Annotated in this window: 52 protein-coding genes and 1 tRNA gene (2 of these 53 cut by a window edge); 32 read left to right on the top strand and 21 right to left on the bottom strand. The window is 32.1% G+C overall.

Going from position 1 to position 57,671, the window contains the following annotated elements; translation table 11 throughout:
• The 3 genes in view from BM246_RS11855 to folP are tightly spaced (at most 36 nt apart) and all read right to left on the bottom strand, a layout consistent with a single transcriptional unit that may run on beyond the window.
• On the bottom strand, nucleotides 1–250 hold the 5' portion of the coding sequence (locus BM246_RS11855; protein WP_074938125.1) for a diadenylate cyclase. The gene continues 536 nt to the left of window position 1, outside the view; only the first 250 of its 786 coding nucleotides appear in the window; the start codon lies at nucleotides 248–250; the stop codon falls past the left edge of the window.
• Nucleotides 251–286: 36 nt separating this feature from the next.
• The gene (locus BM246_RS11850) at nucleotides 287–967 is read right to left on the bottom strand and encodes a hypothetical protein (protein ID WP_074938122.1); all 681 of its coding nucleotides are present in this window, start codon (nucleotides 965–967) and stop codon (nucleotides 287–289) included.
• Between the two features lies 1 nt (nucleotide 968).
• A complete protein-coding gene (gene folP, locus BM246_RS11845) occupies nucleotides 969–1,793 on the bottom strand; it encodes a dihydropteroate synthase (RefSeq protein ID WP_074938120.1) in 825 nt (274 codons plus the stop codon).
• A gap of 135 nt (nucleotides 1,794–1,928) precedes the next feature.
• Between folP and BM246_RS11840 the strand changes: the two genes are divergently transcribed.
• From BM246_RS11840 to BM246_RS11810, 7 genes are all read left to right on the top strand, one after another.
• Nucleotides 1,929–2,471, top strand: a complete 543-nt coding sequence (locus BM246_RS11840; protein ID WP_042497314.1) for a DUF1599 domain-containing protein — start codon at nucleotides 1,929–1,931, stop codon at nucleotides 2,469–2,471.
• Between the two features lie 69 nt (nucleotides 2,472–2,540).
• Nucleotides 2,541–3,848, top strand: coding sequence for a BT_3928 family protein (locus BM246_RS11835; protein WP_042497317.1), 1,308 nt, complete (start codon nucleotides 2,541–2,543; stop codon nucleotides 3,846–3,848).
• Between the two features lie 54 nt (nucleotides 3,849–3,902).
• The gene (locus BM246_RS11830) at nucleotides 3,903–4,979 is read left to right on the top strand and encodes an ABC transporter permease (RefSeq protein ID WP_042503068.1); all 1,077 of its coding nucleotides are present in this window, start codon (nucleotides 3,903–3,905) and stop codon (nucleotides 4,977–4,979) included.
• Between the two features lie 44 nt (nucleotides 4,980–5,023).
• Nucleotides 5,024–5,512 (top strand): TlpA family protein disulfide reductase, encoded by a 489-nt coding sequence (locus tag BM246_RS11825; protein ID WP_074938118.1) that lies wholly within the window; start codon nucleotides 5,024–5,026, stop codon nucleotides 5,510–5,512.
• Between the two features lie 82 nt (nucleotides 5,513–5,594).
• Nucleotides 5,595–6,344, top strand: coding sequence for a triose-phosphate isomerase (tpiA, locus tag BM246_RS11820; RefSeq protein WP_042503062.1), 750 nt, complete (start codon nucleotides 5,595–5,597; stop codon nucleotides 6,342–6,344).
• A gap of 516 nt (nucleotides 6,345–6,860) precedes the next feature.
• Complete coding sequence (prmA, locus tag BM246_RS11815) at nucleotides 6,861–7,697, top strand: 50S ribosomal protein L11 methyltransferase (RefSeq protein ID WP_042497323.1); 837 nt, start codon at nucleotides 6,861–6,863, stop codon at nucleotides 7,695–7,697.
• Between the two features lie 67 nt (nucleotides 7,698–7,764).
• Nucleotides 7,765–8,040: an ATP-dependent Clp protease adaptor ClpS gene (locus BM246_RS11810; RefSeq protein WP_042497325.1), complete on the top strand. Its 276-nt coding sequence runs from the start codon at nucleotides 7,765–7,767 to the stop codon at nucleotides 8,038–8,040.
• An 81-nt stretch (nucleotides 8,041–8,121) separates the two neighbouring features.
• Here BM246_RS11810 and BM246_RS11805 read toward each other — a convergent pair whose 3' ends face one another.
• The 6 genes from BM246_RS11805 to BM246_RS11780 form a co-directional block, all read right to left on the bottom strand.
• Nucleotides 8,122–8,328, bottom strand: coding sequence for a YgaP family membrane protein (locus BM246_RS11805; protein WP_042497327.1), 207 nt, complete (start codon nucleotides 8,326–8,328; stop codon nucleotides 8,122–8,124).
• A gap of 24 nt (nucleotides 8,329–8,352) precedes the next feature.
• Nucleotides 8,353–9,765 carry an MBL fold metallo-hydrolase gene (locus BM246_RS11800; RefSeq protein ID WP_042497329.1) on the bottom strand — a complete coding sequence of 471 codons (1,413 nt, stop codon included), beginning with the start codon at nucleotides 9,763–9,765 and terminating at the stop codon, nucleotides 8,353–8,355.
• 117 nt (nucleotides 9,766–9,882) lie between these two features.
• On the bottom strand, nucleotides 9,883–10,677 hold the full coding sequence (locus BM246_RS11795) for a sulfite exporter TauE/SafE family protein (RefSeq protein WP_074938116.1): 795 nt from the start codon (nucleotides 10,675–10,677) through the stop codon (nucleotides 9,883–9,885).
• The gene (locus BM246_RS11790) at nucleotides 10,678–11,091 is read right to left on the bottom strand and encodes a DUF6691 family protein (RefSeq protein ID WP_074938114.1); all 414 of its coding nucleotides are present in this window, start codon (nucleotides 11,089–11,091) and stop codon (nucleotides 10,678–10,680) included. It lies immediately after the preceding gene.
• A 2-nt stretch (nucleotides 11,092–11,093) separates the two neighbouring features.
• Nucleotides 11,094–11,651: a YeeE/YedE family protein gene (locus BM246_RS11785; protein ID WP_042503055.1), complete on the bottom strand. Its 558-nt coding sequence runs from the start codon at nucleotides 11,649–11,651 to the stop codon at nucleotides 11,094–11,096.
• A gap of 346 nt (nucleotides 11,652–11,997) precedes the next feature.
• Nucleotides 11,998–12,627, bottom strand: a complete 630-nt coding sequence (locus tag BM246_RS11780; protein ID WP_042497335.1) for a Crp/Fnr family transcriptional regulator — start codon at nucleotides 12,625–12,627, stop codon at nucleotides 11,998–12,000.
• 82 nt (nucleotides 12,628–12,709) lie between these two features.
• Here BM246_RS11780 and BM246_RS11775 point away from each other — a divergent pair.
• The 14 genes from BM246_RS11775 to pglZ all read left to right on the top strand — a co-directional run bounded on the left by BM246_RS11775 (nucleotide 12,710) and on the right by pglZ (nucleotide 31,212).
• Nucleotides 12,710–12,783 (top strand) — tRNA-Arg (locus tag BM246_RS11775).
• 416 nt (nucleotides 12,784–13,199) lie between these two features.
• Nucleotides 13,200–13,376: a helix-turn-helix domain-containing protein gene (locus tag BM246_RS11770; RefSeq protein WP_074938112.1), complete on the top strand. Its 177-nt coding sequence runs from the start codon at nucleotides 13,200–13,202 to the stop codon at nucleotides 13,374–13,376.
• Complete coding sequence (locus BM246_RS11765) at nucleotides 13,376–13,978, top strand: DUF1819 family protein (RefSeq protein WP_074938110.1); 603 nt, start codon at nucleotides 13,376–13,378, stop codon at nucleotides 13,976–13,978. The genes BM246_RS11770 and BM246_RS11765 overlap by 1 nt, the downstream gene beginning before the upstream one ends.
• Before the next feature lie 2 nt (nucleotides 13,979–13,980).
• Complete coding sequence (locus BM246_RS11760) at nucleotides 13,981–14,565, top strand: DUF1788 domain-containing protein (protein ID WP_074938108.1); 585 nt, start codon at nucleotides 13,981–13,983, stop codon at nucleotides 14,563–14,565.
• Nucleotides 14,562–18,044 carry a BREX system P-loop protein BrxC gene (brxC, locus tag BM246_RS11755; RefSeq protein WP_074938106.1) on the top strand — a complete coding sequence of 1,161 codons (3,483 nt, stop codon included), beginning with the start codon at nucleotides 14,562–14,564 and terminating at the stop codon, nucleotides 18,042–18,044. Before BM246_RS11760 ends, brxC begins: the two co-directional genes overlap by 4 nt.
• Before the next feature lies 1 nt (nucleotide 18,045).
• Nucleotides 18,046–21,558: a BREX-1 system adenine-specific DNA-methyltransferase PglX gene (pglX, locus tag BM246_RS11750; RefSeq protein WP_074938104.1), complete on the top strand. Its 3,513-nt coding sequence runs from the start codon at nucleotides 18,046–18,048 to the stop codon at nucleotides 21,556–21,558.
• Between the two features lie 4 nt (nucleotides 21,559–21,562).
• Complete coding sequence (locus BM246_RS11745; protein ID WP_074938102.1) at nucleotides 21,563–22,126, top strand: YcjF family protein; 564 nt, start codon at nucleotides 21,563–21,565, stop codon at nucleotides 22,124–22,126.
• Nucleotides 22,126–22,950, top strand: coding sequence for a hypothetical protein (locus BM246_RS11740; protein ID WP_074938100.1), 825 nt, complete (start codon nucleotides 22,126–22,128; stop codon nucleotides 22,948–22,950). Before BM246_RS11745 ends, BM246_RS11740 begins: the two co-directional genes overlap by 1 nt.
• A gap of 3 nt (nucleotides 22,951–22,953) precedes the next feature.
• Nucleotides 22,954–23,568 carry an alpha-ketoglutarate-dependent dioxygenase AlkB family protein gene (locus tag BM246_RS11735; RefSeq protein ID WP_074938098.1) on the top strand — a complete coding sequence of 205 codons (615 nt, stop codon included), beginning with the start codon at nucleotides 22,954–22,956 and terminating at the stop codon, nucleotides 23,566–23,568.
• Nucleotides 23,568–24,584, top strand: a complete 1,017-nt coding sequence (locus BM246_RS11730; protein ID WP_074938096.1) for a DUF1848 domain-containing protein — start codon at nucleotides 23,568–23,570, stop codon at nucleotides 24,582–24,584. The genes BM246_RS11735 and BM246_RS11730 overlap by 1 nt, the downstream gene beginning before the upstream one ends.
• Before the next feature lie 18 nt (nucleotides 24,585–24,602).
• Complete coding sequence (locus BM246_RS11725; RefSeq protein ID WP_074938095.1) at nucleotides 24,603–25,610, top strand: 3'-5' exonuclease; 1,008 nt, start codon at nucleotides 24,603–24,605, stop codon at nucleotides 25,608–25,610.
• Nucleotides 25,611–25,612: 2 nt separating this feature from the next.
• A complete protein-coding gene (locus tag BM246_RS11720; RefSeq protein WP_074938093.1) occupies nucleotides 25,613–27,184 on the top strand; it encodes a hypothetical protein in 1,572 nt (523 codons plus the stop codon).
• 13 nt (nucleotides 27,185–27,197) lie between these two features.
• Nucleotides 27,198–28,673, top strand: a complete 1,476-nt coding sequence (locus BM246_RS11715) for a hypothetical protein (RefSeq protein ID WP_074938091.1) — start codon at nucleotides 27,198–27,200, stop codon at nucleotides 28,671–28,673.
• A 40-nt stretch (nucleotides 28,674–28,713) separates the two neighbouring features.
• The gene (gene pglZ / locus BM246_RS11710; RefSeq protein WP_074938089.1) at nucleotides 28,714–31,212 is read left to right on the top strand and encodes a BREX-1 system phosphatase PglZ type A; all 2,499 of its coding nucleotides are present in this window, start codon (nucleotides 28,714–28,716) and stop codon (nucleotides 31,210–31,212) included.
• Between the two features lie 243 nt (nucleotides 31,213–31,455).
• Here pglZ and BM246_RS11705 read toward each other — a convergent pair whose 3' ends face one another.
• The 9 genes from BM246_RS11705 to BM246_RS11665 all read right to left on the bottom strand — a co-directional run bounded on the left by BM246_RS11705 (nucleotide 31,456) and on the right by BM246_RS11665 (nucleotide 39,151).
• Nucleotides 31,456–32,652: a primase-helicase family protein gene (locus BM246_RS11705; protein WP_074938087.1), complete on the bottom strand. Its 1,197-nt coding sequence runs from the start codon at nucleotides 32,650–32,652 to the stop codon at nucleotides 31,456–31,458.
• Between the two features lie 2 nt (nucleotides 32,653–32,654).
• Nucleotides 32,655–32,984 (bottom strand): hypothetical protein, encoded by a 330-nt coding sequence (locus BM246_RS11700; RefSeq protein ID WP_074938085.1) that lies wholly within the window; start codon nucleotides 32,982–32,984, stop codon nucleotides 32,655–32,657.
• Between the two features lie 4 nt (nucleotides 32,985–32,988).
• Entirely contained in the window at nucleotides 32,989–33,390 is a 402-nt protein-coding gene (locus BM246_RS11695) for a hypothetical protein (protein ID WP_074938083.1), read from the bottom strand.
• Nucleotides 33,391–33,464: 74 nt separating this feature from the next.
• A complete protein-coding gene (locus BM246_RS11690) occupies nucleotides 33,465–33,800 on the bottom strand; it encodes a helix-turn-helix domain-containing protein (protein WP_074938081.1) in 336 nt (111 codons plus the stop codon).
• Between the two features lie 99 nt (nucleotides 33,801–33,899).
• Nucleotides 33,900–35,000: a hypothetical protein gene (locus tag BM246_RS11685; RefSeq protein ID WP_074938079.1), complete on the bottom strand. Its 1,101-nt coding sequence runs from the start codon at nucleotides 34,998–35,000 to the stop codon at nucleotides 33,900–33,902.
• 10 nt (nucleotides 35,001–35,010) lie between these two features.
• The gene (locus BM246_RS11680) at nucleotides 35,011–36,255 is read right to left on the bottom strand and encodes a tyrosine-type recombinase/integrase (RefSeq protein WP_074938077.1); all 1,245 of its coding nucleotides are present in this window, start codon (nucleotides 36,253–36,255) and stop codon (nucleotides 35,011–35,013) included.
• A 264-nt stretch (nucleotides 36,256–36,519) separates the two neighbouring features.
• Nucleotides 36,520–36,672 carry an SsrA-binding protein gene (locus BM246_RS11675; RefSeq protein WP_074938075.1) on the bottom strand — a complete coding sequence of 51 codons (153 nt, stop codon included), beginning with the start codon at nucleotides 36,670–36,672 and terminating at the stop codon, nucleotides 36,520–36,522.
• A gap of 503 nt (nucleotides 36,673–37,175) precedes the next feature.
• On the bottom strand, nucleotides 37,176–38,789 hold the full coding sequence (locus BM246_RS11670) for a M56 family metallopeptidase (protein ID WP_074938073.1): 1,614 nt from the start codon (nucleotides 38,787–38,789) through the stop codon (nucleotides 37,176–37,178).
• A gap of 2 nt (nucleotides 38,790–38,791) precedes the next feature.
• Nucleotides 38,792–39,151 carry a BlaI/MecI/CopY family transcriptional regulator gene (locus tag BM246_RS11665; protein WP_074938071.1) on the bottom strand — a complete coding sequence of 120 codons (360 nt, stop codon included), beginning with the start codon at nucleotides 39,149–39,151 and terminating at the stop codon, nucleotides 38,792–38,794.
• Between the two features lie 232 nt (nucleotides 39,152–39,383).
• On the opposite strand from BM246_RS11665, the gene BM246_RS11660 reads away from it, so the two are divergent.
• The 3 genes from BM246_RS11660 (at nucleotide 39,384) to BM246_RS11650 (ending at nucleotide 42,269) form a co-directional block, all read left to right on the top strand.
• The gene (locus BM246_RS11660) at nucleotides 39,384–40,328 is read left to right on the top strand and encodes a calcium/sodium antiporter (RefSeq protein WP_042503052.1); all 945 of its coding nucleotides are present in this window, start codon (nucleotides 39,384–39,386) and stop codon (nucleotides 40,326–40,328) included.
• 12 nt (nucleotides 40,329–40,340) lie between these two features.
• Nucleotides 40,341–40,856 carry a GNAT family N-acetyltransferase gene (locus BM246_RS11655; RefSeq protein ID WP_074938068.1) on the top strand — a complete coding sequence of 172 codons (516 nt, stop codon included), beginning with the start codon at nucleotides 40,341–40,343 and terminating at the stop codon, nucleotides 40,854–40,856.
• A gap of 111 nt (nucleotides 40,857–40,967) precedes the next feature.
• Nucleotides 40,968–42,269 (top strand): protein kinase, encoded by a 1,302-nt coding sequence (locus tag BM246_RS11650; RefSeq protein WP_074938066.1) that lies wholly within the window; start codon nucleotides 40,968–40,970, stop codon nucleotides 42,267–42,269.
• A gap of 13 nt (nucleotides 42,270–42,282) precedes the next feature.
• Here the strand turns inward: BM246_RS11650 and BM246_RS11645 are convergent, their stop codons facing one another.
• The gene (locus BM246_RS11645; RefSeq protein WP_042503047.1) at nucleotides 42,283–43,119 is read right to left on the bottom strand and encodes a phosphatase PAP2 family protein; all 837 of its coding nucleotides are present in this window, start codon (nucleotides 43,117–43,119) and stop codon (nucleotides 42,283–42,285) included.
• A 465-nt stretch (nucleotides 43,120–43,584) separates the two neighbouring features.
• The gene (locus BM246_RS11640; RefSeq protein ID WP_042497348.1) at nucleotides 43,585–44,607 is read right to left on the bottom strand and encodes a glutamine synthetase beta-grasp domain-containing protein; all 1,023 of its coding nucleotides are present in this window, start codon (nucleotides 44,605–44,607) and stop codon (nucleotides 43,585–43,587) included.
• A 320-nt stretch (nucleotides 44,608–44,927) separates the two neighbouring features.
• Between BM246_RS11640 and BM246_RS11635 the strand changes: the two genes are divergently transcribed.
• From BM246_RS11635 to BM246_RS11615, 5 genes are all read left to right on the top strand, one after another.
• Entirely contained in the window at nucleotides 44,928–47,114 is a 2,187-nt protein-coding gene (locus tag BM246_RS11635) for a glutamine synthetase III family protein (RefSeq protein ID WP_042503045.1), read from the top strand.
• Nucleotides 47,115–47,318: 204 nt separating this feature from the next.
• Nucleotides 47,319–48,497: an AIR synthase related protein gene (locus tag BM246_RS11630; RefSeq protein ID WP_042503042.1), complete on the top strand. Its 1,179-nt coding sequence runs from the start codon at nucleotides 47,319–47,321 to the stop codon at nucleotides 48,495–48,497.
• 24 nt (nucleotides 48,498–48,521) lie between these two features.
• Nucleotides 48,522–49,214, top strand: a complete 693-nt coding sequence (locus BM246_RS11625; RefSeq protein WP_042503039.1) for a hypothetical protein — start codon at nucleotides 48,522–48,524, stop codon at nucleotides 49,212–49,214.
• 72 nt (nucleotides 49,215–49,286) lie between these two features.
• Nucleotides 49,287–50,246, top strand: coding sequence for a DUF3078 domain-containing protein (locus BM246_RS11620; protein ID WP_042497359.1), 960 nt, complete (start codon nucleotides 49,287–49,289; stop codon nucleotides 50,244–50,246).
• 234 nt (nucleotides 50,247–50,480) lie between these two features.
• Entirely contained in the window at nucleotides 50,481–51,191 is a 711-nt protein-coding gene (locus BM246_RS11615) for a hypothetical protein (protein WP_042503036.1), read from the top strand.
• Between the two features lie 856 nt (nucleotides 51,192–52,047).
• Here BM246_RS11615 and BM246_RS11605 read toward each other — a convergent pair.
• The gene (locus tag BM246_RS11605) at nucleotides 52,048–52,710 is read right to left on the bottom strand and encodes an ATP-binding cassette domain-containing protein (protein ID WP_074938062.1); all 663 of its coding nucleotides are present in this window, start codon (nucleotides 52,708–52,710) and stop codon (nucleotides 52,048–52,050) included.
• A 403-nt stretch (nucleotides 52,711–53,113) separates the two neighbouring features.
• Between BM246_RS11605 and prfA the strand changes: the two genes are divergently transcribed.
• The 3 genes from prfA to BM246_RS11585 all read left to right on the top strand — a co-directional run.
• Complete coding sequence (gene prfA, locus BM246_RS11595) at nucleotides 53,114–54,190, top strand: peptide chain release factor 1 (protein WP_042503030.1); 1,077 nt, start codon at nucleotides 53,114–53,116, stop codon at nucleotides 54,188–54,190.
• A 100-nt stretch (nucleotides 54,191–54,290) separates the two neighbouring features.
• Nucleotides 54,291–55,103 (top strand): orotidine-5'-phosphate decarboxylase, encoded by an 813-nt coding sequence (gene pyrF, locus BM246_RS11590; RefSeq protein WP_074938060.1) that lies wholly within the window; start codon nucleotides 54,291–54,293, stop codon nucleotides 55,101–55,103.
• Nucleotides 55,104–55,404: 301 nt separating this feature from the next.
• Nucleotides 55,405–57,671, top strand: the 5' portion of a protein-coding gene (locus BM246_RS11585; protein ID WP_074938058.1) for a glycoside hydrolase family 95 protein. 232 nt of this gene lie beyond the right edge of the window; 2,267 of the gene's 2,499 nt are visible here — the first part of the coding sequence; it begins with the start codon at nucleotides 55,405–55,407; the stop codon falls past the right edge of the window.

Genomic DNA, 57,671 nt, shown 5'->3' with positions numbered 1-57,671 from the left:
CTGGCTGAAAGACTACAATTAGGGCAATAATCCCCACTTTCATAAAGCCTCCAAAAATACCGGTAAGCAATTCCATTTCTAGAAATTCGGTAAGCTTCCAAACAAAATAAATAATAATAATACCAATAAAAATATTGATGGCAACTGTGCCTTTTGTTAGTTTATAAACATAATAAAGGAGCACTGCTACCAGAATTACATCAATAATATCAACAATTTTAAAGTTTAAGAGGTCATTAAAAATTTCCAATGGTAAAAGTGTTTTTGTAAATTTAGTAAATAAAGGTTAATTAAAAATGAATTCGTTGTTTGAGATTTTACTTTCTTTTAAATCGGCTTTTTCAATTAAAGATTTATAGGTGATATAATCTTGAAATTTTAAATCTTCATTAAAATTTAAATAAATATTTCGGGCTGTACTATCTTGTTTTTTTAGATAAACCAATAGGTTATTTATGTTTGTTTTTGTAGAAGTTAAGCTGCTGTCAATTTCTGTTATAGCAATGGTGTTAGTCGTGTCAAACGCTATTGAAATCGTGTTTTTACCTTCATTTAAATCTGTAAGTTTTGCTAAGTATTCCAAACTAGTTTTTTGATGATAAACCGTTTCAGTAAACTCAATAAAACCTAAAGTTTTTAAGCTCGTATCGTTACAAGTAAAGTAGTTTTTAGCGCCTTCTTTTTTATGTCCAGCATTTTTCTTTTTATTCTGAAGAAATGTAATCTGCGGAATAGCCAACTTTAAACTTAAACGTTTATCCACGTTAACGAGCCAATTGGTTGTGCTAATTAAATTTTTACGGTTTAATTCGATGCTGTCTTTTTCTGAATTGTAAAAAAGATATGCGGCCGAGATATCATCTATTTTTGATATGCTAGAATAATTAATTTCTGGTAATTCTAGTATTTTTTCGTTGTTACAAGATAATAATCCGATGGTAATAAAAAGGAGAAGTAAATGTTTCATTTTAAGCATTGAGAGATTCAATAAGTTTAATAGTTTCTGCGGCTTCTTTTACATCATGCACACGTAGAATAGCTGCTTTTTTTTGTAAGGCAATGGTGTTTAGAACCGATGTGCCGTTAAGAGCTTCTTTAGCTGTGTTGTTAAGGGTTTTGTAAATCATCGATTTTCTCGATACACCAACAAGCAAAGGTTTTTCGAGTATGTTCAATAATTCTAAAGTGTTTAAAAGTTGAAAGTTTTGTTCTAAAGTTTTTGCAAAACCAAAACCAGGATCTACAATTAGGTCTATAATACCAAGTTCTTTTGCGGCCATTAAACGTCGAGAAAAATAAAATATAATATCTTTTACCAAATTGTTGTAATTGGTTTGTTGTTGCATGGTTTGCGGAGTGCCACGCATATGCATCATTATATATGGCACGTGTAAATCGGCAACCGTTTTCAGCATATTGTCATCGAGCTTTCCTGCCGAAATATCGTTTATTAGGGCAGCGCCAGCTTCAATAGATTGTTTGGCGACTTCACTTCTAAACGTATCAATAGAAATTAAAGTTTCTGGAAATGATTTTAAAACAAGTTCTACAATAGGTAAAATGCGTTTTAACTCTTCGGCTTCGCTTACATGGTCGGCATTTGGGCGTGAACTATACGCTCCAATATCAATAAAAGTAGCGCCTTCTGTTAGCATTTTTTCGGTGTGGTTCAGAATAGATTTTTCATCTTTATGCTGTCCGCCATCATAAAATGAGTCCGGTGTTAAATTTAAAATCCCCATTACTTTTGGCGACGATAAATCAATAAGTGTTCCTTTGCAATTAATGGTCATAACCTCTTAAAATGTCAATATTTTCAATATTAAATATCAAACCTAAAACTTTAAAATTGTAACGTCAAACTTCCTCTTAAAAACTTTTGAACTTTAAACAATTTAAGCGAAATTTACACAAAATATAATTGATACATGCCAGATACTTCAAAACAATACGATACGGTTGTAAATACTTGTAAAAGTTTATTTATTAAAAAAATGAGCGACTATGGAAGTGCTTGGCGAATTTTACGTTTGCCATCGCTAACCGATCAGATTTTTATAAAAGCTCAACGTATTCGAGGTTTACAGCAAAACGATGTTAGAAAGGTAGATGAAGGTGAAGTAAGCGAATTTATAGGTATTATAAATTACTCTGTTATGGCGCTTATTCAGTTGGAATTAGGTATTGTGGAACAGCCCGATTTATCGACGGAAGAAGCTACCGAATTGTATGAAAAGCACATTTTGGTTACAAAAACCTTAATGGAAAACAAAAACCACGATTACGGAGAAGCATGGCGAGATATGCGCGTGAGTAGTTTAACCGATTTAATTTTGCAAAAATTACTTCGTGTAAAACAAATAGAAGATAATAAAGGTAAAACGTTAGTAAGCGAAGGCATTGATGCTAATTATCAAGACATGATTAATTATGCCATTTTCGCAATGATTCATTTAGGTGAAGACCATTAATTTAGGTTAACAGTAAGCACATTTTAAAACTTAAGCTTAGGGTTTAAGTTTCATATAAAAACATATCACATGAAATTTTTAGTAGGTATAAGCCGAGTATTTGTAGGAGTTCTATTTATTATTTCCGGATTCATTAAGCTTAACGATCCGTTAGGTTTTTCATATAAATTAGCCGAATATTTTGGACAAGATGTTTTAAACTTACCATTTTTAGAGCCTTATTCTTTAATGATTTCGGTGCTAGTTGTTGTGTTCGAAGTTGTTTTAGGTGTATTTCTACTCATTGGTTATAAACCTAAATTTACTGTATGGAGTTTATTGTTAATGATTGTTTTCTTCACATTTTTAACTTTCTATTCAGCATATTTCGATAAAGTAAAAGATTGTGGTTGCTTTGGTGACGCCTTGAAACTAACACCATGGGAAAGCTTTACAAAAGATGTTGTGTTGCTGTTTTTTATTCTCATTTTGTTTGCGGGAGTAAAGCACATAAAACCACTTTTCGGAAAGCTAGGCACAACCGTTTTAGCCCTGCTAAGTTTTATTGCAAGTTTATGGTTTGGTTACCATGTATTAATGCATTTACCAGCTATAGATTTTAGAGCATACCACATTGGGGCTAATATACAAGAGGGTATGACTGTGCCTGAAGATGCGGCAAAACCGGTAACAGAATATGCTTGGAAATTTAAAGTAAATGGCGAAGAAAAAATTATAACTACCAATGGTTCTTACCCATCTGTTGAGGGTGAATTTATAAGTGTAGATACTAAAGAAATTTCTGCAGGTTACGAGCCGCCAATCTATGATTTTTCAATAGAAACAGCAGATGAAAATTTAACGGATTATTTTTTAAATAGAGATAATCTAATTGTTGTTATTTCTTATAATTTAGAAAGTATGGAACAAGGCGGAGCTTTAAAATTAAAAGGATTGCAAGATGAAGCTAGAAGAAACGGTTACGAAATTATTGGTTTGTCGGCCTCTGGAGAAGCAGCAAAACAACGTATATCAGAAGCTTATGATATTGATTTTAAGTTTTATTTATGTGATGAGAAAGCTCTAAAAACCATTGTGCGTTCTAACCCTGGAGTTATAGAGTTGGATAAAGGAACTATTAAACAAAAAGTACATTGGAATGATCTAGACGACCTTAAATTACCAAAAGTAGAAAGAGCTCCTGAGTCTGTTAAAGTTGAAAATATTTTATATCAAATTGATGGTGTAACAGCAACGAAAGCAGAGGTTGAAGCGCTTGATACAGACACGATAGAGTCGGTAAATGTTTTAAAAGATCAAAATGAAGAGCTAGACTCTATTAACACTGCAAATACTAATAATTATACAGGGATAGTAAAAGTGATGCTAAAAAAATAAGGCATCATGCTTTATTGAAATTTTATCTAGACCAATAATTAATACCCAGCAATTATTTTGAATTACTTAATAAATAAAATAGCATACGCCATCCTAACATTATTTGGGGTTGTTACTGTTATTTTCTTTTTATTTAATGTGCTTCCCGGAGATCCTGCGCAAATGATGTTGGGCCAAAATGAAGATAGCGAACAACTCGCTATTGTAAAGCAAAAATATGGTTTTGATAAGCCTTTAGGAACGCAGTATTTATATTATTTAAACGATTTGTCGCCATTGTCATTCCATTCTAAAGAAAAAGATGATTATACTTTTTTGCGCGAAGGAAAATATACAGCGAGTAAATTATTTACTATAGGGAATACAACCACGGTTTTAAAATTTCCTTATTTGAGAGAATCCTTTACAAAACAAGGGAAAAAAGTAAGCCAAGTATTAGGCGAAACCTTACCCAATACTTTTGTGCTGGCTGTTTCGGCCATTGTAATAGCCATGATATTAGGTGTTATTTTGGGTATTGTATCTGCTTTGTATAAAGACCAATGGATCGATAAAACAATTCAAATATTTAGCACGCTAGGCATGAGCGTACCTTCTTTTTTTAGTGCTATACTATTTGCTTGGTTTTTTGGTTTTGTGCTGCATGAATATACCAATTTAGAGATGACGGGGAGTTTGTACGAACTAGACGATTTTGGAGAGGCTATGCACATAAAATGGAAAAATTTAATACTTCCGGCAGTTGTTTTAGGTATTCGTCCGTTGGCGGTGGTTATTCAGCTTATGCGAAATTCTTTGCTAGAGGTTTTTAATCAGGATTATATTAGAACAGCAAGAGCTAAAGGACTTAGTGAATTTCAAATTATAAAAAAACATGCTGTAAAAAACGCCTTAAATCCGGTAGTTACGGCAATATCAGGTTGGTTTGCATCTATGCTTGCAGGAGCCGTTTTTGTAGAATACATTTTTGGGTGGAACGGCCTTGGTAAAGAAATTGTAAATGCCTTAAATACTCTAGATTTACCGGTAATTATGGGCGCTGTATTGGTAATTGCTGTGTTATTTGTAATTATCAACATTTTTGTCGACTTAATCTACGTTTGGTTAGATCCAAAAGTTAAATTAAAATAAATATTTATTTCCGCGAAAGCGTAAACATTTCAAACACTTTTTATATGAACAAGATTAAATATATTTTCGTTTTATTAATCACTTTTTTAAGCTGTAAAGACGAGCCAAAACAATTTTCTGCCGCAGCTTTAAACGATACCTTTATTGCTCAAAATGGCGACGAGGTAACCTTCCAAAGCATATTAGATAAACACCAAGGCAAAACAATAGTTATTGATGTTTGGGCATCTTGGTGTAGCGATTGTATTAAAGGTATGCCTAAAGTTAAGATGCTACAAGCCAACAATCCAGAAGTAGCCTATGTGTTTTTATCTTTAGATAGAGAGCAAGGGGCTTGGCATCGAGGTATTGCAAAATACCAAGTAAATGGCGACCATTATTTTATGCCAAATGCTAAAGATTGTGATTTTGCAGATTTTTTAAATATAAGCTGGATTCCTAGATATTTGGTAATAAATAAAGCTGGCGAAATCGTTGTATTTAATGTTATTGAAGCTGATGACGATAAGTTAATAAAAGCTATAAAAAATTAACTATTTTAGCAGTAGAAAACAACAATTACTAACTTTTTTAAAAAAATATCCTTGTCAATTTAGGGAAGGTTAAAAGGCAACTATGAGAAAAAACATTGTAGCAGGAAACTGGAAAATGAATAACGATTTAGCGCAAACCGAAGCGTTAATTACTGCGTTAAAAAATCAAACAACAAGCTCTAATGCAGAAGTAATGGTAGCACCAACCTTTACCAATTTATTTCAGGCATACCAAGCATTAAAAACTTCTAATATCGAAGTTATAGCACAAAACATGCACTTTGCAGAAAATGGAGCCTATACAGGTGAAATTAGTGCGAGTATGTTAAAAAGCATCGGCGTTAATACTGTAATTTTAGGTCACAGTGAGCGTCGTGAATATTTCAATGAAACCGATGAGTTACTTGCTAAAAAAACCGATGCAGCTCTAGCAAAAGGTATTCGTGTAATTTTCTGTTTTGGTGAAGAATTAGCCGATAGAAAATCTGGAAACGAAGAGACTATAGTTGGCAATCAAATTAAAAATGCATTGTTTCATTTAGAAGCAGCGGCATTTCAAAACATTGTGTTAGCCTACGAGCCTGTTTGGGCCATTGGTACAGGCGAAACTGCAAGCCCAGAGCAAGCTCAAGATATGCATGCATTTATTAGAAAAACACTTGCCGATAAATACGGAAACGATGTTGCCGATGAGGTTTCAATCCTTTACGGAGGTAGTGTTAAGCCAGCAAATGCTGAAGAAATTTTTTCTAAACCAGACGTAGATGGTGGTTTAATTGGAGGAGCAGCTCTAAATGCTGAAGATTTTTTCGCGATTGTAAATGCTTTTTAAAACATACAATTAGTTAAAAATAATTAGGGCGTTACCCGAAAAGGGTCGGGCTTTCGGCAGTCGCTTTTTTGTGTTGCATAGGTGCAACCACACAAAAAGAGCTCCAACAAAGTCTCAATCCCTAACGCGGGCTAACCTGCAAAATGTAGAGACAACCCTTTGGTTTCTCCTTTTTTGCAAAGTTCTATTTAAAATAAATTAAATTCGTTAGCTTTTTTAATGATGTATTAAAAATGTAAAACACTTTATCATTCACTTGATAAGGTGTTTTTTTTATAAAAACAGGGAATTTTCCTTTAAATCTTTTGTCATTTCTATGCAAGGAGAAATCACACATACTTGGTTGTGTAGAGAATATAAACAATTAGAATTTCTGTTTACGAAATCAAGTTAGATTTCCAAACGTCTCTAAAGACTAAAACCATCATAGAGCAGTCGCTTCAAACTAAGTTTTAATAAATTTTTATCACGAACTCCGTTAATAACGCTTAAATTTGCACTTTAATAAAAAAGCAAATGTCAAACATTATTTATATTGGGTACTATTTTAAAGTAGCGCCATTACAGCCAGCCGTAGAGATTTTAATAGCAGAACTTGGTTACGCTGGTTTCGAGAGTTTTGTAGAAAACGAAGATGGAGCAACGGCTTACATTCAAAAAGAAGAATGGAATGCTAATATTTTAGACGATGTTCAAATATTAAAATCTGATGAGTTTGAAATTACTTACGAATTCAATGAAATAGAACAAACCAACTGGAACGAGGAATGGGAGAAAAACTTTAATCCTATTATTGTTGACAATGCCTGTTCTGTTAGAGCACCTTTTCACGAGAAACCAGATACAATTTACGATATTATTATAGAACCAAAAATGAGTTTTGGTACAGGACATCATGAAACGACACACATGATGATTCAACATATTTTAAAAACAGATTTGAAAGATAAATCGGTTTTAGATATGGGCTGTGGTACTGGGGTTTTAGCGATTCTTGCTGAAATGAAAGGCGCAAAACCTCTAGATGCTGTAGATTATGACAATTGGTGTTACCTTAATAGTTTAGAGAATGTAGAGCGCAACAATGCTGAGCATATCACGGTTATAGAAGGCGATGCTTCTGCTTTAAAAGGTAAAAGTTACGATGTTATTATAGCAAATATTAACCGCAATATTTTACTTCAAGATATGGCAACTTATGCTGCTTGTTTAAATAAAAATGGTATGTTATTTTTAAGCGGATTTTATGCTGAAGACATTCCGCTAATAACAGCTGAATGTGAAAAACATTTGTTAAAATTTGAAGAAAAGTTAGAAAGAAACAATTGGGTATCGTTAAAATTTTTAAATTAGTAACATATTTAAACCGTTAACCAAGTGTTTTCCGATAAGGAAACATAAGAAAGACATAGTGTAAATTATGAGTATACAAGAAAAAACATTCGAAGAATTATTACTAGAAGAAGAAGTTTTAACTCAAAACGAGATTGTTTTGCATAACGACGATGTAAATACTTTCGATCACGTTATTGATACATTAATTTATGCTTGTGAGCATACACCAGAACAAGCAGAACAATGTGCTATGTTAGTGCATTACAAAGGAAAGTGCACGGTTAAAACAGGCTTATTAGACGATTTAAAACCACGTTGCTCTATGTTGCTAGAGGCAGGCTTAAGTGCAGAGCTCGTGTAAAACACATATATACAATAATCAAAAAAGACCTTTCAATAAAATGAGAGGTCTTTTTTTTTGCTATTAATGTAATTTTTATTTCTACTTTACTTTCTTAATCGAGTTTATTTTTAAAATGCCATAAAGCGGGCAAAAGTTAATAAAACTTGTTACAAGTAAAAGAACAGCTACAGCCATTAATATTAAAGCAAATGTTCCTGAGATAATATTAAAATAGTAAAGTAAAGCAATAGCTATACCTGCAAGTACTCTAATAGCTTTATCGGTAGCTCCTATGTTTTTTGTCATTACTGAAAAATTAAATATTAATGTTTAAAGCGTACTTGGACACACAAAATCTGTGGTTGGTAAATCGGAGTTTTTAATAGCTCCAAATCCTCCAGCAATATCAATTAAGTTATCAAAACCTCTTGCTTTTAAAATAGATGCTGCTATTACCGAGCGGTAACCACCAGCGCAATGCACGTAGTAAGTTTGGTTTTTATCAATACTATTCATATTATCGTTAATATAATCTAGCGCAAAATGTTTAACGTTGTCACCTTTTAAATGCTCTGAGTTATATTCTCCATCTTTTCTAACATCTAAAACCTGTATGTCTTCTGCATTAAAGTGCTTAGAGAACTCATCAACCGATATAGACTTAATGGTTTCTATATCTTTTCCAGCTGCTTTCCAGCTTTCTATGCCGCCTTCTAAGTAACCTAAAGTGTTATCATACCCTACACGAGATAGTCTTGTAACAGTCTCCTGTGCCTTTCCTTCAGGAACTACAAGTAGAATAGGTTGTTTTAAATCTGTTATTAAAGCACCAACCCATGGCGCAAAACCACCTTGAATACCAATAGAAATAGAATTAGGAATATGGCCTTTTACAAAATCGTCCTGATGTCTTACGTCTAAAACTAATGCATCTTCACTATTGGCCATTGCTTCAAAAGCTTCTGGAGAAAGTGGTGTATCGCCTTTTTTAAGAATTGTTTCAAAATTATCATAGCCCGATTTGTTCATCATGGCATTTTTTGCAAAATATTGTGGTGGTGGTGCAATACCATTTAAAACTTCTTTTATAAATTCTTCACGCGTCATGTCGGCACGTAAAGCGTAATTCGTTTTTTTCTGTTCACCTAAAATACCAACGGTTTCTTTGCTTAAGTTTTTTCCGCAAGCAGAACCTGCGCCGTGAGCTGGATATACAATAACATCGTCGGCAAGTGTCATGATTTTGTTCCGAAGCGAATCGAACAACATGGCAGCTAAATCTTCTTTTGTTAAATCAGATTTTATAGCTAAATCTGGTCGGCCAACATCACCTAAAAACAGAGTGTCTCCAGAGAAAATAGCGTGGTTTTTTCCATCTTCATCAATCAACAAATAAGTAGAAGATTCTAGCGTATGCCCAGGTGTATGCAATACTTTAATAGTGATTTCTCCAATTTTAAAGGTTTCGTTGTCTTTGGCTATGTGAGCGTTATAATCGGTTTCTGCATTTGGTCCAAAAACAATAGTTGCTCCGGTTTTTTTAGCTAAATCAACATGACCAGAAACAAAATCGGCATGAAAATGCGTTTCAAAAATATATTTTATTTTAGCATTTTCTTTATTTGCTTTGTCTACATATTGTTGCGTTTCGCGCAATGGATCTATAATAGCAACTTCACCGTTAGATTCTATGTAGTAAGCGCCTTGAGCTAAGCAACCTGTATATATTTGTTCTATTTTCATGTTTTAATTTTTTATGGTTTCTATGATTTCAATAGGAGTGAAATCGATACTTTTTTTATTACTTGATTCAAAATTAAGAAACTTTAATGGTTTGCTACGTTACAATTATTACATAAGCTATTTAAGCTCTTTGTACATTATGTATACGGCCATTAGTAGAACAAAAAAACCGAAGCTTTTTTTGAGTTTACTACTGCTAATAAATTTAGAAAAATAGTTTCCTAGAATAATTCCAAAAATGGATATCCCTGTAAATGTTAAAAGGAACGTCCATTCGATTTCCAATGTTTGCATATCTCCTGTAAACCCTATAAGGGAATTTATAGTGACAATGATTAATGAGGTTCCTACTGCTTTTTTCATAGGGATGTTAGCCCAAAGTACTAATGCCGGAACATATAGAAATCCGCCTCCCGCACCAATCAAACCTGTTATGGTACCTATAGTTAGCCCTTGTATAAAGGTTTTGTAATAAGGTTGGCTTGTTGTTGTAACAACATCCTCCGTTTTTCCTTTTTTAATCATGGAAATGGATGCTATAAGCATAATGATAGCAAAAAACACCATGATACTCATATCTTTGGTTAACGTGAAATTGCCAAAGTTAAATAAGGTTTCTGGTATATTTGGCACTAAATAGCGACGTGATAAATACACGGCAATAAAGGATGGAAATGAAAAAGCTAATCCGGTTTTTACATCTACCAAGCCCTCTTTAAATTTCTGTAAAGTGCCTACAAGTGAAGTTGTGCCAACAACAAATAAAGAATATGCCGTTGCAACAATAGGGTTGTAGCCTAATAAGTAGACTAATAAAGGAACAGTTAATATAGAACCACCACCACCAATAAGTCCCAAAACGAGACCAACAATAAGCGCGCCTACATAACCTATAATTTGAGAGTTTTCCATTTAGTGTGGGAGTTTACTTTTTAGTATACCGTAAATAAATGTACCAACTATGGCTGCCGAAATTACAATAAGCATGCTAGAAACGCCTGTGCCTAAAAGAATATACATAGGTCCAGGACATGCACCTATAAGTGCCCAACCTAAGCCAAAAATAATTCCGCCAACAATATAGCGAGTGATTCCGTTGTCTTTTTTAGGAACAAATATATCGGCGCCTTTTATGCTTTTGATATAACCTCTTTTTGATATTTGTAAAAACAATATACCTGATATTACGGCTGTGCCGATAATGCCATACATGTGAAAGGATTGAAAACGGAACATTTCGTAAATGCGATACCATGAAACGGCTTCGGATTTTACTAATAGAATACCGAAGACAATGCCTACTAATAAGAATTTAATAAATTTCATAGTTAAAATATTAGAGGTAAAATAAGGTTAGTCATTATTAATCCACCGATAAAAAAGCCAATTACAGCTATTAGTGATGGTTTTTGCAAGCTGCTTAGCCCTGTAATGGCATGGCCTGAAGTACAGCCACCCGCATATCTGGTTCCGAAACCAACAAGTATGCCCCCAATAATTAATATGATTAATACTTTAGGTGATTTGAGCGCTTCGATACTGAAAAGCTCGTTTGGTAAAAGTGTTGCGCCTGCATTTTGAAAGCCCATATTCTGAAGCTCGACAACCGTTTCTGGGTTTAAATCGATAAGTGTATCGTTTGATAGATAGTGTGTTGCAATGAATCCGCCTATAATAGCGCCTAATACTACGGTAAGATTCCAGAGTTGATCTCTCCAGTTGAATTTAAAAAAATCGGCAAATTTACCAGCTCCTCCAATAGCGCAAAGTGTACGCAGGTTGGATGACATACCAAAAGTTTTGCCAAAATAGAGTAGTAACGCCATAACGATGGCTATTAATGGGCCTGATACATACCATGGCCAAGGGTTCAAAATTATTTCCATATTCTTTTATTTGGTGCAAAGGTATGGTCTTGGTGTAGTATGTTTTGTAATAAATGTTACTTTGAATTTTGTGTGTGGTTAAGTTGTTTTAAGGGAGTCGGTTAGAAGTGTGTGCTGAGGTTACTTTATTCGTAAGACTTAGAAAATAGTTGAGAGGTTATAGAAACAAGAAGAAATAGGAGCGTAAATAAGAAAAAATACTGTGTTTATTTGATGTAGGTTTTTGTTGGCGGATTTGCTTGCGCTAGGGATAGTAGTGAAAAGCCCACAGTATGCGCAATGGCAATTGCGCGCACGAGGACTTGTAGTGAATAGCCCGACCCTTTTCGGGTAGCGCCCAAATGTTTTATAGAATTTCTATTTTGTTACGGCTTAGTTTTATTTTGTTTTCGTTTTCTAGCTGTTTTAAGAGTCTAGAAATTACGACGCGTGAGGTGTGGAGGTCTTCGGATATGTCGAGATGTTTTACGATAATGGTTTTTGAGCCGTTGAGTTCTGCTTTGTTGAGTAGGTAGTTGTAGAGGCGTTGGTCCATTTTTAAAAAGGCCAGATTGTCTATGGTTTCGAGCATTTCGTTGAAGCGTGATTGGTAACTTTCGAGTATGAAATTACGCCAACTGTGGTTGCTATGGAACCAAATTTGCATGTTTGCTACAGGTATAAGTACGATGCTTGAGTTGCTTTCGGCCACGGCGCGAATTTTGCTTTTTGAGGTGCCCATACAACAGGTAAGCGACATGGTGCAGGTTTCGCCGGCTTCAAGAAAGTATATTAAGAGTTCGTTACCATCGCTATCTTCACGTAATATTTTTATGTTTCCGCTTAAAAGTAGTGGGATGTATTCTAGATTTTGGTTGATATCGATTATAATATCATCTTTTTGAAAAGTTTTAAAGCTTCCGACTTCTAAGATTTCGTTTATAATATCTTGATCTAGAGCGTTGCTGAATTTTTCTTTTAAGAGGGCTTTTTCCATATTCAAAAATAATAATAAAAAAAGTTAAAAAAAATTTGGTGGGCTTTTATTAAAAGATGTATATTTGCACCCACATAAAAACGGCCTCGTGGCGCAACTGAATAGCGCACTTGATTACGGCTCAAGAGGTTACTGGTTTGAATCCAGTCGAGGTCACTAGTGTTTATTAAGCTTCCAAGAGATTGGAAGCTTTTTTTATTCGTCATTTGCAGATAATTTGCAGAAAAAATGGTTTTTAAAATGTTCTAAATTCTTAGTTTTATCATTAAGTGGGACGTAAAAGTTTTGAAGCTTTTTTAATACTGAATGGCTTAGTTGATTTTTGTATTTTAAATACTAGACTTAGCACATTTTAATGGTGTCTAATAATTTATCACATAATTCTACCTTTTTATATTGTGACAAATTACAAATTACTTTTTTTTACTTCTTTTACGGTTTACCGTAACTATAATACAATTTGATATATTACTTTTCAATTTTGAAAGTTATTTTTAATAAAAATCACTAGTTAGTCCTGCTTTTTTTTAACTTTGATATGAAGACAAACTTTAATTTTTATTAAACTAAATATGCTTAAAGAACTTTTAAGATCTAAAGGTGTTAAACAAAAATGGCTTGCTAACAAAATTGGTGTTAGTGAGGTTTCTGTTAGTAATTGGGTGAAAGGTAAAAGCGAACCTACCTTAAAAAACTATCAGAAAATAAGCGAGGTTTTAAATATCCCATTAACTGAATTAACAAATTAATGGTTGCAGAAAAGAAATATAGTTTTTCGTTTACTGCGGCTTCTTTACGCACAAGAGAATTATCGCTTGTGGCAAAACATGTTTTGGAGAATCCTATTGATGATATTGAAGGTGTTTTGGGGCATGGAAAAAGAACCACAGGTAAACGTTATTTAGTAGAAATGGTTAAATGGTTGAATGTGCTTACAGAGGAGCAAAAGACGTTGTTATTGGAAGGGAATTTTAATGTGCAGAAAGAGATTACATTTATTGCAGTTTGTAAAAACTTCGCTTTTATACGTGATTTTATTATTGAAGTAATTCGTGAAAAGTATATCGTTTTTGATTATGAAATAACCAATGGAGATTACCTTTCTTTTTTTCGTCGAAAAGCAGAAAGCCATCCAGAAATAGATAAATTAACAGAGGTAACTCAAAATAAAGTAAGGCAAGTGACCTTTAAAATATTAGAACAAGCAGGATTGATAAACAACATAAAATCAAAAATGATACAACCTCAAATTATAGAGCCTCAAACCAAAAAGGTGATTCTTAAAGATAATTCAGAATTGTTCAAAATCTTCTTGTACAGTGATTTTGATATTCAAACGTTGACATCATAATTATGGGGAATCTTACTAATAAATTCGAGCATTTATTCAATGTTATTTCATCCTCTAATTTCTTAAATAAAGAATCATTAGGAGGCGAAATTCCTTTCTTTATCTCTTCTTATAAAGCAGAGGAAGAATTAGCATGCAGAGAAGAAATTCACTTACTAAAAAAGAAATTAGAAAATCAAGGAGTACCTGTTTTAGAACTAAATCTTTACGATCTTATTTGTGAGATATTAGAATCTAAAGGCGGAATGGAACGTATGTTTAAAGTAGAAAAAGCAAAGTCTAAAGATAAGTTTTTAAATGCTTTACAATCGTCCCTAAATATGCATCAGGTATTGATGCCATTAATAAAACAAAAAATAGAATCTAACAGTGCTAAGGTATATTTCTTAACCGGAATTGGTTTAGTATTTCCATTTATACGTTCTCATAACGTACTTAATAATCTTCAAAACATAGCAAAAGAAGCACCTACGGTTGCTTTTTTCCCTGGAGACTATAATGGACATACTTTAAATCTTTTTGGATTACTAAAAGACGACAATTACTACCGTGCATTTAATATGGATAAAATAGAAGTTAAGCTATGATCAAAAATTATTTTGAAAAACAAATAGACCGCGCAATTGAAACGGTTATTAAAGCCGATGACCGCGATAACATTTCAACCGAAGTTACCGAATACGTCATCACTAACGAAATAGGAAAAAAGATAAAAGACTTTTTTCAGGCCTACAATGATTATTCTGGAGCCAATGGTGTTTGGATCTCTGGTTTTTTTGGTAGTGGTAAATCTCACTTATTAAAAATCATATCGTACGTTCTTGAAAACAAAGAATACGATGGCTGGAAATCGGGAGAATTATTTGCTGAGAAAGTAGATAATGATGCGGTTTTAAAAGACGACATTCTAAAAGCAACACGTGTACCTTCAGAGTCTGTCTTATTCAATATAGATCAACAAGCACAAATAACCAGTAAGGAAGATGCAAATGCCATTCTTTCTGTGTTTTACAAAGTGTTTTACGACCATTTAGGTTATTATGGTTTTCAACCACACGTTGCTGAGTTCGAAATGTGGTTAGATAGTAAAGGTAAATACGATGCTTTTAAAACGGAATATGCAAAAGTTAACGACAATACTTGGGAAGTAGATCGTTTAGAATATTTTGTACTAGATGTAAAAGATGTTTTGGCAACGGTTTTTAATGAAAGTGCCGATAAGTATGAAAATATACTTGATGAATTAGAAGACAGAAACAAACAATCTATTGAAGATTTCTGTAATCGTGTAAAAGCATATATCGACTCAAAGCCAAAAGGATTCCGATTAAACTTTTTTGTAGATGAAGTTGGTCAATATATTAGCGACAATACCAAGCTAATGCTTAATCTGCAAACCATAGCAGAAACTTTAGCAACTAAAACAAAAGGTAATTCTTGGATTTTAGTAACCTCGCAAGAGGATATGGAAACCGTTGTTGGAGATATGAATAAAAGCCAGCAAAATGATTTCTCTCGTATCCAGGCACGTTTCAAAATTAAAATCCCTCTAACATCTGCAAACGTCGATGAAGTTATCGAAAAACGTTTACTAGATAAAAATGATAATGCGCAAGAAGAATTAGCTTCAGCACATAAAAAAAATGGTTCGCATTTAGAATCGTTATTATCATTTTCAGAAGCTGGTGTGCAGTTTAAAGGCTATAAAGATGATGCCGATTATGCCAACAAATTCCCATTTGTACCATATCAATTCGATTTGTTTCAGCAATGTAGAATAGCCTTATCTAACCACAACGCCTTTCAAGGGAAACATGCTTCTGTAGGAGAGCGATCTATGCTTGGTGTCTTTCAGCAAGTGATAAAAGCCATTCAAGAGCGCGATAAAAATGCTTTGGTTAGTTTCGATTTAATGTTTGAAGGTATTCGTAATGAATTGCGAGGCGAAATACAACAATCCATCATTCTTGCCGAAAAACAGTTAGACGATGTTTTTGCCATTAAAGTGCTTAAAGCCTTATTTTTAGTTAAGTACTTCGGGAATTTTAAAACCACAAAACGTAACATTTCGGTTTTATTAATAGACGATATTAATGTAGATCTTAAAGCACACGAAACGAAAATTGATACGGCATTAACCATTCTAGAAAACCAAAGTTACGTGCAACGTAATGGCGATATCTATGAGTTTTTAACCGATGATGAAAAAGATGTTGAAGAAGAAATAAAAAACACAAGTATTGATGAGCAGGCGGTTACGCAATTGTTAAAAGAAATTCTTTATGATGATATTATAGAAGTCAACCGAATTAAATACCTAGAAAATAAGCAAGATTACGATTTTACAACCAAAATAGATGGTAGCTTTTTTGGTAGAGAAAAAGAGCTAGAGATTGAAATTATTACAGACGACTCAAGCAAAGATTTTAACGAATCGCACATACAATCCCAAACCATGGGAAGTACAGGTATGAAAGTTGTTTTAGCATCTAACGCCACCTTTATGCGTGATGTTAGAATGTATATTAAAACAGCCAAGTACGAAATGCAAAATAGAGGTTCTGGTACCAGACCCCAAGTAGCAAGGATTCTTCAAGAAAAATCCATGCAAAATGTAACGCGCAAGAATAATTTAAAAGTCATGGCAAATACCGCTTTGGCAGCATCTAAAATATACCTAAACGGTGGTAAGTTAGAGATGACAAATTCTAGCGACGGTAAAACACGAGTTATTAATGCGTTTCAAAAGTTGGTAGCGGTTGTATATCCTAATTTGCGCATGCTAAAAGCGGTGACGTTTACAGAAGATACTATTGTTAGTACCTTACGCTCTGCACCTGAAATGCTATTTACAGAAGAAGAGGCTATTATGTCGGAAGCCGAAGGCGAAATTTTAAGCGAAATTTTAAAACGTAAAAAACGTAGTGATCGTACCACGCTTATTGATCTTAAAAATGTTTTTATTAAAAAACCCTATGGTTGGTATCCTAATGCTATTTGGACCATTACCGCAAAGCTGTACAAACGTGGTAAAATAGAAGCCAAACAAGATTCTAATTTATTAGATAATGATGCGTTTTTAAACGCCTTGTTAAATAGCTCCAACCATGGTAATACCATTTTAGAACCACAAGCTTCGTTTGATGCTTCAGCTGTAAATAAACTTAAAGAAGCATATAAAGATGCCTTTAATGAGAGTTGTCCGTTACGTGAAGCTAAAGATGTGGCTACTGCTTTTAAAGATAAATTAATACAAATGCGTATTGATGTCAATCAGCTTTTAGCAAACAAACAATCCTATCATTTTCTAAAAAGTCTAGAAGCGTTCTCAGAGAAATTAGAGCGTTGGTCTAAAAAGGATTATAGTTACTTTATTACCAATTTATCAGAGTTTGAAGACGATTTATTAGATGCTAAAGAAGATCTATTATCACCTATTCAAACTTTTATGAATGGTGAACAACGAAAAATTTATGATCAAGTAAAAGCACTTTTGGAAGGCAATACCGCAAACTTTGATTACATACAAAGTGACGAGTTAGAAACCTTAAAAACCTTAGTAGCAACTAACACGCCATATAAAGGGAATGCTGTGCAATTGGCTAAAGCAGCAAAAGACCAACTGTCTAAAAAAGTACTTGAACTTATAGATGAAGAGAAGCGCAATTTTATTAAAACAGCAGAAGACTTTATAGCGGATATTACAAACCGTAAGGCATTTAAAAACTTAGGTGTAGAGCAGCAAACTAATGTTATTAGTGCTTTAAGTTATAAAAAGCGCGCGATAACTAACGAACGCTATATTTCTAACATTCGCCAGTCTCAACATCAGTTATCGCAGATACATACAGATGCCTTAAACCTGATGGCAAATTTAGCAGCACCAAAACAAGAAGATGGAAAAGCAAAAGAGCCCGTTGCTAAATATATAAGACGCTCGCAAATACATGTAGATTACGATAAAAATGAACTAGTGTCTGAAGCTGATGTAAACGATTATGTGGAAGCACTTAGAGAAGCCTTTTTAAAGCGTATTAACGAGAATATTAAGATCAACTTAAAATAGCATGAATACCAACCAACTAAAACGCTTTGCCCAAGACGCACGTATAAAATTGATAGACCAAATTGGTGCTAAGCTTGAAAAAGTATTGACAACCGATAGTGTAGCCCTGCGTGAAAAAGCAGGGCATTTACAAAAACTACAACAGGCTATTAACAAAACCTCTAAAGCAGACGTTATAGATACCGTTGCTTATACATGGTTTAACCGTTTTGTAGCCTTACGTTTTATGGATGTTAATGGCTACCAACCTATAGGTGTCTCTATTGTAAGCCCAACAGAAGGCGGTACACTACCCGTTATTTTACAAGAAGCCAAACAAGGTAATATTGCAGAAGAATTACCTGTGCAACACCAACGCATTTACGATTTGCTAGATGGTAAAATACCTAGTACAGATGCACAAAACGAAGCCTACAGCAATTTATTAGTTGGGGCCTGTAATCATTTAAGTGAAACCTTACCGTTTCTATTTGAAAAAATTGAGGATTATACTGAGTTATTATTACCAGACGATTTAATATCTCAATTTTCTATTTTACAAGATGTACGAGATGGTATGACAGCTGAAGATTGTGCCGAAGTTGAAATTATAGGTTGGCTCTACCAGTTTTATATCTCAGAAAAAAAAGATGAAGTATTTGCTAGTAAAGGCAAAGTAAAAAAAGAAGATATTCCAGCAGCTACGCAATTATTTACACCACGTTGGATTGTGGAATACATGGTGCAAAATACCGTTGGAAAACTGTGGCTACAAAACAACCCACAATCTAAGCTACGAGAGCACATGCCTTATTTTATTGAGTCGCCAAGCGCTACAGTAGACGATTATCTTAAAATTGACAGTGTAGAAGACATTACCTTATTAGACCAAGCCTGTGGAAGTGGGCACATTTTGGTTTATGGGTTTGAGTTATTGTCTAAAATTTATGAAGAGCAAGGTTATAACGAAAGTGACATACCAAAACTAATCATTGAAAAAAACCTCCACGGTTTTGAGATAGACACACGTGCTGCACAATTGGCAGGTTTAGCATTAATGCTAAGAGCTAGACAATATTACCGTCGTGTATTTAAAAAAGAAATTAGCCCTAATATATTTTGTTATCAAGATTTAAAAGTAAGCGAAGAAGATATTAAAGGAACATTTAAAGCTGTAGATGAAACCTTAAGCGATGGGTTGTTCTATGATTTAAAAACAATGCAACAAGCGACTAATTTAGGCTCGCTTATACAACCTCACACTACTTTAACAGATTTAGAAAAAACGAGAGCTTCTTTAGCCACTAAAGTCAATAGTAGTGATCTGTTTAATACTCATAATTTAAGAGGTGTATTACAAGCTATTGTGCAATTAAGTGCATTATCACAAAAATACCATTGTGTTGTTGCGAATCCACCGTATATGGTTTCTGGCAAAATGAACACGAAATTAAATGATTATGTAAAATTGAATTATCCAAATAGTAAAGCAGACCTATATTCCTGTTTTATTGAAAGAAGTTATCAGTCAAATTTTTCTTTAGGTTACTCTGGACTCGTTACGATAGAAAGTTGGATGTTCTTATCTAGCTACGAAAAATTTAGGAAAAGTCTTATTGAAAATTATAAATTTCACAGTCTATCTCATTTTGGGTGGCACGTTATGAGAATAGCATTTGGCACAGTAGCTTTTGTTACACAGAAAGTAAAGCCAAGTGAAGATTCTCTCAGTGTTTTTTCTTTTTTAGATTATAACAATCTGGATAAAAAAAATGAGAAGCCTATCATATTCCCAATAAAAAATAATGAGAGGTATTCAGTAATAAATCAAAATCGATTTGCAAATATTCCTGGATTTGCTTTTGGCTATTGGGCAAGCGATAAGATGATTGAGGTTTTTAGTAAAGATAAGGTTTCCAAAATTGTTGATACAAGAGAAGGGTTAGCTACAGCAGATAATGAAAGGTTTTTAAGGTTCTGGAATGAAATAGAAATTCAAAATATAGCTTTTAAAGATAAAACGCAAAGGAATAATTTAATAGAAGATTGTAAATGGTTTCCATATATAAAAGGAGGTGAATACAGGAAATGGTATGGTAATTTAAACTATGTGGTTGACTGGGAGAATGATGGTAGTCGAATTAAAAATAATTTTGATTTAAAAACAGGTCGGCTAAGGTCGCACAATTACAATGGCGAATATTCCTTTCGTGAAGGAGTAACTTGGTCAGGAATGACATCCTCTGGATTTACTTTAAGGAATGTCGAAGCAGGTTTTCTTTTTGATGCTAAAGGACCTATGGGATTTTTCGAAAATATAGAGGATAAAGAAAAAACATTAAGTTTCTTGAACTCTAAAGTTTCTACTCATTTCTTAAAAGTTTTAGCCCCTACTAAAGATTTTAAACTTGGTCATATCTTAAAACTCCCCTTACCTATTAAATTAGTTGACTCTAAAATCCCAGTATCTCTCGCAAAAGAAGATTGGAATAGTCGTGAGTATTCTTGGGATTTTCAACAAAACGAACTCATCCGCATTAAAGGTCAAGATTTAGAAGAAACCTACGATAGCTATTGCCAATATTGGCAAAACAAGTTTTTTGAGTTGCATAAAAATGAAGAAGAACTAAACCGTCAGTTTATAGATATTTATGGTTTACAAGACGAGTTAACACCAGATGTTCTATTAAAAGATATCACCATTCTAAAAGAAGAAACTACTATTAAAGACGGTAACTTAGTATTTCGCGAAAGCGAAATTATGGCACAGTTTATAAGTTATGCAGTAGGTTGTATGTTTGGGCGTTATAGTTTAGACAAAGAAGGTTTAATATTAGCCAACCAAGGAGAAACCTTAGAAGATTACCTTAAAACTGTTGCATTAAGCGCAGCCGAAGTGTCTTTTATGCCAGACGACGATAACATTATACCAATACTAGACAACGAGTGGTTTGAAGATGATATTGTTGGTCGTTTTTACGAGTTCTTAAAAGCCACCTTTGGTAAACCAAACTTTGATAAAAACTTGGCATTTGTAGAAGATGCAGTTGGCGATATACGTAAGTATTTTTTAAAGTCTTTTTATACAGATCATGTAAAGCGTTATAAAAAGCGTCCAATCTATTGGATGTTTTCATCGCCTTCAGGTGCGTTCAATGCATTAATATATATGCATCGCTACACACCAGATACGCTTAACACCATGCTAAATGGCTACGTTAAAGATTACCAAGAAAAATTAAAAGCGCAGAACCAACAGTTAGACCATGTTAAAAATGTAGGTACAGACCGCGAGAAAGTAAGCGCAGAAAAAGAACAAGCACGTATTAACAAAATACTACTAGAACTACAAGAATACGACCGTGAGTTATTTAAAATAGCCACAGAACGTATTGCTATTGACCTAGACGATGGTGTGCTGGTTAACTATAATAAGTTTGGTACTGTTATTAAGCAAGTCTCTGGCTTAAACGATAAAAAAGCAAAAGATAAAGTAAGGAAGTTTGATTGGATTGATGTAACAGAAATACAGTAGAGGTATGAGCATAACAAATAAGGCAACTGAACTAATAAACAATGCCAAAGAGAAAATAAAAAAGGAAGTTTCTGATATTGAAAACCGCACCGATTTATCCGATCAGCAAAAGGTTGATCAAATTATAAAGGTGTTTAGCACGTTTTGTGCAGCAATAGCAGTACAGCCTATTCCATTTGCAGATATTTTTGTGTTAACACCTATACAAGGGTATATGGGTAAAAAACTAGCAGATATTAGGGGTTATGATATTTCTGAATCGGGCGCTAATGAAGTTTTTAAAGAACTAGCAGGTTTAGTAGGTTTAGGCTTTTTAGCACAACAGCTAGCTATTGGTGCATACAAAACGGTGTTACCTTTTTTAGGAGCTATTACAACCATTCCTTTAGTTTTTGGACTTACTTTTGGAATAGGACGAGTTATGGATCATTATTTTATAAAGAAAGCCAAAGGCGAAAAAATAGATAAAGAGACTTTGCAAAATATTTTTAAACAAGCCAGAGCAGAAGGTAAAAAGACAGCTAAGGATAATAAAGACGAAATTAATAAAGCGAAAGAAGAGTTATAGTGTCTAAGATTGAATACATAAAAAAAAACATCGATAAAACTTTAGTGCTTAGTGCTATGGCTAAGATTATTTTTAGCAATGAAGAGGCTTTAAACCAAGATGAAGAATTGGTATTACAAGCCTTAAAAAGGGCTGTGCCAGATTTACAGGAAAAGAGTCTAAATGAGATTCAAGAGTATTTACAAGATTTAGATGATGACCAATTAGTTGGGTTAGCCAATAACGTAAAAGGGATTTTACACGAGATTCAATTTGTAAAAATTGAAAATGAAGATGGAGACGAAATTACCGCATCTTTATTTACAGATACCAACCATCCTGATACTGATGTGTTATTAACTAACGAAGTAACAGGAGAAACTTTTGCGGTACAACTTAAAGCAACAGATAGTTCGTCTTATGTTAATAATTGGATTGAAAACCATGACGAAGGAGAGATTCTTGTAACAGAAGAAATAGCGGATAAAATGGGATTGGAATCTACCGAAATTTCTAATGAAGGACTTACGGCAGATGTTTTTGAATTTTGTAGTAAATTAATAAATTTAGATGATAACGATTCGCTTTGGAATTATTTACCACAGCTTCCAGCTATTTCAATAGCAATAGCAGGTTATTATTTGTTTTTAGAATATAAAAAAGGTCATATTTCGTTTGGTACATTTAAGATTAAGTTTGTTAAATTGACAGGTGTTAAAATAGCAAAGTTTTCATTCATTGCAGTTTTAATGATGGTTCCTGTAGTAAATGTTGTTACAGGTGCAACGCTATTATTTAGTTTACTATATAATACTGGAAGTTTTTTAGATAAAAAGATAAGTTAAGTTATGGATACACTAGATATGTTTTCTACACCACCAGAACATGGTAAACCTATTAAAATAGAAAATGGGGAATATATATATATACCTAATTTTTATGATAAGCCAACTGCCGATAAATACTTGACTAGGTTGATTAATGATATTAAGTGGAAGCAGGAATCCATGAATATGTATGGTAAACAAATACCTTTTCCTAGATTAACATCTTGGTATGGTGATCAAGATAAACCGTATAGTTTTTCGGGAATTACGTTGCAACCACATCGATGGAGTCCGGGCTTATTAAAAGTTAAAAAAGATATAGAGCCAAAAGCAAATGTTATTTTTAATAGTGTATTACTTAATCGCTATCGTGATGGTAATGACTCTATATCTTGGCATACCGATGCAGAGAAAGAATTAGGTGAAAATCCTGTAATAGCTTCTGTGAATTTTGGAGCAGAACGAAAGTTTCAGTTAAAGCATAAAGACACTAATGAGCGTATCGATATAATATTGCAGCATGGAAGTTTGCTAATTATGCAAGGCGAGTTACAGCATTTTTGGAAACATCAAATCCCTAAAACGAAGAAATCTCTAGAGGAACGTGTTAATTTAACCTTTAGAGTTATAAAATAATGTGGAAAAAAGTAGACATACAAAATGATGAAGGTGAAATTGTAAGTGCACAAGCACCTGTAATTATATCTGCTAGTCGTTCTACAGATATACCAACATTTTATGCAGATTGGTTTGTGGAAAGATGGAAAAAAGGCTACGTGAAGTGGATGAATCCGTTTAATGGTGTGCCTTCGTATGTAGCTTTTAAAAACACAAGATGTGTAGTGTTTTGGACAAAGAACCCAAAACCGATGTTTAAGCATATTGATTTCTTAGATAAATATGTTAAAAATTACTATTTTCAGTATTCTTTAAATGATTACGATAAAGAAGGTTACGAAGGAAAAGTACCTAGATTAGAAAGTAGGATTAAAAGCTTTATAGAACTATCAAATCGTATAGGGAAAGAACGTGTAGTCTGGCGTTTTGATCCGATGATATTAACTGATGAAATTGATGTTCATGAATTATTGAGAAGAGTAAAAAACATAGGAGACCAACTTAAAGATTATACAAGGAAATTAGTTTTCAGTTTCGCAGATATTGCTATTTATAGAAAAGTAGCAGTAAACTTAAAAAAAGAGAATATCAGTTATGTAGAGTTCACAGAGGATACCATGCATCAATTAGCAAAAGGACTTCAAGAGCTAAACAAAACATGGAATTTGGAATTAGCAACTTGTGCAGAAAAAATACCTTTAGAACAATACGGTGTTACTCATAACAAATGTATTGATGATGACCTTATGATTGATTTGTTTGCGGATGATAATGTTTTAATGGATTTTTTAGGTGTAAAATTTGAGGAAGCCACGTTATTCGATCCTTCCAATAAAGTTAAAAAGACTAGAGTACTCAAAGACAAAGGCCAGCGCGAAGCTTGTGGTTGTATTACGAGTAAAGATATAGGGCAATATAATACTTGTCCGCATGAATGCGTGTATTGCTATGCAAACACGTCTAAAGAATTAGCATTAAAGAATTATAAAAAACATAAGGAAAATCAATTTTCGGATACTATAGTAAAAAGATAAAACTAAATAAAAAAAGCTATGTCATATTATTTTACATTACCAAGATTTAATGATTTAAATGATAATCAAAAGCTAGCTCTTGGCGAAATAGATGCTATTTCTTTATCGGGTGGCCCTGGCACTGGGAAAACTGTTGTCTCATTGTTGAGACATATAAATAATTACAAAAAGAACCCTCCTGTTAAAAGTTTACTATTAACTTATACAAAAACTTTAGAGCACTATTTAATAAATACTGCTAATTCTAGAAATAATAATGCAGGAAAAAATATAGATAGAACTCAAAGGTGGATCTTTAGTAAAGCAAAAACAAATTTTGAAGAGATTATTATTGACGAGGCTCAAGATGTCCCTATAGACTACTATGAAACAATTAATAAATATGCTGGACGTGTCAGTTTCGGTGCAGATGATGCTCAAAGCTTATATCAAGGCACGTGTAATACTTCTGAATTAAATAAACTATTTAGCGAAAATGAAGATTATGAATTAGAAAAAAATTATAGAAACTCTCGTGAAATACTAGAATTTACAATATCTGTATTTCCTAACATCTATATTTCTAGAAATGCATTAAATAGTGCTGGAATGACTGGTAGAAAACCTTTTTGTATTGAATTAGGTTGGGATAATTTTGATGATTCTGTTGTTAATAATATTATTGATATTTCTCAAGAGTTTAATGACGCTTCTCATAATATAGGTGTTTTAGTAGCAGGAGATAAGCAAGTTGATAAATATTTTGATATACTAACTAAAAGAATCAAGTGTTCAAAATATCATAGTAAAATGCCTGGTTTTAATACTTTAGAAAGATTACACATAACAACATTTAAATCTTCAAAAGGATTAGAGTTTGACACAGTGATTATTCCTTCTTTTGACAGTTATAGTTGGTTTATAAAAGAATCGGATAATTTTTCTGAAAATGATTTTTATGTTGCTATAACAAGAGCAAAACTAAATTTATATTTGCTTTGTAAAAATGATTTAAAAATTTCTGCTAATACATATATAACCTTGTAAATATGGAAAAGTATTTTTTAATTTTAAAAACAGTCAATTTGGGTCATTATTTTTCAAGAGGCCTAATAACTCCAAGTAATTATATTAATAGTTGGATTGATGATTTTCAATGCAAAATTGATAATACAATTTTACTTACGCATAATTTAGTTTTGGATGAATCTACTTGTGGAATTGAACTTGAAATTGTCGAAGACGAGAAGCAATACATAAAAGAAATCAGTAATGGTTTTTCTATTTTAAATAGACCATTACCAATCTCAAGAATAAAGAATATATATTTTGAAAATGAAAAACAAAGTGAAACAACTATTTTAAACATAGAAAGTGCAGACGCATTTGTTCCGAAAGAAATTATCAAAATACACGAAGAAGAATCTGATTCTAATTTAGAGGTTTTTGATTTTAGTTATCAAACACCTTTAGATGAAGAGTTGATAATTAAACAAAAGTTATTTGATAAACTCCTTGGAGGTTTTGCTTTGATGAGAATAGCAAAGGAGGATGATTTTAAAGAATATTCAGAGAATTATTTCAACTATTTAGCTTTTATAAATTACGAAGTAAGAAATAAAATAAAAGATTTAAATATAGATTTTAATACAGATTTAATTAAAGCCATAGAAATAGGTGATTATGAGAAGCTACCTTATATATATAAAGAAATGAATGTAGCTATAGCAAATAAATTACTAAATAAAAATTTACCTATTTCTAAATTTGGTGTCATTCAAGTCGACAAAATTGCCAAAATAAAAGAGTTTATTTTGGCAATTTTGTCAACATATGGAAATGACTATGGAAAAATAAAAAAAATAGATGATTTTATATCCTCACTTACTAGTGGCAGATTTAATAAAAAGTGGGAAGAACAAATTTGTTTGTATTTTGGGATAAATCAAGGGTATAATGCTTTTGAAAACACTTATAGGTTTGATAATAAAGAGATTGTTGTTAAATTTAAATTGAATAGTGAATTAGATTATTCAATAATCGAAAGTATATATCAATATGTTTTTAATAATAAAAAAGAAAATTACCAATTTGATTATTTGAGTTGGTGTCCTAAATTTATAAATAATACTAATATACAAAAGTATGAAGTAATCAAGTTCTTTGATAAACAAGTAATAATTAAAAAAAAAATCATTCCTGGCTCTACAGAATATTTACAAAAATTGTTGGAGCAATTTTCAAAAATTAATGTATTTGAGATTAAAACTAAAATTTCTGAATTTTTTCAGATTATAATCGATGATATGAAAAAATTAAATTTTGATAATAATGAAGAGATAAAATCTTTAAAATTAAAACTTAAAGAAGTTGAAAACAAGAAAACGATTGAGTCAGAGTTAACTTTGAAATCAAATAACAAACTTGACTTAGATCAAACTGCGATAGAATTAGAAAATGACATATTAGCTGCAAGGTTAATAGCTTTAAATAAAATTACACAGATCGGAGAATTAAAAGGAATAGCAAAATTTGTTGGAATAAAAAATAAAGGACCTTTTGTTAAAAAAGATTGCGAAAAGTTGAAAAATTTAATAATTGAGAAATTGAAAGAACAATAGAATCAGTTTATTTATGAGCATAATAGGTAAGCTAAATATTGAGTCAAAAACTTCTGAATCATTAAGTCATTTTTTAAAAGATAATATTGATGTTGTTTATAATTTCGTCTTAAATAAAAAACAATCAAAGTTAGCTTTATTGAAAGATGAAATTAATGAGTATTTTTTGAATAATTTTCTTGTAATTAAATCTTTAGATATTCGTGTTGATGAAAATCAAATGTTTATTGATTTACTTATAGATTTGTCAGAACGTCTTAATTTATCTTTTTATTTTAAAAGGTTTTGTAGAATTAAAGTTAGAGCAGATTTGTCAATTAGTAAAAAAAACGAAGCGGCTTCTCTTTACATGAATGGACTTAGGTCATTTCAAGATTTTGAAAATATCCTAGATAGCTTTTTAATAAAGTTGCAATTTGCATTTGAGCATGAAGAGGATAATAACAAAAGAGTAATAGCATTATTTTTTAATTTTTATGCCAATGTAATTCTTGATTTTGGTAAAATGAACATGCCTAGTTTAATTGGGTTTGTGAATGAGATTAAACATAAATCAAAGAATTTTCCATTTCTAACTGGTAGTATTTCTGATGAAATATTTGAGCTTGAAATATCAAAAGACTATAAATTAGCGTTTAATTCAATTCATTTAATAATTGATGAATATCTTCAAAGAGAAGATATTGTTTTATTATTTAACAAGGCAACATATTTAATTGAGTTAGAAACGGAATATGCAAGCCGATTATCAGATGTGGAAACGGATTTATATGATATTAGAAATCTTGCTTCTTCTTTTTATAGTGGTGCTGACTCTACATTTTATTCGCTTGGAAGAGGAGTTGCTATTTTAACTGAAGAACAACAGCTTTATGCCTATCTTCATAGTTATGGTAAGATGCATTTTGCTAAATGTAATTATGCTTTTAGTTTACTTCCAGAAGATTTTTTCTTATATAATATTGAAATTATTGACTGGGGTTGTGGTCAAGCGATGGCTTCAATGTCTTATTTAGATTTTCTTCAAAAAAAAGATATAAATCAAGATATTGAAAAGATTAATTTAAATGAGCCTTCTGAAATAGCATTAAAGCGTGGAGCTCTACATTTAACTAAATATGATGAAGCAATTAATTTAACAACCGTAAATAAAGATTTAGATTCTATTAAAAAAGAAGATTTTCAAGATTTTTATCCTAAAAATGTAAAACTTCATTTATTCTCAAACATTTTAGATATTGATAGTTACTCAACAAGACAATTATCTGATTTAATAAAAAGCAATTTTATAGGTCTAAACTATTTTGTCATTGTAAGTCCTTATATAACTGAATTAAAAACGAATAGAATAAATAATTTTATTTCAGAATTTGAGAATAGTTCAGAATTTGAACTTTTGGAATCTAAGAATAAGAAAAAAGGTGAATGGAAGGGGAATTGGTCATTAGTTTTAAGAGTCTTCAAAGTTAGAATTCTTAAAAAATATTAAAAAAAATACGAGTGTTTAAAAATCGAATTGTAGGATTTAAATGAATATAAAAATACAAGAAGCGTTAGAAAAAAAATTCCAAGATCACGATGTGATATTCTGGTATGACGAACGCGACGAATTAAAAGAAAGCTTTGATACACTGGTTATCGATGGTGTAGAAAAATGCCACATACAAAGTAATGAGTTTGAGATTAAATATAAAATAACATCTAATACTTCTAAAACGAAGTTTTTGGTGTATTCCAACCAGCCTAAGCCTAAAACCAATGAAAATTGGTTATTAGATTTAGAATTGGCTTACCATGTATTTCATACAGATCAAGAAGCTATTATTCTTCAAGATTTAGGATTAGATTTAAGTTTAAGAGAATTAGTTGCAGATCATATGCTATTTTTTAAATCGAAAGAACGTATTGATAAGCTAAAAGAGCTTCTAGGGAAAGGAGATGTTTTAAGAGACATTAGATATAAAATGGTAGCTGTAACGCTAAACACCGATTACGTTAATTTAAATACGTTTATACACGCACATGGAACTGCTTTTGCTAACGGTAATGAAAAGTTACAAAGAGATTTAGAGCGCTATGAATTATCAGATTTCTATTGGAAACAAATTTTAAATAAATTTAACTATAGTAGTGATTCACCTTCTATATACGATTTTCTCGTAGAAGCATTTTCTGATAATTTTAATGTGACTGATAAACCAAGTTTATCTAAAGAAACGAGGCTTTTACTATCGCTTTGGAAGGATACCATTACTTACAGAGAAGGCTTTGATAAAATATCGGCAAAAATTGCTAATGATATACAAATAGAAAGTGCACTTAACACGCTGCCTTTAGAAAAAGCAGTTAGTGATGAGCTTTTTAAGTTAACGGATAAAAAAATAATATACGATTTAGTACAACGTCTAATTACAAATGACATTGCTAACGATACTTTGCAGAGCTATATAAAACAAAGGGAACATACGTTTTGGTATAGACCACATTTTGAAGCATTTTATGAAAGTGTTTCGTATGCCGCGCAATTAATGCATGACCTTCAAAAATTAAAAATAGATTTTAAATCTATTGAAGATGGATTAGAACAATACACATCAACTCTTTATGAAATAGACTTTTTATATAGAAAGTTTATTCTTAACTACCGAAGAACAAACCAAGATACAGTATTAAGTGAATTGGCAGAAAAGGTAGAAAAATTATATACTAATGATTGGCTATTGCATTACAATGATAAATGGCAAACAGTAGTTGATAACCTTGAGACTTGGCCAGTAAAAAAGTCTTTTAGTCAAAGACAGTTTTTCAAGAATTATATTCAACCATTTGTAGATAAAAAACAACGTGTTTTTGTTGTTATATCGGACGCTCTGCGTTTTGAATGTGGAATGGAATTAAATACACGATTGACACAAGAAAATAGATACGATAGCGAAATAAATGGTGCAATAACATCATTACCGTCTTACACAGAGCTTGGTATGGCATCTTTACTTCCTCATACAGAATTATCAGTAAAAAATGGAACGGACCAGGTTCTTGTAGATGGAATGACTTCAATGGGTATTGCTTCACGTTCAAAAATTTTGGCTAAAAATTCAGGAACACGAGCAACAGCTATTTTAGCTGAAGATTTTATGAAATTTAGTGCTAATACAACAGGTCGCGATTTTGTAAAGCAATATGATGTTATATACATCTATCACAATGACATTGATGATACAGGAGATGATACAACATCTCAAGATAAAGTATTTGATGCCGTAGAAAATGAGTTAGATTTCTTTATGGATTTACTTAAGAAAATATCTAATATGAACGGTAATAATATGATTATTACTTCGGATCACGGTTTTATATATCAACATGAAACGTTAGAAGAAAGTGATTTTACATCTGCGGATATTAAAGGCGATGTAGATAAACACAATAGAAGATTCGTTTTAGGTACTAATATTACTGCAAACGATGCTGTAAAATCATTTACGCACAAACAATTGGGCTTAGAAAGCGAAGGCGATGTGCTTATCCCGAAATCGGTAAATAGGCTAAGAGTTAAAGGTGCTGGTTCTAAATTCATTCACGGCGGAGCATCATTACAAGAAATTGTGATACCAGTAGTTAAAGTGAATAAGAAACGTCAGGATACAACAGCTCAAGTAGATATAGATATTATAAAATCTTCGGATAAGATTACTACTAATTTGTTAGCGGTTTCATTTATTCAAACCGATGAAGTAAATGACAAAATGCTGGAAAGAAAAATAAGAGCCTCTATTGTTGCAGAAGATGGCACATTATTGAGTGACCAGTTTACATATACCTTTGATATTAAAGAAGAAAATCAACGACAACGCGAAGTTAAAAACAGGTTTCAACTAACCGCTCAGGCTAGTGGAAAGTATAAAAGTCAGCGTGTTAAATTAATCTTGGAAGAACCAATGGATCGCGCCAATAAATGGAGAGTTTACAAAGAATATTTCTACACGCTTAATATTTCTTTTACTAATGATTTTGATAAGTATTAATTCTTATTAGAAATAAAGCAGTAGCTATACAATATAAAAAAAACACAAGCTTTTAAAAATACAGCAAAATAATGTTGTTTGTTGCTTATTTTCTCTGAAGTATAAGAAAACAGGCTATTGATTGTAAACATTGAAGAAACAAGCTATCAACATGTGTTAAGTTTTAATTGTTGCTTCATAGTTGCTTTTGTGTTTATACCGTAAATACCAGCTAGCATGGATTTACAGTAATTATTCAACAAATCAACCTATGTTTTCAAACAATTCTTTCGTGAAAGTATAATGACGTCCTTTATGCATGCTTTCTTCGACAATTGGCTTGTTTGCAGTAGATAAAGACATGTGGTGCTTTATATATGTGCTGTTTTTAGGTTCTAATTTATAGATGCTTCTTATGAGTTCAGAGACTTTAAAAGAGCTCGTTCTAATGTTGTTTTTGTTTAGTTTTTCAACCAAATCACCAATAGAATATTTTAATTCTTCGGCATCAAACTGTAAAAACTCATCGGATATTATTTGCTCTAATTCTTTGTTGATAAAGGTTTTATTTCCGCTCATTAGTACAGCTAAAGCACTTGTGTAAATCTGCTCTTTTGTAAACCACATTCTTGTTTTTCTAGGACATGATATTGTTCTGGTTTTAATGTGGTTAATGAAATAAGGTAATTCTTTTTTTAATGACTCTAAAAGATTGGGGTCGTCTTTGGATAAATCGAAAGGGATTATTTTACGTACCCAATATCTTATTTCGGAATTGTCGATGTAAACAAAGTTTTCCTCGTTATTTGAGCATAGTATAAATTTTCCGAAAAAACCGCCTTCGATTTTATCCTTGCCTTTAGCTTCACTTTTGTAAGTTTTGGCAGTAGCTAAGTTTTTTAATCGTTCACTATCTTCTCTTCTGTCTAGTAATACTTCATCGACTGCAATAATTAGTTTTGATGCCCAATCCGAATTAAATCGACTTCGAAAGTCTTCATTATTATTGATGGTCATATTATTTTGGAATATTAATTTTACCCAATTAATAAAAGTGGTTTTACCTGTATTTCGCTCATTACTAACAAGGCATAAAATGGGTAATACTTGTGTCGGGTTTTTCCATAAAATGCTGAAGTAATCCAAACCTATTTGATATTGTTCACCAAAAATGTGCCTTAAGAATTTTTCTGTGTTTGGAAAAATACCATTGCTTATATTGTGTTCTAATTTTTCATATTTATTATAAAAACCATTTATACCAGATTGGTAATTGTTATGTGACGGTATCAAACAAAAACCATCATATTTAGGAATATTTTTCAGATATTCTTTGTCATAATCCATGCCTATTTCCTGTTTTGACCATGGAACTAGCATTTTTATTGTGTCGGTGCTGTTTAATGGCATTTTTACTATTTTATAGTAAGTAGTGCCTATTCTTAAATATTTATTTTCCATGATTATACATTTACAGTTAAACAGCCTAAACGACTTGAGTCAATTTCTTTATATTTTTTAGTAAATAAAATGTTTACTACCACACCATTAATGGATACGTCCGCTTTGCATATTTCCACGATGTCTTTTTCTATTTGGTGAAGTGGTAACCTTGGATTATACGTTAGTTTTTTTATTATAAAATCAATTTTTAAAATCAAATTATTTATCATCGCTAATGAAAAAGGGTGATCACTTTTTATTGTGTTTATTTTGTATAGTTCTAATCGAAGAGCTTCTAACTCGCTTAAACCAATTGGTCCGTATGTGGTATTTTCTAATATGTTTTTCATTTTTTTATTTGTAAGTTATTATTTGTCTGTATGTGTCAAAGTAAGGTCTAGAGCCATTTTCTGCTGGAGGCATATTTTTAACTAAAAATGTTTTGTGTGAACCATTATTTAAAAGGTTTTTAATATCTCCTTTTGTCGCAGGCATGTTTTCTTCTTTTGTTAGTATTTGGGTTACTAAATTAGTTGCAAAAGTACCTACGGCTGCATTGCCAACACCTACCCAACTCATTTTGTCTTTTGTTGTTGGAGTTTTTTCTTTTTTTGTTTTGAGTAAATTGGTCTTAGCTTTTTTTCTTTGATTAAAAGCGTTTACTCTGCAACTATTGCAACAGTACTTTTGCTTAAACCTTCTTCTAGGGGTGTATTCTACACCACAATAGTTACAATTGTATGTATATCTGTCCATTGCTCGTTATTTTAACGTTAGACTAACGATTACTGAAATCGAATTTTCGGAAAACCTTGTGTTTTTACTGCCCATTATTTAGAAAATTTTCTCTTGTTGGACAATAAGGTATCGGTATCAATACCAACTTGAATAATAGTTTTTTGTTTTCCTTGTTTAATCCAACCTATTATTTCGGACTTGAAGAAGAATAAACGACCATTTTTTTTATGGTATGGGATTTTGTTTTTTTGACAATACCCGTAAAGTGTAGGTTTGGTGTAACCAGTTAGTTTTTCTATTTCATCAATAGAAAGAGGATCATCATTTTCTTTTTGTATTTCTGCCTTTTGGAGGAAAAAGGCTTTTAATTCTTTGAGGTCTTTTTTTACCTCTGCAACGTCTTGTTGCGTTTGTTCAAATGCTATCATTGTAATATGTTTTGATTAATATTAAACAATGATAGTAGTTTGTTGTGTGTTAGGTAATTAGATAGATTTAAGGGTCGTTAATTTAGAGTTAAGAGAACCTTATTTAGACTTATGGAGCTTAATTGTAATTATTTTGTTGCTTGTTTTGTGGAACTTTTCATGATCTATTAGGTTAAATCCATAAAAACTATTGTTCATAATATTGAAGTATTTTTCCTTTAGATTTTTGTTGTTTTTCTCAAATTTAGAACATTCAGTTAGGAAGTTTTGAAATACGCTTCGTATGTCGATTTTATCTCTACTAAACTCAACGTCAAAGTTTTGTTTAATAGGTTTGCAGTCCACAAAGGTTGCTTTAATAAATATGATTAATTTTTCTTCATTCAGGTAAAATTTTTGTTTTGAGTTTATTACCTGTGTAAGTATTTTGAAATAATTATAAACTTGCTCAATACTTAATCTAGGAATTAAATTATTATTGAGTTTAAACAAAACATCCTGATCGATACTGTTTGAAGGAGGGGGAGATAAAAGTTCAATTTCTCTCTTTTTATTATAATACTTTAATTGTTTTTTTAAGAATTTTAATTGAGGTTTAACAAAATCAAATACAATTCTGTTTGTTGATGTTGCGATAATTATGTGGGTTTCTAATTCTTCAATTATCTGGTTTATTTTTGTTATTGCTGTGTGAGTTTCCATTTCAACAAAAGACTCACGTAGTAGTAATAAAGCATTGGTTAACAATGTGTTGTCAAGTGTTTCGGTATTAAAGTTTGATTTTCCTTCGTTATATTCAAAATTTTCAAAAAAATTGTTTGTTAATGACTTTACTAATTCTTTTGATTTGAATAAGTGCTTATTATTTTCAATAAAACCAACGTAAAGAGTGATAAGTATTAAAAACTCATCATTTACTGCTGAAAAATAGTTTTGACATGCCTTGTCTTCAGTAAGTTCACTATCCCCTTTGCATACTTTACACTTGTCTTTTACTTCTTTTGGTATTGATGAGTGAAATTTTTGGTAAATAGATTTTGTCCATTCATCATATAATGTGTCCTCAATTAAATATTTTTTAATTAAGTTAATATTTTTTTCAATCTCTTTTCCTATATCATTTTTTTTTAAAATATCGTCGGTTTGATTCTTGAGTTCAGGCATTGAAAGACTAAAACTATTATCTAATTTTTTTAGCATTATTTAAAGTTTAAAAATCCATTATTGAGTTAGCAAATTCTTTTTTAGCTTCATCTTCAAAACCCGCAAAATAATTTTTAGTTACGCTTAGGTCACTATGATTTAAAGCTTCACTAATAAACTCCATACTTGCGCCTTTACGTAATGAATTAGTTGCGAAGCTGTGTCTGGCATAGTAAAAGCTTATATCTTCTGGTAAATCGTTTGCAATGGCTATTCTTTTAATATGATCATTAACATAACGTGTAAAGTTTTTTATCTTTTTGTGCTGTTCTAAACTATCGTCAAGGTTGTCAATAATATCAAAAACAAAGCCTTTTTTGTTTTTATTTCCATATTTGGTAATAATGCCTTTTGTGAAGTCTGTTAGGTAAATTATGATTTTAGTTTTTTCAGCTGTTTTGTCAAAAGTTTTTGCTCTGTAATAAGTGAATTGGTCATCTTTAATATCGGAATATTTTAAAAGGGCAATATCTTTTGGATTCATGCCGTTACAAGCAAAACTAAAAAACCAAAAATCCCTAGATTTGGTTTCATTGAAAGTCGTAGCTTTAGCTTCAAATAGATTCTTAAGTTGATTTGAGTTTAATGCTTTTTTTACTTTTTTAGTCCTTGGTACTTTGTATTTGTTTTTGCCGAATGGGTAATGTTCGTTATTAAGGTCGTTTACCTCAATAGCATTGTTAAAAATAACTCGTAAGGTTCTAGTGTAAATAGATACAGTTGTGTAGCTTTTACCTAAATCCAGCATGTGTTTTTCGTAATCTTTTAACCAGTCTATATTAATATCTTGAAACCTAAGTTTTTCGACAGGACATTTTTTGATTTCTTTGCTGAAATTACCTAAAGAGTTTAGAGTGTATTTAAAACTTTCAGCAGTATTTATTTTATTGTTTTTAATGTTTTTTTCAATGGCGAGATTAAAATGATATAGTACATTGTTTTTATCTGATGTCTTTCTGAATAGTTTAAATTCAAATTTTTGAAAGTCAAAAACGTCCATTGTCTTTGCTTCATCATTAGCTCTATTCTCTATGGCTTGGAGCTTTAAACGTAAGTCTTTATTAGATCCTCTAAGATTTTTGTTTTTTGGGTTTAACCAAATATCTTTGTAATTTTTTTCTGATAAGTCAATGTCTAAGCTGTACCATTTTTCTTTTTTGCTTGCTTTGCCGTAAACACGAAGTTTTACGGGGTACATTCCAGTATCCTTTATTCTTCGAGTATCTAAGCGTATAGAGATGTTGTAACTCATAACATAATTGTTTCTGCAAATATATGTTATTTGCAGACTGTTTGCAGAAAAATTTACATAATAAACCAATAACAGTTATTAAGAGATATTAGTTTGTATTAGTTATAGTGTTGATAATCACATTATTTATGTAGTAAAGGGGTAGTTGTCGTGTGTGGTGTTTATTGATTACGGCTCAAGAGGTTACTGGTTTGAATCCAGTCGAGGTCACGAAAAAATAAGCTTCTAAGAAATTGGGAGCTTTTTTTATGCAATAATTTTAAATTAATCTAACGCGTTTTTAGTGACGTAAACACGCCAACCTATTATTGCTAATTGTAGTTTACTGGCTTTTGATAAATCGAGTTGTTTTTTAGAGTAACTTGGTAAGACTGCTTTGTTCACCTTTGCTAAAATTTTGAATATTTGCTTTTGCATCTATAACCTCTTTTTTTTGTAAAAATAGTAAAACTTATTCTAGACTAAGTTTTACATGTTTTGTGGTTAGATACTTGTAAGGATTGTGATAATTAAATCTACTACAAGTTTTGCAAGAGTCATCATAATTGTTAGTTTTAAAGGGTTAGTGTTATACTCAGTTTTTCGATTGAGTTTTCAATATATATTTTTAGAGAAGTATTCTCCAAGTGATTTTAGGTAAATCGGTGAAATTGAATGCGAATTTGTAAGTATAAAAATCATTTTTGTTTTAATATTTGAGTGACTTGCTTTGCGTGTGTTTTGAATTGTGTGTAAAATGTGTTAATATGGTTTTAAATTAAAACTTTTCAAGGGGTTTTTGAGGGTGTGTTTGAGAAACCAAGGGGGATTTGGTGTAAAACATAACGGTTTTTAATGGTTTTGTCTTTTTTGAAATTTAAAAAAACAAAAAAAGACACTCATTGCTGAGTGCCTTAATTTTGAATTTATGGGTTGGGAGTTTATTTTTTTGTGGTAATTTCTATAACGCCATTTTTACCTTTATCACCGTATTTATCAGTAGCGTTTTTATTTTTTAAAACATTCATTGATTCTATGTTTTCTGTGTCAAGATTTTTTAAGTCTTCGTAATTTACTTCTTCGTTGTCAACATACACCAAAGGTTGTTTGTCTTTCGCTATTTCTAATTTATGTTGTGTTTTTTTTGTTTGAACAGAATCTGAGTTTTTTTGATTATTGTTCTTAGTCGTAATTTCTATAGCTCCATTTTTAGCTTTTTCTCCATATTTATCAATAGCAGATTTTCCTTTAAGTACATTTATCGATTTAACGTTGTCTTCTTGTAAAGTAAAACCATTTTCTTCTATAATTTTACCGTCGATAATGTATAAGCGATCGGTGTCCGTTAGAACTTGCGCCTTTGTTATCTCAAGGCCTATTTTTAAGTTTTCATCATTACTATTTTTTATAGTGATACTATGGTCGCTTTTATCAATAATAATATTTATGGTTTTTATCGGGGCGCTAGAATTAGAGCTATAGCTCGTGCTGTAAGATGCTTTATAACTTACCGAAATTTTAATGTCGGTAATAAGGTTGTTTTTATTTCTTCTAAGTTTACCTATTTTTAATGAGTATCCTTTTTGCGCTAAATCGCTTTTAAGTTTTTCTATAGTATTGTCTGTGGTTTCTTTATGAATGTAAAGGTTTAGTTTGTCTTCCGAGGTTGTTAAATTATTAATGTTAGAAACATCCTCTGTTTTAGAATTGATAATAACCTCTTCGGTATTGAAACTCATTAAAAATAGAGTTAATAGCGGTAATACTATTGCATACTTAAATAAACTGATTTTTTTCGATTTTGATTTGTGTAACATAACGATTCGTTTTTTGATTAATGATGTGTGAAAATTATTGGTTAAAGCCATTTGATGAGATGGCAAACTTGTTTTTAGTAAGGTGATTTGATACGTTTTTTTACAATCTATTTGATGTTGAGTTTCATTATCGGCTATAAATTCTAAATTTTGCTTTAATGCTTTGTTGTAAAACCATATAAACGGATTAAACCATAGCGCAATACAACTAAGTTGCGTGAGTAAAACATCGATGGAATGTTTTTGATTGGAATGAATTTTTTCGTGAATTAGAATCTGTTCTAACTCGGTGTTGTTAAAGTTATTTGGGTTAAAAACAATCCAGTTGAAAAACGAAAAAGGCGATATGTTTTTGTCCGTTTTAATATAAGTGTATTTACCGTGTTTTTCTTTTTTGCTTCTAGAAATAACTAAACTTAAAGATGTAAGTTGTATTAAAAACCGAATGGAAAAACCGATGACACCTAGAAAATATATTGCGGGTAAATAATCTAATATACTAAAAGGTGTTTCAATATTTTCGGAAACTTCGGTAGGGATATTATTAAAATTTGGTACGTCTACAGGAGTGTATTCAATATAAATTGGAATCACTAAAAAAGGCAACACAAATGCAGTTACAATACCGAGTATTAAAAACCATCTATTCTCATTAAAAAAAGTGTCGCGTTGTAAAAACACTTTATAACTTACATAGAAAATGGCTAATAAAGCAGATACTTTTAATAGGTATTCCATAATTAATTGTCTTTTTCAATGAGTTTAATAATCTCTTTAAGCTCGTCTACGCTAATCTTTTCCTCCTTAGCAAAAAAGGACACCATGTTTTTGTAAGAGTTATTAAAATAGTTATTAATGGCTGTATTCATAAAACCTTTTCTATAATCTTCCTTAGAAACAATAGGGTAGTATTGGTGAGTTTTTCCGTAGGCATTGTAGGCTACATATCCTTTATCTTCTAAATTTCTAATTATAGTAGAAAGCGTATTATAATGCGGTTTGTCATTTTCTATTTCAGCCAAAACATCTTTTACAAAAGCCTTTTCTAGCCTCCATAAAATGTGCATTATTTCTTCTTCTTTGTTGGTTAACTTTTCCATTATGAATTAAAATGTTAATTATCAGTAGTTTTCAAATGTATAACTATTTTTGTAGTTATAAAACTAAAACAGCAGTTATTTAACTATTTTTTAAGTTTTCAAAAGTGTTTGTTCTTAATTTTAGCTGAGAGGTGGTCTTTAATTTATCTACTTACCTTATTGTTTAAAAAAAACTTTTCCCTTTTCGCTTTTCAATTTTCAGTTTCAATTATCTTCGCAAAAAAATATAGTTATGAGTTTACTTTGGGTTATCCTTGGTTTTATTTTATTGGTTGTTGGTGGCGAATTTTTGGTTCGTGCATCTGTAGCATTATCTTTTAAGTTTAATATCTCCAAAATGGTAATTGGAATGACGGTGGTTTCTTTTGCAACATCGGCACCAGAGTTACTCGTAAGTTTACAAGCCGCTTTGTCTGGATCGCCAGCCATTGCTATAACTAATGTTGTGGGATCTAATATTGCCAATATTGGTTTGGTATTAGGTATCACGGCTATGGTAAGCGTTATTGCTGTAGATAAATCATTTTATAAAGTTAATTGGCCTGTGATGATGGTGTTTTCTATAGCACTGTATTATTTTTTGAAAAACGATAGCATATTGTCGGCAATAGAAGGAGGTGTTCTGTTTGCAGGACTTATCGTGTTTTTAATATATTTAATAAGAAGCGCTAAAAAAGATACAGCTTCAGATGAGGTTGATGATACGTTGGCTACTGTTTCTAACTTTAAAATAGTGTTATGGCTATTAATTGGAGCAGCATCACTTTACTTCGGTAGTGAATGGTTAGTAGAAGGCGCTAAAGCTATAGCAGTTTCTATAGGGGTTTCCGAGGCTGTAATAGGTGTGTCGCTTATTGCAATTGGTACAAGTGTACCAGAGTTAGCAGCATCGGTTATTGCCGCAGCAAAACAAGAAAAAGCTATTTCTTTAGGGAATTTAATTGGCTCTAATATTTTTAATATTGCATCGGTTTTAGGGTTAACAGCTATGGTAAAACCAATTCCGGTAACAGAACCTTCTATTTTAAGTACAGATATTTTTTGGATGCTTGGTTTTTCGGCTATTTTAATTCCGTTAATATTTTTACCAAAACGTTTACAAATTAGCAGATTAAAAGGCTTTGCGCTAGTTGTTGGTTATGGCGTTTTTATGTTTTTGGTATTTACCGGAAAATAGATTTTTTGTAGTATGGTTAAAATAGTACAAGCAACAGTTAAAGACGCTCAATTAATTGCTAAAGTTGGACGTAAAACCTTTTTAGAATCTCACGGACATAGTGCTTCGGAAGATGATATTAAAAAATTTGTTAATAAAACCTATCAAGAGCAAGCTATAGCTGAAGAATTTAAAAACGAAAACGTTCAATACTATATTATTTCTTTTGAAGATGAAATTGCGGGTTTTTCAAAAATTGAAGTTAATGCTTTAAGTCCTTGGGTTGATGCGCCCGCTATTACCAAATTAGATCGGTTTTACTTATTAGAAGCCTTTCATGGTAAAAAACTAGGTGTAGAATTCTTCAATTTTATTATTGAAACATCTAAGCAGTATAAACAACAAGGAATTTGGTTGGCTGTTTGGGTCGAAAACTTGAAAGCCATAAAATTCTACACAAAAAATGAGTTTAAAATTGTTGGTGATTACAATTTTAAACTTTCCGATACGCGATCAAATCCTAATCATATTATGTTTAAGTCTTACTAGTTTTTTTTTCTTTATTTTGAATTTTTAAGCGGTAAATCATCCCGAAAAACCTGAGGTTTTTTGCTCTTTACACATCTATAATAGTTAGATTTGCAACTTCAAAATCGATACATGGTACATTCTTTAGAAGCATTAAAATCTGGACAATTAATAGGATCGAAAACATTAAAACTAGCTTGTGGTTTAGAAACGTTTCCGGAAGAAATTATATCGCTTTCCGAGACTTTAGAGGTTTTAGATTTATCAGATAATAATTTAACTTCTTTACCAGAAAGTATTACTCAGCTTAAGCATTTAAGAATTATATTTTTTGCAAGAAATAACTTTACGGAATTCCCAAGCATACTTGCAAAATGCCCTAATTTGAATATGATTGGTTTTAAATCAAATCAAATTAAAACAGTGCCAGAGCAAGCATTTCCACCATTATTAAATTGGTTGATTTTAACTGATAATAAAATTGAAAAACTTCCGAAAAGTATTGGAGATTGTACGTTGCTTCAAAAATGTGCTTTAGCAGGAAATTTAATTGAAGAATTACCTGTTGAAATGAAAGCTTGTGTGAATCTTGAACTCATTAGGTTTTCTGCTAATAAATTAAAATCGATTCCAGATTGGTTTTTTGAGTTGCCAAAATTAAGTTGGGTAGCTTTTGGAGGTAATCCTGCTGCTGCTAAAATAGAATTACAACCCGATTTTGAGGCTTTTGATTGGAACGATTTTTCTGTTAAAGAATTATTAGGAGAAGGTGCTTCTGGTTTTATTTCAAAAGCCTTTTGGAAATCGAAGAATAAAGATATTGCTGTTAAAGTATTTAAGGGCGATGTAACTAGCGACGGTTTACCAGATGATGAAATGGCTATTTCCATTGCAGCTGGTGCTCATGAGAATTTAATTCCTGTTTTAGGAAAAATTAAAAACCATCCGGAGGATAAAATTGGTTTAATAATGACGTTGATTTCTCCAGATTACGTCAATTTAGGAAATCCACCAAGTTTACAAACTTGTACACGAGATGTGTTTGATGAAACTTCTATTTTTAATGCAGATGAGTTATTGAAAATTGTAAAAAGCATAGCTTCGGTTTGCCAGCAATTACATAAAAAAGGTATTAACCATGGTGATTTGTATGCGCATAATATATTAGTGAATGCATCGGCAGATTGCCTTTTGGGTGATTTTGGTGCAGCTTCTTTTTACGATGTTAATTCTGAGCTTGCTCGTGCCATTGAGCGTGTAGAAGTACGTGCTTATGCTTGTTTAGTAGAAGATGTGTTAGGTCTTGTTCGTGAAAATGACATGAATACTGAACTTCTCGAAAAATGGCAGAAATTAATTGCTAATTGTACTGATGTAGATGTGAAAACTCGACCTACGTTTTCTGAGATTTTAGAGGCGCTTGATGAGTTTTAAAATAATTTTATACTTAGAAACGAACATTAAGCCCAATTTGCCCTGGTGCAAAAGATAAATCCCAATTTACCTTTTTATTGTTATATTTTTGATTGTATCTGGAGTCTAAATATTTATCTATAGATTCTACAATTAAAATGCTCATTACTGTCCCAAGGGCGACATCGGAAAACCAATGTTTACTGATTACAATTCTTGTAAATCCAGGAATCATGCCTACTGTGTAAATACCTGCTTTTATCCATGGACTCTTAAATTGTTTCGCAATGGCATAGGCATTCCCAAACGATAAAACGGTATGGCCAGAGAAAAAGGAATCGTAATTATTAACTTTTTTTAGTAATAAAGGATCAAAACTATTCGCTGAATCTCCAGTTAATGGTCTAGATCTTCCTAAAACACGCACGGTTACTTGCTGTAAAACTCCCCCTGTAATAGATGAAGCTAGCATTAAAACACCTGTTCTTCTAAGTTTTTCGTTTTTAATGAATAATCCTGTAAAATATACAGCGCCACTAAGGCTATAGTTTCCTTCCGGATTTGCTGTTTTTCCGCCAAAATGTAGCACGTTGTTAGGAATAGCACTTCGGAAACCATCAGACCAATGATCTATTTCATCATCTGCAAGTGTTAATAAAGCCGTTCCAGCCACTATTCCTGCAAAGTCTATCCATTGTTTATCTTTCCATTTTGTAGGCCTAGTAAAAGCATAACCAACACTTCTGCCAACACTACCCATATCGTATTTAAAGGTTTGCCAAATGGTTTGCTCTCCAAATGATTCCGGTGTGGTTTGTCCGTTCATGAAGTTTGAACAGAATAATAAAAAGACAATAAGCACTTTATTCATACAATTAATGGTGTTGGTAGATAATTGAAGTTATCTATCTGAAATGGGCGCGCAAATATATATTAATATCTTATTTAGAACTAATATATAGATATGTATTAATGTGTATAGAGATATGAGAGTAACTTATTGTTTTGAGACGAACACAGGCAGAAATTAGAAAGAAGCATAATGTTGCAAGAGTGGGGAACTCTTTTGTTAAGCTGAAACGTTAGCGAGAATACGCGTTAGGGATTGATGCGGCATCCTTTTTTGTGTGAGCATCACTGTTGTAAACAGTGCGGAAGTTTTGTGTTTGTCTATGATGTTGTAAATAGTTTAAAAACTGTAGTGGCACAAATAAAGATATAGCGGAAAGCCCGACCCTGTGGGTAACGCCCCAAAAACTAACTTTTTGATAAAATAAAAGCGCTAACAAATAAATGCTAGCGCTTGTATTATGAACAAAATGTTATGCTATGTGAATTATACCTTTGCAGATTTAACTGTTTTCACAATTCTTGCTGCAATTTTGTATGGATCAGCGTTTGAAGCAGGACGTCTGTCTTCTAACCAGCCTTTCCAGCCTTTTTCTACTGCGATTAAAGGAATACGGATTGATGCACCTCTATCTGAAATTCCCCAAGAGAAATCTGTAATAGCTGCAGTTTCGTGTAAACCTGTTAAACGTTGGTCGTTAAACTCACCGTAAACAGCAATGTGTTCTTTTACTACTGGGCGGAAAGCCTCGCAAATTGCTGCGTAAACTTCTTTGTCTCCACATGTTCTTAAAACATTGTTAGAGAAGTTTGCGTGCATACCAGAACCATTCCAATCCATATCTTTACCTAATGGTTTTGGGTGGTACTCGATGTAGTAACCATATTTTTCTGTTAAACGATCTAATAAATATCTTGAAATCCAAAGTTCGTCACCAGCTAATTTAGCGCCTTTTGCGAATAATTGGTACTCCCATTGTCCTGAAGCAACCTCTTGGTTAATACCTTCGAAGTTTAAACCTGCCGCGATACATAAATCTGCATGCTCTTCAACGAAATCTCTACCGTGTGTGTTTTTACCACCAACAGAGCAGTAATACATACCTTGTGGAGCAGGATAACCACCTACAGGGAAACCTAAAGGTAATTGTGTTTTATTATCCATAATGAAATACTCTTGCTCGAAACCGAACCAGAAATCATTATCATCATCATCAATAGTAGCTCTACCATTAGATACGTGTGGCGTTCCATCAGCATTCATAACTTCAGTCATAACTAAATAACCGTTGATACGATCTGGATCTGGGTAGATTGCAACAGGAACTAATAAACAGTCTGACGATCCGCCTTCTGCTTGTCTAGTAGATGATCCATCAAAAGACCAATTTCCTATTTCTTCTAATGTACCTTTGAAGTCTTCATGCTCTTCAACTTTAGTTTTACTTCTTAAGTTTTGAGTAGGGTGGTAACCATCTAACCAAAGGTATTCTAATTTAATTTTTGCCATAATGAATATTTTATAATTGAAATATTGATAATAATATCACAAATATATATTTTTAAGTTTTTACTACGAATTTATTAGGGGTGTTTTAACAAAGAGGTGACTTGTTTTTATTTATACCCTACTTTTTTGAGGATTATTTTAAAAAAAGTTGATTATTTATTGAAAATACTGAAAAAGTGTTAATAATATATTTAGGGTTTTTACGGAATTCTTGATTTTGGTGCCTATTTTTGCTCGAAAGTTTAATACTGATGTTGAGAATTAAATTTTTTATGAGTTATATTGAAGAATTATTAGAAAATATAAAACTGCTTTAGAAAATGTCTACACTTAGATTTCATGCCGTAAAAGAATCGTTGGCCTATAAACCTGTGCATATTGAGGAAAAGGAAAGACGATCGGATTTATTTGGTAAAAATGTGTTTAACGAAAACACGATGCGCCAATATTTAACCAAAGATGCCTTTAATGGGGTTATGAATGCTATAAGTCATGGTAAAAAAATAGACAGAAGTATTGCCGATCAAGTATCGTCTTCTATGAAAGATTGGGCTTTATCTAAAGGAGTTACGCATTACACGCATTGGTTTCAGCCATTAACAGGAGCGACTGCCGAAAAACACGATGCTTTTTTTGAAACTATTGGTGGTGGTATGGCTATTGAAAAATTTGGTGGCGACCAATTGGTACAGCAAGAACCAGATGCTTCTAGTTTTCCGAACGGAGGTATTAGAAACACTTTTGAAGCGCGTGGTTATACGGCTTGGGATCCTACATCGCCAGCTTTTATTTATCAAACAACATTGTGTATACCGACTATTTTTGTGGCTTATACAGGTGAAGCGCTAGATTTTAAAACACCTCTTTTACGCGCACTAAATGCAGTAGATACAGCAGCTACGGCTGTGTGTCGTTATTTTGATAAAAATGTAAAAAAAGTAACCAGTTCTCTAGGTTGGGAGCAGGAGTATTTTTTAATAGATAAAATGCTGGCTGCTAGCCGTCCAGATATTACACTTACTGGGCGCACTATGCTTGGGCATTCGGCAGCAAAAGGGCAACAGTTAGACGACCACTATTTTGGATCGATACCTAACAGAGCCTTAAATTTTATGCGTGAGTTAGAAACGGAGTGTATGCTTTTGGGAATCCCCGTGAAAACAAGGCATAACGAAGTGGCGCCTAATCAATTTGAATTGGCTCCTATTTATGAAGAAGCGAATTTGGCTGTCGATCACAATTCACTTTTAATGGATTTAATGGGGCGTGTAGCATCTCGACATAATTTTAAAGTGCTCTTTCACGAAAAACCATTTGCGGGAATGAATGGTTCTGGAAAGCATAACAACTGGTCGCTTTCTACAGATACTGGAGTAAATTTATTGGGGCCAGGAAAAACACCAATGAGTAATTTACAGTTTCTTACCTTTTTTATAAATACTATTAAAGCGGTTTACAAACATGAAGCCTTGTTACGTGCCTCTGTGGCATCGGCAAGTAACGATCATCGTTTGGGAGCTAGTGAAGCGCCACCAGCTATTATGTCGGTGTTTATTGGCGAGCAACTTACTAAGGTTTTAGATGAACTTGAAGGAGTTACAAAAGGAAAATTATCTCCACAAGAGAAAACAGAACTTAAGCTTAATGTTATAGGTAAAATTCCGGATGTTTTACTTGACAATACGGATAGAAACAGAACATCGTCTTTTGCTTTTACAGGAAATAAATTTGAATTTAGAGCTGTGGGATCTACTGCAAATTGTGGTAACCCGATGACGGTTTTAAATACTATTGTAGCAAAACAATTAAAAGATTTTAAAATTGAAGTTGATGCTTTAATCAATAAAAAAGATTTAAAAAAGGACGAAGCTGTTTTTAATGTTTTGCGAGAATATATAAAGGATACTAAAGCAATTTTATTTGAAGGAAATGGATATGGTAAACCTTGGGAAATAGAAGCGAAAAAACGTGGGTTGAGCCACAACAAGACCACTCCGGAGGCTTTAACTGCTAAAATATCTCAACAAACCATCGATTTGTTTGAAGAAATGAATGTTATGAGTAAAGTGGAAACTCAAGCGCGTTACGAAATTGAGATGGAAGCTTACAGTAAACATATACAGATAGAAGGTCGAGTTTTGGGAGATATTGCTCGAAACCATATTGTGCCAACCGCAATTAAATATCAAAATATTTTAATTAGAAACGTTCGTGGATTAAAAGAGATTTTTGAAGAGAAATATCACGATGTTTCTAAAGAGCAAATGCTTTTAATTGAAGAAATTTCGAATCATATAGAAGGCATTAACGCAAATGTTACTAAAATGGTAGATCAGCGTCGAAAAGCAAATGCCATTGAAGATATTGAAAAACGTGCTTTAGCTTATGCGAAAAAAGTAAAACCGCTGTTTGATGATATTAGGTATCACTGTGATAAATTAGAAATGCTTGTTGATGATGAAATTTGGCCATTAACGAAGTATCGCGAATTATTATTTACGCGATAATTAAAATACAATTCGTTTTTTAGTTGAAAAGAGATAAATGCAAGGTTTAAAACTTTTCTTTTATTTAGTTTTTACTAAAAAAGAATAGAGAATTGAAAATAATAAAGGGTTTAACCCATAAAATATCAAAACTTCTAAAATCCTGCTTTAAAAAAGTGGGGTTTTTTCATTCAAAAAAGTAAATTTGCAACACAATAGAATATTATGAGTCAAGAAGTTTCAAAACGATACGCACAACGAGGGGTTTCAGCATCAAAAGAAGATGTTCACAACGCTATTAAAAATATAGATAAAGGTTTGTTTCCACAGGCGTTCTGTAAAATAGTTCCTGATTATTTAACTAATGATGAAGATTATTGCTTAGTGATGCATGCAGATGGCGCAGGTACAAAATCGTCGTTGGCTTATATGTATTGGAAAGAAACTGGCGATGTTTCGGTTTGGAAAGGTATTGCTCAAGATGCGTTAATAATGAATATTGACGATTTATTGTGTATTGGTGCTACAGATAACATTATGTTATCGTCTACTATTGGTAGAAACAAAAGCTTAATTCCAGGAGAAGTGCTTTCGGCTATTATAAATGGTACCGAAGAACTTTTGGAAGATTTAAAATCTTTTGGAGTTACTATACATTCTACAGGTGGTGAAACTGCCGATGTTGGAGATTTAGTTAGAACCATAATTGTAGATTCTACCGTAACAGCACGCATGAAACGTAGTGATGTTATAGACAATGCCAACATAAAAGCTGGTGATGTAATTGTTGGTTTGGAAAGTTTTGGACAAGCCACTTACGAGAAAAGCTATAATGGCGGTATGGGAAGTAATGGGTTAACTTCTGCAAGGCACGATGTGTTTAGCAAGTATTTAGCCGAAAAATATCCTGAAAGTTTTGATGCCGCAGTACCTGAAGATCTTGTGTATTCTGGTGGTGTAAAATTAACAGATGCTGTGGAGAACTCTCCAATAGATGCAGGTAAACTTGTATTATCACCAACAAGAACTTATGCGCCTATTATAAAGAAAATTTTATCAACGTTTAAAAGTGATACTGTACATGGTATGGTGCATTGTTCTGGTGGCGCACAAACTAAAATTCTTCATTTTGTAGATCAATTTCATATTGTAAAAGATAATTTATTTCCAATTCCACCGCTTTTCAAGTTGATACAAGAGCAATCTAAAACAGATTGGAAAGAAATGTACCAAGTATTTAACTGTGGTCATAGAATGGAATTATACGTAACACCAGAAATAGCTGAAGATATTATTGCTATATCTAAATCGTTTAACGTCGATGCTAAAATTATAGGTAGAGTAGAAGCTTCTGAAACTAAAAAATTAAGCATAAAAAGTGAGTTTGGAGAGTTTGTATATTAATAACTAGTATTTAATATTTTTTCCATGGAATCGAGAAAAGTTATTTTCTGTGTTACAGCTTTGCTCGTTTTGGCAAACTTGTTATCGGTAACTTTTTTTGATTTAGAAGGCATGCGCAACGTGCGGCTTATTAGTAGCGTTTCCTTTTTAGTCCTTTTTGTTTTTTTTAAAGGTTATAAAAACATATTTCTACTGCTTGGGCTGGTAGGCTTAGTTTGTGCAGATTTTTTTATACATTTTTTTGAAACCTTATATTACGCTCGTCTTGTTCTTATTTCTAGGGGGCTTGCAGCTATATGTGTTTGTTTAGATGTTTTACCTAAAATAATTCGTTTAAAATATAGTGTTTCTACAATTTTGGTGCTCTTTGTTGTAGCCTTATTGCATGTGTTTTTGCTGTTTAAATTATTAAGTTTAACTGAGATTGCGCTAAAAGATCCTTCATTAACAGCTGTAGCCTTGTTTAATGGAGGGCTTCAAATATTTTTAACGATACTTGCATTTATGTATAGCTATGGTTATTCAACTGTAAAAGCTAGGTATTATTTGTTTTTTGTATACGGAATTGCTATTTCTAATATTTTAACTTCGGCAGGATACTTTTTAAGTTTAGATTTTGTGTTTTACATTTCTAGACCTTTGTACGTTTTGGGGTTAGGATCTATGGTTGTTTATAGTGTGGCCGAATTTAAAATTATTAAGCCAATTGAAATATAATTCTTAAATATTCGTTAAAATGGTACAATTATTGATGCTTTGTGTAATTTTAAAAAATACCCTAATATAATCATGAAAAATTCTTTCTTAATTATTGCCTGTCTTCTTTTTCAATGTATTCATGCTCAGCCTGATTCTTTATTTTTAAAGGTTGCTAAACCAAAATATGATGGTCCGCAATGGCAGCAAAAAAATAAAGCAACTTTCGATTTAAGTGAAGTGGCTTTTGTTAATTGGAATTCGGGTGGTAGTAATTCTATTTCAGGTTTAATAGGTTTTGAAACTAGTGCTAATTATAGCGATAAGTATTTTTCATGGAGAAACGATGCGCGTATGCGTTACGGTATAAATAAGCAACAATCTAGAGAGCTTAGAAAAACAGACGATTTAATCGAAATCAATTCTAGCATGGGGTTTAAACCAGATTTAAAGTCTAACTGGTTTTATTCTGCACAATTAAATTTTAGAACACAATTAACAAATGGGTACAGTTACCCAAATACAGACAATCCTATATCTAGATTAATGGCTCCAGGTTATTTATTTTTTGGTGGAGGTATGGAATACGGTAAAAATATTGAGAAAATGTCATTTTACTTTTCACCACTAACCTTAAAAGCCACCTTTGTTTTAGATGAAGATTTGGCAAACGCAGGAGCTTTTGGTGTTACACCAGCTGTTTACGACTCTGAGGGTTTATTAATACGTGAAGGAGAACAAACACGAAGAGAGGTTGGTGTTTTAATTACTAACAGTTATGAGATGGAGTTAGTTGAAAATATAAGTGTGAAAAATCAATTAAGTATGTATTCGGATTATATTAATAACTTCGGAAATGTAGATGTTGATTGGCGTGTAGATTTTGACTTTAAAGTGAATAGTTTTATTAGAGCAACTTTAGGTTCACATTTAAGATATGATGATGACGTTAAGACCACTATAGAAACAGATGTTGAAGGTGAAACTGAAGAAGCTGGAGCAAAAGTGCAGTGGAAACAGTTTTTAGGTGTTGGTTTTGCTGTAGATTTTTAAATCGAGAACTCAGACCTTTTATTAGTAAGGTGTTTTAATTGATATTTTGTTTTCAATTTACTACAAAATTACGTGTTATTTTATGAAATTGATTTTTAAACTATTGAAAATAGAAATATTTGCATAAAATAAAATTTCAGTATTCTTAACTAGCAGATTTTAAATGATATAGTTAAATTGCGTTAATTTTCACTGTAAAAGATACAGCCTCGGCTGTAAACAAAATGCCCGGAAATGTTAACGCTCAAGAATAAAATATACTTAGTTACTTCTGTTTTCTTTATTTTATGCTGTTGTTGTCAATACTATCACAAATTAAGTGGTGTATTTACAATTAACCTTTTAGCAGACATTATTTTCTTTACTATTTTTCTGAAGTTTAAAAAAATTAAAGAGCGAACTATTCCTTTGTTTTGGCTCTTTTTTATTTTAGCGGCAACAGCTATATATTTTAATAATAATATTGCTTATGGCCCGATAACCACTTCCCTAAAGCTTATTGGGTATGTTATGCTACTTATTTATGTATATCCTAAACAGAAAAAAGTAAAGAATAACAGCATGGATATTTGTGTTTATTCACTCGTTTTTTTGATCAATGTATATGTGGTTTATAAAATAGTTGAATTAGTTGCAGATTTGGTTGAAGAACAATATATGACGGTCGTGTTTTTTGTGTATGGCATCGTTCTTATTTTACTCAGTATAAGCGCCTATAGATATCGCTTGTTACACGATTCGCGTTCTAGGTATTTCTTGTTTTTAATAGCCTTTTTAATAACAGCTGAAGTCTTCGGGATTGTTGGTTTCTTTTTAGATTATACCTTCATGTATTATCTAGAATATTTTTTCTTTCTATTTGGATTAAGTTTTGGAGTCATTGCTTTTATTGATGAAAACGTTAGTGATAGTGTACATAAATTAATAAAAACAGGCAGTATTTAGAGTTTTTTAAGTGTAGGTAGATCAGACGTCTATTCGTTTGTTTTTACCGTATATCTTTTAGATATTATCTTAAAAAGATATTTATCTGCTTACATGTATTGTATTTCTTATAATATTTTTAAATTACACGCTTAAATAGAAATCTCTTGGTTTACAGCTACTCAAAAATAAACAGTGCATGTTAAGTATTAAAAATAGGGTGTACTTAATAACCAGCATTTTTTTTGTATTGAGTTGTATTACATTATTTTTAAGTTATAGTTTAAATGTTGTATTGGTTACAGAACTAGTGCTTTTTGTATTTGTTTTGAAGTACAAAATTTATTCGGAATGGACTATAGCACTTTTTTGGTTGTGCTTTATTTTATCTGAAACTTTCCTTGTTTTTTCTGAAAACCCACTCAACACCATATGGCCAACCCTTTTTAAATTATTTGGTTATGTTATGCTTTGTCTCTGTGGTTTTTTCAAACAAAAAACATTGCGTATTAGTTATATTGAATATCTAATTTATGGATTGCTTATTTTTCTTAATACTTATGTAGTTCGAGCTGTTATCGCAATAATAGAACCTTTTATTATTTTAGAATATTTGGTTAATTTGTACTTTCTTTTAGGGTGTGCTCTAATTATAGTTGCGGCTTTTGCTATTCGGTATCGTTTAATAAAAGATTCTAGATCTAAATATTTTGCTTTATTGGTTTTGTTTTTAACTTGTGCCGAAATAACAAGCGTTATTGCTCACTATCTTCAATTAATGGCACTATGTTATTTGGAGTATTTTTTATTCTTATTTGGGTTAAGCTTTTGTGTTTTATTCTCTGTTTTAGAAAATAAAAACGATAAAGCATTTAAATTAGTTAAGGTTAGAGGCGTTTAAGTACTTCAAATCCTCTAATTCTTTTACATTTTCAATGTGTCTTGAATTACCATTTTTTATAAAGTAAAGATTATCAGCAATATCAATAATCTCTTTATATAAATGATCTGTAATTATAATAGCTTTATGCTCTTTTTCAGCTGTAATCACATTTTTTATAATTTCAATATTTAATGGAGATAGATGAGAAAAGGGTTCATCTAATAAAATCAATTTAGTGTTGCTTTTTAAAACAATGTATGTTTCAATTAAGCGGCGTTCTCCTCCCGATAATTTTCCGATTTTAATTTTCTTATAATGTCCGAACACTTCAAAATGATGTGTGAATGTTTTCCAAGATATTTTAAAAAGTTTAAAAATTCTTTTCACTTTTAAATGACTAGGAATAAAATGATGCTGTGGTAAATAGCCAACCAGTTTTGTTTTGTAAAGAGGTTTTAAAACAGGTTTATTATCAACGCGAATTAGTTTGTATTTAGGCTTTAAACTCCCAAACAATATATTTAGTAAACACGTTTTTCCGCAACCATTACTTCCTAATAATCCTGTGATGTTATTGGTTTCAGCTTTAAGATAAATACCGTTTAAAATACGTTTTTCTTTAAAGGATAATTCAATATTATCAATTTCAAAAATCATATAAATTCTTTCAAAATTAAAAGAAAAGGCAGACTTAAAATTAAATCGATAATAAATACACAACCAAAGAGTTTTAAAGTTGAAAGGCCCAAGTTTTTATAGAATGTCAATTTGCGTTTAGCGTTGGTTTCATTCATTAAATACCACAAAAAAGCAATCAGAATTAATTTTATTATAAATATAGGAATTAGACTATAGCCCATAATAGCAAAAAGTATATTTACACCAAAAGACCATAACATATATGGCCGGTAAAATATAAATAAAGCAGATAATTGTTGCATAGTATGGCCTATAACGTGAAAAAACATAAATTATTTTTAAAGTTACGTTAGTTCCATGTCATGTAGTCATTGAAAATTCATAATTTATTGTATTTTTGATTTCCAATTAAATAAGGCAGATGTTAGAGAAGTTACAAATAGTAAAACAACGTTTTGATGAGGTTAGCGATTTAATTATCCAACCAGATATCATCACCGATCAAAAGCGTTATGTAGAGCTTAATAAAGAATACAAAGATTTACGTATCCTTATGGATAAACGTGAGGAATATATAGAGTTTACTAATAATTTAGCTGAAGCTGAAGAAATAATTGCAGACGGTAGTGATGCCGAAATGGTTGATATGGCCAAAATGCAGTTGGAAGAAGCTAAAGTTGGTATCCCTAAGTTAGAAGAAGAAATAAAAGTTCTCTTAATTCCTAAAGATCCTGAAGACTCTAAAAATGCTGTAGTAGAATTACGTGCCGGAACCGGTGGTGATGAAGCGAGTATTTTTGCAGGAGATTTATTTAGAATGTACAGTAAGTATTGCGAAAGTAGAGGCTGGCGTGTAGATACTGTAGATTTTAGTGAAGGTACAAATGGCGGTTTTAAAGAGATTCAGTTCGAAGTTTCGGGTGAAGATGTTTATGGAACCTTAAAGTTTGAAGCCGGAGTACACCGTGTACAACGTGTGCCGCAAACAGAAACTCAAGGCCGTGTACACACTAGTGCAGCAACGGTTATGGTTTTTCCAGAAGCGGAAGAATTTGATGTAGAGATTAACCCAAAAGAAGTTCGAATCGACTTTTTCTGTTCATCTGGACCAGGTGGGCAATCGGTAAATACAACTTATTCTGCGGTACGTTTAACTCACATACCTACAGGGTTAGTGGCGCAATGTCAGGATCAAAAATCGCAACATAAAAATAAAGAAAAAGCCTTTAAAGTATTACGTTCTCGTCTTTACGAAATGGAATTGGCTAAAAAGAACGAAGCCGATGCTGCTAAACGTGGTAGTATGGTATCTTCGGGAGATAGATCTGCTAAAATTAGAACGTACAATTACTCGCAAGGTCGTGTAACCGATCATAGAATTGGATTAACGCTTTACGATCTATCAAATATTGTAAACGGTGATATTCAAAAAATTCTTGACGAATTAATGTTAGCTGAAAACACAGAGAAATTAAAAGCAAATACCGATATCATTTAGAATATGTACTGCTATGTTGGTGTTAAAACTAACATGAAATTTACAGTACGTCGAGTTTAATATTAAATAGTAATTTCCTTTTAAGGAATATTAAGTTAGGATGACAACAAAGCAGCTTATTGAACAAATTCAGAAGAAAAAAACTTTTTTATGTATAGGTTTAGATGTGGATTTAAACAAAATACCTCAACACCTTTTAAAAGAAGAAGATCCTATTTTTACTTTCAATAAGGCTATTATCGATGCCACACATCATTTGTGTGTTGCCTATAAACCAAACACGGCTTTCTACGAGGCTTATGGTATTAAAGGCTGGAAATCTTTAGAGAAAACTATTAAATATTTAAATGAAAAGTATCCTGAGATTTTCACTATTGCCGATGCAAAACGTGGCGATATCGGTAACACAAGTACTATGTATGCTAAAGCATTTTTTGAAGATTTAGCATTCGATTCGGTTACTGTAGCACCATATATGGGAAAAGATTCTGTGGAGCCGTTTTTAGCTTTTAAAGATAAACATACTATTATGTTGGCTTTAACCTCTAATGCTGGAGCTTTCGATTTTCAAACGAAAACGGTTGATGGAAAAGAGCTTTATAAACAGGTTTTAGAAACGTCTAAAACGTGGACAAACGCCGAGAATTTAATGTATGTTGTTGGAGCAACCAAAGCAGAATACTTTGCCGATATTAGAAAAATTATTCCAAATAGTTTTTTACTCGTTCCTGGTGTTGGCGCTCAAGGCGGAAATTTGCAAGACGTATGTAAATATGGTATGACGGACAATGTTGGCTTATTAATTAATTCTTCGAGAGGCATTATTTATGCATCTCAAAACGAAGATTTTGCAGAAGCCGCTGCTAAAAGTGCAGAAATACTTCAACAAGACATGAAAGCGATTTTAGAATAAAACGCATTTTATAATTTTATAAAAACAGCCATCTTTTATTTAAAAGGTAGCTGTTTTGTTTTTTTAGTAATTATTGAGTGTATTGATATTTAATAAACCTCACTTACAAAGTGAGGTTTTTTTATTGACTAAAAGCATTTTTAAATACATCTTATTACATGGGGCGAAGTATACAATACACGGCCAATAACACTAAATGAGTTATAGTTTATATGGATGAAACCATAGTTTATACTATAAAATCCTGTAAATATTATTTTCGTTAAAAATTACAACTAAACCATAGCTAAAAGTAAAACGGATGAAAATTATATTAAATACTTTTATTTTAATTTGTATCGGAATTGGAACTTGTGTTGCTCAAAATAATAATAAAAACAAACTTTGGTACAATGCTCCGGCTGCAGATTGGAATGAAGCTTTACCATTAGGAAATGGCCGATTAGGTGCTATGGTTTTTGGGAATCCGGTAAACGAAAATATTCAACTTAACGAAAATACACTTTGGGCTGGTGGTCCGCATAGAAATGATAATGCAGCAGCTAAAACGTCTTTGTCTGAAATACGAACATTACTTTTTGATAAAAAATATACGGAAGCGCACCGTTTGGCTGATAAAGATTTTATTTCGAAAAAATCTCATGGTATGCCTTACGAAACGGTTGGTAATTTAAGGTTGAATTTTGAAAATCATGATAATTTTTCTAATTACCACCGCGAGCTCGATATTGAAAACGCAGTTAATACAACCACTTATACTGTTGGTGATGTAAACTATAAACGTGAAATTTTCACATCGTTTACCGATCAGGTTATTGTGATAAAATTATCGGCTAGCGAAAACGGAAAGATTAGTTTTTCTGCTAGTATGGACCGACCAGAACCTGCAATGGTTTCAATATCTACTGAGGATAACAATATCTTAAAAATGACAGGGCTTAGTAGCGACCGTATTAGCAAACGTATAAAAGATGGAACACCAACAAAAGGACAGGTAGAATTTGAATCTCGTTTAAAGATTTTACAAGAAGGCGGGAAAACATCTGCGAAAGCTGAACAATTGGTAGTTTCTAGAGCGAACAGTGTAACGCTATTTATTTCAATAGCTACTAACTTTGTTAATTATCAAGATATAAGTGCAGATCCACATAAACGAGCTGCGGATTATATCGCTAAAGCGGAAAATAAAGCTTACCATCAATTACTAAAAGATCATACAGCTTTCTATCAAAAATATTTTAAAAGAGTTGAGTTAGATTTAGGTGTTACAGATTCTATAAATAACGCAACAGATGTTAGAATTAAAGAATTCAGTACAGGTAACGATCCTGCATTGGCAGCTTTATATTTTCAATTTGGACGTTATTTATTAATTTCTTCATCGCAACCAGGAGGGCAACCTGGAAATTTACAAGGCTTATGGTGTAATCAATTAACACCACCATGGAAAAGTGCTTACACGGTAAATATTAACACTCAAATGAATTATTGGCCGGCTGAGGTGACTAACTTATCCGAAATGCATGAGCCGCTTATTCAAATGGTTCGAGAACTTTCTGAAGCAGGTAAAGAAACCGCAGAAGTTATGTACGGAGCCGATGGTTGGGTAACGCACCACAATACCGATTTATGGCGTATTGCAGGGCCTGTAGATGGGGCAACTTGGGGCATGTGGCCAACAGGAGGTACATGGTTAAGTCAGCATTTATGGGAGAAATTTATGTTTAATGGCGATTTGGAGTATTTACGTTCTGTATATCCTGCAATGAAAGGTGCTTCGGAGTTTTGCTTGAGTTTTTTAACAGAAGAGCCCGATAATGGATGGTTAATTATGTTGCCAACTATTTCGCCGGAACACGGGCCAAAAGGACGTGATAAAGGCGTGAATATTGAAGCTGGTACAACCATGGATAATCAATTGGTTTACGATATTTTAACTAAAACTATTGCTGCTGCAAAATTATTAGATGTCGATTCTAATTTAATTCCAAAAATGGAGGTGGCACTTTCTAAATTACCACCAATGCAAGTTGGTAAATACAATCAGCTCCAAGAATGGATGGAAGATTTAGACGACCCGGAAGATAAACACCGTCATGTATCACATTTATACGGATTGTATCCTTCTAACCTAATTTCACCTTATAGAAATTCAGAATTATTTGAAGGTGCTAAAAACACGCTAATCCAAAGAGGTGATCCATCAACAGGATGGTCTATGAACTGGAAAATAAATTTATGGGCACGTTTATTAGATGGCAATCATGCTTATAAACTTATGGGCGATCAAATAAAGTTAGTTGGCCGTCCAGATTCACCAAAAGGTGGTGGTACTTATGCTAACATGTTAGATGCACATCCACCGTTTCAAATTGACGGAAATTTTGGTTTTACTTCCGGTTTAACCGAAATGTTAGTACAAAGCCATGACGGCGCAATTCATTTAATTCCTTCACTTCCAGATGTTTGGAAAGATGGCAGAGTGAAAGGATTACGTGCAAGAGGTGGTTTTGAAATCACAAATTTAGAATGGGAAAATGGAGAAATAGTAAAGACTGTGATAAAATC

It is taken from the genome of Algibacter lectus, from assembly GCF_900112395.1.
Lineage (GTDB): Bacteria > Bacteroidota > Bacteroidia > Flavobacteriales > Flavobacteriaceae > Algibacter > Algibacter lectus.
Note: the sequence above shows the minus strand (reverse complement) of the source record. Positions and strands in the feature narration are given on the sequence as shown.

Coding starts and splice junctions, on each gene's coding strand:
- BM246_RS11810 (WP_042497325.1), top strand. CDS start 7,765: ATGAGTATACAAGAAAAAACATTCGAAGAATTATTACTAGAAGAAGAA.
- BM246_RS11620 (WP_042497359.1), top strand. CDS start 49,287: ATGAAAAATTCTTTCTTAATTATTGCCTGTCTTCTTTTTCAATGTATT.
- BM246_RS11650 (WP_074938066.1), top strand. CDS start 40,968: ATGGTACATTCTTTAGAAGCATTAAAATCTGGACAATTAATAGGATCG.
- BM246_RS11840 (WP_042497314.1), top strand. CDS start 1,929: ATGCCAGATACTTCAAAACAATACGATACGGTTGTAAATACTTGTAAA.
- BM246_RS11645 (WP_042503047.1), bottom strand. CDS start 43,119: ATGAATAAAGTGCTTATTGTCTTTTTATTATTCTGTTCAAACTTCATG.
- BM246_RS11760 (WP_074938108.1), top strand. CDS start 13,981: ATGGGGAATCTTACTAATAAATTCGAGCATTTATTCAATGTTATTTCA.
- BM246_RS11805 (WP_042497327.1), bottom strand. CDS start 8,328: ATGACAAAAAACATAGGAGCTACCGATAAAGCTATTAGAGTACTTGCA.
- BM246_RS11625 (WP_042503039.1), top strand. CDS start 48,522: ATGGAATCGAGAAAAGTTATTTTCTGTGTTACAGCTTTGCTCGTTTTG.
- BM246_RS11695 (WP_074938083.1), bottom strand. CDS start 33,390: ATGGACAGATATACATACAATTGTAACTATTGTGGTGTAGAATACACC.
- pglZ (WP_074938089.1), top strand. CDS start 28,714: ATGAATATAAAAATACAAGAAGCGTTAGAAAAAAAATTCCAAGATCAC.
- BM246_RS11700 (WP_074938085.1), bottom strand. CDS start 32,984: ATGAAAAACATATTAGAAAATACCACATACGGACCAATTGGTTTAAGC.
- BM246_RS11640 (WP_042497348.1), bottom strand. CDS start 44,607: ATGGCAAAAATTAAATTAGAATACCTTTGGTTAGATGGTTACCACCCT.
- BM246_RS11790 (WP_074938114.1), bottom strand. CDS start 11,091: ATGAAATTTATTAAATTCTTATTAGTAGGCATTGTCTTCGGTATTCTA.
- tpiA (WP_042503062.1), top strand. CDS start 5,595: ATGAGAAAAAACATTGTAGCAGGAAACTGGAAAATGAATAACGATTTA.
- BM246_RS11605 (WP_074938062.1), bottom strand. CDS start 52,710: ATGATTTTTGAAATTGATAATATTGAATTATCCTTTAAAGAAAAACGT.
- prfA (WP_042503030.1), top strand. CDS start 53,114: ATGTTAGAGAAGTTACAAATAGTAAAACAACGTTTTGATGAGGTTAGC.
- BM246_RS11690 (WP_074938081.1), bottom strand. CDS start 33,800: ATGATAGCATTTGAACAAACGCAACAAGACGTTGCAGAGGTAAAAAAA.
- BM246_RS11725 (WP_074938095.1), top strand. CDS start 24,603: ATGTCATATTATTTTACATTACCAAGATTTAATGATTTAAATGATAAT.
- BM246_RS11785 (WP_042503055.1), bottom strand. CDS start 11,651: ATGGAAATAATTTTGAACCCTTGGCCATGGTATGTATCAGGCCCATTA.
- BM246_RS11705 (WP_074938087.1), bottom strand. CDS start 32,652: ATGGAAAATAAATATTTAAGAATAGGCACTACTTACTATAAAATAGTA.
- BM246_RS11670 (WP_074938073.1), bottom strand. CDS start 38,789: ATGGAATACCTATTAAAAGTATCTGCTTTATTAGCCATTTTCTATGTA.
- brxC (WP_074938106.1), top strand. CDS start 14,562: ATGATCAAAAATTATTTTGAAAAACAAATAGACCGCGCAATTGAAACG.
- BM246_RS11770 (WP_074938112.1), top strand. CDS start 13,200: ATGCTTAAAGAACTTTTAAGATCTAAAGGTGTTAAACAAAAATGGCTT.
- prmA (WP_042497323.1), top strand. CDS start 6,861: ATGTCAAACATTATTTATATTGGGTACTATTTTAAAGTAGCGCCATTA.
- BM246_RS11615 (WP_042503036.1), top strand. CDS start 50,481: ATGTTAACGCTCAAGAATAAAATATACTTAGTTACTTCTGTTTTCTTT.
- BM246_RS11735 (WP_074938098.1), top strand. CDS start 22,954: ATGGATACACTAGATATGTTTTCTACACCACCAGAACATGGTAAACCT.
- BM246_RS11685 (WP_074938079.1), bottom strand. CDS start 35,000: ATGCTAAAAAAATTAGATAATAGTTTTAGTCTTTCAATGCCTGAACTC.
- BM246_RS11850 (WP_074938122.1), bottom strand. CDS start 967: ATGAAACATTTACTTCTCCTTTTTATTACCATCGGATTATTATCTTGT.
- BM246_RS11720 (WP_074938093.1), top strand. CDS start 25,613: ATGGAAAAGTATTTTTTAATTTTAAAAACAGTCAATTTGGGTCATTAT.
- BM246_RS11680 (WP_074938077.1), bottom strand. CDS start 36,255: ATGAGTTACAACATCTCTATACGCTTAGATACTCGAAGAATAAAGGAT.
- BM246_RS11800 (WP_042497329.1), bottom strand. CDS start 9,765: ATGAAAATAGAACAAATATATACAGGTTGCTTAGCTCAAGGCGCTTAC.
- pyrF (WP_074938060.1), top strand. CDS start 54,291: ATGACAACAAAGCAGCTTATTGAACAAATTCAGAAGAAAAAAACTTTT.
- BM246_RS11675 (WP_074938075.1), bottom strand. CDS start 36,672: ATGCAAAAGCAAATATTCAAAATTTTAGCAAAGGTGAACAAAGCAGTC.
- folP (WP_074938120.1), bottom strand. CDS start 1,793: ATGACCATTAATTGCAAAGGAACACTTATTGATTTATCGTCGCCAAAA.
- BM246_RS11835 (WP_042497317.1), top strand. CDS start 2,541: ATGAAATTTTTAGTAGGTATAAGCCGAGTATTTGTAGGAGTTCTATTT.
- BM246_RS11635 (WP_042503045.1), top strand. CDS start 44,928: ATGTCTACACTTAGATTTCATGCCGTAAAAGAATCGTTGGCCTATAAA.
- BM246_RS11630 (WP_042503042.1), top strand. CDS start 47,319: ATGAGTCAAGAAGTTTCAAAACGATACGCACAACGAGGGGTTTCAGCA.
- pglX (WP_074938104.1), top strand. CDS start 18,046: ATGAATACCAACCAACTAAAACGCTTTGCCCAAGACGCACGTATAAAA.
- BM246_RS11665 (WP_074938071.1), bottom strand. CDS start 39,151: ATGGAAAAGTTAACCAACAAAGAAGAAGAAATAATGCACATTTTATGG.
- BM246_RS11715 (WP_074938091.1), top strand. CDS start 27,198: ATGAGCATAATAGGTAAGCTAAATATTGAGTCAAAAACTTCTGAATCA.
- BM246_RS11765 (WP_074938110.1), top strand. CDS start 13,376: ATGGTTGCAGAAAAGAAATATAGTTTTTCGTTTACTGCGGCTTCTTTA.
- BM246_RS11655 (WP_074938068.1), top strand. CDS start 40,341: ATGGTTAAAATAGTACAAGCAACAGTTAAAGACGCTCAATTAATTGCT.
- BM246_RS11660 (WP_042503052.1), top strand. CDS start 39,384: ATGAGTTTACTTTGGGTTATCCTTGGTTTTATTTTATTGGTTGTTGGT.
- BM246_RS11730 (WP_074938096.1), top strand. CDS start 23,568: ATGTGGAAAAAAGTAGACATACAAAATGATGAAGGTGAAATTGTAAGT.
- BM246_RS11795 (WP_074938116.1), bottom strand. CDS start 10,677: ATGGAAAACTCTCAAATTATAGGTTATGTAGGCGCGCTTATTGTTGGT.
- BM246_RS11825 (WP_074938118.1), top strand. CDS start 5,024: ATGAACAAGATTAAATATATTTTCGTTTTATTAATCACTTTTTTAAGC.
- BM246_RS11745 (WP_074938102.1), top strand. CDS start 21,563: ATGAGCATAACAAATAAGGCAACTGAACTAATAAACAATGCCAAAGAG.
- BM246_RS11780 (WP_042497335.1), bottom strand. CDS start 12,627: ATGGAAAAAGCCCTCTTAAAAGAAAAATTCAGCAACGCTCTAGATCAA.